Source organism: Caproiciproducens sp. (genome assembly GCF_053840905.1).
The window spans coordinates 112932-168210 of sequence record NZ_JBNLXQ010000004.1; the positions used below are offsets into that span (position 1 = coordinate 112932).

Sequence of the window (55279 nt, forward strand, 5' to 3'; positions counted from 1 at the left end):
CGCGACGCTGTCAAAGGACGGCCGGATCGCCGAATACACCATCCGTCCCCTCTAACCAACACGATCGGGCTAAAGCGGCCGTTCCCGGAAAAGAAGTCCGCCGGCCCGGAAACACCGGGTAAGAATCTTCCCGAGGGATATATCAAACGGTGACAGGAGGAATTCCCATGATAGAGAACAATGATAGAAGCCGCGTTCGGCGTTCCGACGGAACTGTCCGGGAGCAGATACAGCCGTCCATAAACCGTGGGACTATAGAAGGCCGGGAAGCGAACCCCGCCGCCAACAGCGGTCCTTCGCAGCCCTATCCGGCTGAAGCCATAAAAGCGCTTCAGGAGGAAAATAAAGGGCTACGGATGGAAAACGAGCTGATGCGGCTTTTTTTAAGCTTATGAGTATATAAACGGGGAGAACGCTCGAAAATTTTTTTGGGACCTTGGCGGAGAGTGGACACACGCTCCGCTTTTTGTCGTTCCCTATTGCCGGAAAACTTGCCTGACGCCACAGAACTTTCACCGGAAAGCACCGGCGACTGTCTATCAGACTTTGGAAGTATGAAATAGGTTTATGGATCACAAACAGGTACGGCGGATTAAGGAGCAGTACCCGGAAGGCGCCCGGATGCCGCCGTAGTCGCTTAAAAGCGCATCCGTCTTATACCCGCGCGCAAAACAGCCATTGGCTGGAAGCTGGGCGGCCGCTCCGCCTGACCGGCCCTGAAACTGATTTGCCGCTCTTCTGTGATCTCGTTACAGAAGCGGATTGGTTCCACTGCTATAATACCTATATAAGATTTCTAAAATAAAAAGGAGAATGTGAACATGGAAGAAATGCAAGTCGTAAGAATGCCCTTGATCGGGGATACCGCTCCGAGCTTTAAGGCTGTGACCACGCAGGGGGAAATCAATTTCCCCGAGGACTACAAGGGGAAATGGGTCATCCTTTTTTCCCACCCCGCCGATTTTACGCCGGTGTGCACCACCGAGTTTATGACCTTTGCCTCTATGGCGGATGAGTTTAAAGCGCTGAATACCGAGCTGATCGGCCTTTCGGTGGACTCCCTCTATGCGCATATCGCGTGGCTGCGCAGGATTCAGGAACTCGAATGGAACGGAAAGAAGAACATAGAGGTCAAGTTCCCGCTGATTGAGGATATCCGAATGGAAGTCGCCAACAAGTATGGCATGATGCAGCCCGGACAGTCCAATACCCAGGCGGTGCGCGCGGTATTTGTAATTGATCCGAATGCCAAAATCCGCACTGTTTTGTATTATCCGCTTTCCACCGGCCGCAACTTTGACGAAATCAAAAGAATCGTGATCGCGCTGCAAAAAGCCGACAGCGACAATGTGGCGACGCCCGCCGACTGGCGTCCCGGCGACGACGTGATCGTTCCCACCGCCGGCTCCTGCGGCACCGCCAAGGAACGCATGGATAATCAGACCGGCGACCAGTATTGTCTGGATTGGTTTATGTGCTTCCGCCGGGAAAAGAAATAGGTTCGGTTCGCTAAGGCGATAAGAAAAACAGAGAAAGGGGCATGCCGCGTAAAATTTGCGGCATGCCCCTTTTGTTTTACAGGGCAGGACTGGCGTCCCATTGTATGCATGATTGTCTGTATTCTTTAAAGTTCCGACGAATCGCTTCGAAGCTTTCCCGACTTCAATCGCGCTCCGCTTTGCACTTTGCAGTTTGTCCGCGAGGCCTGAAGTTTATTTTTCCGTTCCTTTGTGGCGTTTTTTCGCCTCGTACATTTTTTTGTCGGCCAGCTTGATGATCTCCTCCGCCGTTAAGCCGGAGTCCGGCATTGTCACCACTCCCTGTGATACCTTAATGCCAATATCGCTGTCCTGTATGGGGAACGCCGCTTGATCAAAATCCCGATAAATTCGCTGTGAAACGCGGTGCGCCTCCTCGCTTCCGGTATTGCTCAGACAAACAACGAATTCGTCGCCGCCGTAGCGGGCCGCCCAGTCCGTCGCATTTCTGATGCATTTTTGAATCGTCGCCGCCGCGAATTTCAGGACCAGGTCCCCGGCCGCATGACCGAAGGTATCGTTGACCGTCTTCATATTGTCAATATCGATGAAAATAACCGACAGCGGCTTCCGGCCCACCATCGCGCCGACAATATCGGCGGGCAAACGATCATCCAAAAACCGGCGGTTATACAAAGACGTCAGCTCGTCCCGGATGACCAGATCGTTGATATCCCTGACCGCGTTAAACAAAACCTGGCACTTATGGTATTCGCCTGTGCCGATCATCATGGTATCCGTGGTGTTTTTCAGGGTCTCCAATACCACGGGGCGCTCCATGGAGTCGATCGGCAGGGCCGTGACCAGCATAATCACATCGGGGCCGTACTCCAGCTTCATAAAGCTCTTCTGCTCCCGGTGAGCCCGGATCGACACACAGTTGTCACAGATGCGCCCGCTGCTCCAATAGGCGTAACACTCTTCGCACGTTTCGGCCGTACCGTTATTGCGGTATTCCATAACCTTTTTTTGCACGGGGTCCACAAGACGGACCGCATCATACATTTTGTGAAAAAAGTCCAGGTTCGCCTGCAGTTTGTCCAGCGTAATTTTTTCGGTCATACATACCCTCCTTAAGATGATAGAACGGAAACAACGGGATGCGTTCAGAGAAACAGAGCAAATTCCGCGCAGGCCGGGGAATAGATGTTTTTTATTATACAATGAGAACGCAAATATGGCAAACTGCTTCCTTTTACCGAAATACGGAAAATGGGCATCCGGTCCGGTATCTTGCATTATTCCGGATTTTTTGATATCATGGTTCCCAAATACAAAAACCATGCCCCACTCCGAATACAAGGTTGGAAGCCTATGCGAATCATCATTTCCCCCGCGAAGAAAATGAATACAGACACCGACAGCCTGCCCTGTGAAAGCCTGCCGCAGTTTTTACCGGAGGCGGAAGCATTGCTTTCCGCTCTGCGCGGCATGGACTGCGCCGGATTGAAGCGCCTGTGGCGCTGCAGCGATTCGATTGCCGCGCTCAACTACGGGCGTGTACAGACGATGGACCTGTATAAAAACCTGACTCCCGCTATTCTGTCTTACGAGGGCATCCAGTACCAGTACATGGCCCCCGGCGTGTTTGAGGACAAACAGTTTGCATACATCGACGAGCATCTGCGCATCCTATCGGGATTCTATGGTCTCCTGCGCCCCTTCGACGGGGTGACGCCCTACCGTCTGGAGATGCAGGCGAAGCTGTCGGTAAACGGAAAGAAGGACCTCTATGCCTTCTGGGGAGGAAAACCGGCGCGCCAGCTCTGTTCGGAGACCGGTTTTATCCTGAATCTGGCCTCTCAGGAATATAGCAGGGCGGTTTCGCGGCATCTGCCGGGATCGGTCCGCTTTCTCACCTGCACCTTTGGGGAATTCATAGAAGGCAAGGTCGTGGAAAAGGGTACCCTGTGCAAGATGGCCCGCGGGGAGATGGTCCGCTGGCTTGCGGAAAACGCCGTAACGGACCCCGGCGCCGTCAAAGACTTTCACCGTCTGGGATATACTTATCATAAGGATTTTTCCTCGGACGATCATTTCGTGTTTATCAAAAAGAAAGCACCGGCGGCCGACCCGGTCACTGCAAAGCGCGGCGAACCGTGAACCGCCCCCTCCGGAGGAGGGTCCCTGTTGCAAATGAGACCGCCAAAAACATGGCGGTCTCAAACTGTTTTCAGGACTCTATTCCTGTTCTTCAATTTCTTCAATATTGACATACTCCAGAATTTTTTCCGTAAAGACGATCCCGTTCAGATGGTCGATTTCGTGACAGAGGCATTTTGCCATCTCTCCCGTGACATCCAAAACGATCGGCTTTCCGTTTTCATCCAAAGCCTTTACCACGACATGGGACGGCCTTTTCAGCCGGCCCCAGATCCCGGGGAAGCTCAGGCATCCCTCGATCACCGTCTGCTCGCCGCTTTCTTCCACGATTTCAGGATTCACCAGCTTAAAAAGCCCTTCTCCCATATCGGCGACGACTAAACGCCTTAGAATCCCGACCTGATTTGCGGCCAGCCCGCCGCCGTTCGGGGCATGGTACATTGTCTCCGCCATATCGCCGAGAAGCTGGCGGATATGGCCGTCCACCCCGGCGACGGGTTTGCAGACCTTACGAAGAATTTCATCGTCAAACGTTCTGATTTGCCGCAGCGCCATCTGTCACCCTCCTGCTCGATTCCGCCCTCGATTTTCTCTCACTGTCTTCAAACAAAAATACGCTCTCGATCGGCTCCCCGAATACCCTTGCGATATCGTACGCAAGCCAGACGGAGGGCTCGTTTTTTCCGGTTTCGACCGCATTGATCGCCTGTCTGGACACACCCGCCAGCTCGCCCAGCTGCTCCTGGGTCAGCCCAAACAGCTCCCGAAGCTCTTTGACCCTGTTTCTCACATTCAGCCCTCCAAAGGAAAGGTTCCCTTACATATATAGTAGCGCAGGAACGCGTTTATGTCAACTTGACCTTACATTTTTTTGAAAGGATTCCCTACACCGGAATTTATGGTATAATAATGCAGAGAAAGCGGAGGCGCGCGGAAAAATGGAAAAATCGAGAACGTATCAAATGCTGTCCGATCTGAACAGACTGAAATGGAGCGTTACCTATAAGGGAGTGATCGCCGGAATGATCGCGGGGCTTCTGGTGGCGCTTTACCGTCTGGGGATTGAATTCGGCACCGAAAAATCGCTGGAGGCGTATCAGTTTTTACGGCTGTATCCGATTTATATTTTGCCGTGGATGTGCCTCATCGCAATTGTGGGATACCTTACCTACCGGCTGATAAAGCTGGAGCCGTACGCGAAGGGGAGCGGAATTCCGCAGGTTGAGGGAATCGTCCTGTTCGGAATGAAAATCAAGTGGCACACCGTACTGCTTGTGCGTTATCTGGCGGGAATCCTGACGTCTTTTTTCGGTGTTTCCCTTGGCAGGGAAGGTCCGTCCATCCAGATCGGGGCCGCCGGCGGGCAGGCGTTCGCAAAGAGGGCCGGAAAAAACAAGCTGGAGGAAAACTGTCTGATTACCGCGGGCGCTTCGGCCGGACTTTCCGCCGCGTTTAACGCGCCGCTGTCCGGAATCATGTTTGCGCTGGAGGAGATCCACCGGACTTTTTCCCCCAATATCCTGATCGGCGCGACCACGGCCGCGCTGACGGCCGATCTGGTGTCAAAATACTTTTTCGGGCTGAAGCCGGTGCTGAATTATACGGATATCCCGCAGCTGCCCATCCGATATTACGGCCTGCTGCTGCCTCTCGGGATTCTTTCCGGAATAGTGGGGGCCGCTGCCAACAAGGGACTGCTGGACGTTAACCAGCTCTACGCGAAGCTGCCCGCTTTTCTGCGGCCCGGCGCCGCGCTGCTTCTCGCCCTGCCCTGCGGGCTGCTGATCCCTCAGGTGCTGGGCGGCGGCCAGAATCTGATCCGGCTGTCCGAAAGCGCCCAGATCAGCGTTTCCCTGCTGGCGGTCTATCTGGTTATGAAGCTCGCCTTCACCTGCGTCTGTTTCGGAAGCGGGATTCCCGGCGGTATTTTTATGCCCATCCTCTCCCTGGGGGCCATGACCGGGTGTATTTTCGGAAAATTGATTACCGTATGGGGCCTGTCGGCGGACTATATTCCCGCGTTCTGCGTCTGCGCAATGGCGGGAGCCATGTCCGGTTCCGTAAAAGCGCCCGTCACCAGCATCCTGCTGATGGCGGAAATGACGGGTTCGCTGGTGCACCTGCTGCCCGTCGCGGCAGTCGCTTTTATTGCGCTGCTTACCTCCGATGTGCTGAAAATCTCCCCGATTTACGAAGTGCTGCTGGAACGGCTGACCGACGGGGAAAAGGATAGCGCCGGCGGGAAAAAGGCAGGCGCCATCATTGAAATTCCGGTGGAGCCGGGCTCCAAGGTTTCCAGAAAAAAGGTGAAGGACGTCAGCTGGCCGGAGGGTGCGCTGATCGTATCCCTGCACAGGGGGAAAAAGGAGCTGGTCCCCAACGGGGAAACGCAGATTCTGCCCGGCGACTATCTGGTGGTTCTTTCCTCCGAGCAGGGCTTTGATGAAATGAACCGGTCGCTCATGAAGCTCTGCCGTTCCGACTGATCTCCCGTGAAGGCGCGCCGCGCCCGTGGTATAATAGCGATGATACCAGCTTTGCCAATGATCGTTTCTATACGCTGTTATCCTATCGTACAGCGATCGGATTTTACGGTACGCCGTTAAAAAATACATAGAAAAGGGGATTTTTCAAATGAAGGTTTTGATTCTGTCGGGCACGCCCAAAACGGAAGGCCTGTGCTGCTCCTGTGTGGAGGCGGCTTACGCCGGCGCGAAGAAAGGGGGAGCGGACTGCGAAATCATCCGGCTGTGCGATTACGGCCTCGTCCGCTGCGCCATGTGCGGCGACGGCTGGGGAATCTGCCGCGACGAGCACACCTGCGTCTTCGGGGTGGACGGCTTCACGCAGATCCAGCAAAAAATCGCCAAGGCGGACGCCGTGGTCCTTGACACCCCCGTGTACTGGGGGGATATGACCGAAGCGATGAAGGCTTTCTTCGACCGGTTCCGCCGCTGTGAGGCGAGAAAGGGCGAGTCAGGCGCAATGGCCGGAAAGCCCGTCCTGCTGATCGCTTCTCCCGGCGGCTCCGGCAACGGGATGATCAGCTGTCTGGAGCAGATGGAGCGGCTCTGCCGTCATCTGAGCGCAAAGGTCTATGATTTTATCGGCGTGAACCGGTGGAACAGCTCCTATAAAATCGCCGCGATCGAAGAGGCGGCGGCTTCCATGGTGCGCGGCGCAAAAGAAGCCTGATCAGGTACGTTCGTGGCCCTGGTTGCACAGCCTGTCGAAGATCACCTCTTTGGACAGCGCAAAAAGGCCGTATATTCCCGAATTCTTTTCCAGCAGGGCGGGAACCACCTGTACCGGGGCAAACGCGTTTTCCCGCACGATCCGGTTGATGATCGGGAGCATCTGCGCGTGGAAGACGGTATATTCCCCGCCGAATATCACCAGATCGCAGTTCAGCAGGCAGACAATGTTGGAAATGCTTCCGCCGATAATGACCGCAATGTCGTCCACACAGGCTTTCAGGAACGGGTCGCCGTCCCGCCACACCCGGATAATATCCTTAAAGCCGATCCTTTCGGGGCTTTTGCCCAGCGCGGCAAAAGCGTCCCGCGTGCCCTGCGGCGCTTCCCCGCGGATTCTGTCCGTCAGCCCGTAGATGTTGGCCGAGCCGCCCAGATTGTTGAAGGACATCCCGCGCGCGCGGGATGTTTCGTTCTGGATGGTGATCTCGTTCGCGATCTCACCGGCGCAGTTGGCGCTCCCCCCGTAAAGCTCCCCGTTCAGGATAATGCCCGCGCCCAGCCCCAGGCCGCCGCTGACGTATACGAGGTCCCTGGAATTTTTCCCTGCGCCGCTGGTGAACTCTCCCACCGCCGCCGCGTTCACGTCGTTGACCACCAGCACCGAGGTGCCGAAGCACTCCTCCATCTTCCGCGAAAAATCGCCCATGTTCCAGTTGGCAAAATTGGAGTTGGCAAAAAAGGTCCTGTTGACCGGGTCATAGATGCCGGGGCACGAAATGGCGATGATGGCCAGGTCCCCGCTGGTCAGGTTGTTGGAGGAAAGCAGAAGCCTGACCGCGTTCAGCACCAGCTCCAGTCTGGTGGCGTAGGGGGAATCATTGGAAATGTTCACCGTAAATTTATTGATGATCTCCCCGCCCAGATTCGCAAGCACGAAAATCGGGTCCTCGAAGTTCAGCTCGATCGCAATCATATACCGGTATGCCTTGTTAAATTTCAACAAAATCGGTTTTCTTCCTCCGGAGGACATGGAAACCCCCTCGCCGAACTCCTGTATGATGCCCATGTTCAGCAAAGCTGCAATATTTTCCGTCATAGCGGACTTGCTGATGAACAGCTCACGCGCCAGTTCGGCCCTGGAAATCGGCTCGTCGCTATAGATTTTGTCCAGAATCACCCTTTGGTTGATTGACCTGATATGCGTTTGGTCCACAGTCTGTTTGATGTCCATCACGATCCGTTCAAAAAGGTTTCGTTCGTACTCTGTACGAACTTTTTTATTCATCATATCATGAGAAAACAGGAATTACAATACCCGGATTTTAAATAAAAAACGGTTGTTTCGATTGACATTTTCCGGAGTTGGTGGTAATATCATAGCTGTTAATAGTTCGGAAACAAAACAAACTAATAATTTTGCATCTTTTAAACGGAAATCATTCACCCGCCGCATTCCCCATCAGCGGTATTCTGTAGAAAGAAACTGTTTACTTTGTACAGAATTTAAAAATATCCATTATAAAAGAAAGAAGTGATTCCTTTATGAAAAAGAGCAAACTGCTTGCGCTGATTCTGGCGGCTTCCATGGCACTGGCAACCGGCGGCTGCGGCTTTACCGGCACGGCGAGCAGCGCAGCGGCATCCGGCCCGGCCCAGTCCGAAGACGCCGCAAAGACTTCGGACGGCACCATCACCGTCTACGACACCAACGAAATCAGGACTCTGGTGCAGTGGGCCGCGTCCGACAACAACTCGTTTACCATCCTGAACAACGTATCCGAGGGCCTTTACCGCCTGAACGAAAAGCATGAGCCGGAACCGGCGCTGGCGGAAAGCTACAAGGTATCCGACGACAAGCTGACCTACACCTTTACCCTGAGGGACGGCCTGAAATGGAGCAACGGCACCGCGCTCACCGCAAAGGACTTTGTGTTCTCGTGGCTCAAGCAGATGAGCACGGACGCCACCAACGGCTATTCCTTCATTATGACGGATTACATCGTAAACGGCGCCGAGTACCTTGACAACAAGGCCAAGGCGGAGGACGTCGGAATAAAGGCGCTCGACGACAAAACTCTGGAAGTAAGGCTCAAACAGCCCACCCCTTATTTTGTCAGGCTGACCGTTCTGCCCATGTTCTTCCCTCTCAACGAGGAATATGTCAAGTCACAGGGCGCAAACTACGGCCTGAAGGCGGACAATATGATTTACTGCGGCCCGTACACCCTTGCCGCCTATGACCCGGCAAGCGGCAGCACCCTCAAGAAGAACGACGGCTACTGGGACGCGGCAAACGTCAAGGTTTCCAATGTCAGCGTCCGCATCATCAAGGAGCAGGCCACCGCGCTCAACGCCTACAAGTCCGGCGAGCTCTCCCGGGTAACGCTTTCCTCTTCCGACGTACCGGCAATGAAATCCAGCGCTGAATTCAGCTCCACCAGCGAATTCAGGACCAACTACCTTCAGTTCAACCTTGCCAACAAAGCGGTTTCCAACAAGAACATCCGCCTTGCCCTCGGCTACGCCGTGGACCGCAAGACTCTGGCGGAGGTTGTTCTTGCGGACGGTTCCGCCCCGGCTACCGGCCTGATTGCCAACGGCATGTTCGGCGACGGCACCAAGTCCTTCCGTGAGCTGAACGGGGACATCACCACCTTTGACGCCGCGAAAGCCAAGGAGTGCTGGGACAAGGGCGTAAAGGAGCTGGGCAGCGCGCCCTCCCTGACCCTTCTGACGGAAGACGATTCTGTGACAAAGACGGTCGCCACCTATATTCAGGGCGAATTCAAGAAGAATCTGGGAATCGACGTCAAGATCGACTCCAAAACCAAGAAAGCAAAAAATCAGCTGATGGACGACAACAACTACCAGATGGCCGTCACCGCGTGGGGCGCCGACTATGACGACGCCATGACCTACATGGACCTCTGGACCAACGGCACGCCGTACCGCGGCAACTACAAGAGCGACACCTACAACTCCCTGATTGCCGACGCGAAGAAACAGACCGACGACGCGAAGCGCCTGCAGGATATGCTCTCCGCCGAAAAGGCGCTGGTTTCCGAAGACGCGGTTGTTTCCCCGCTGTTCTACAGAGGCTTTGCCTACCTGACAAAACCGAACGTAGAGAATCTGGTCACCCATCCGTTCGGACCGCCGATCGAATTCAAATATGCTTCCTTGAAATAAATTTACCTTATATTCCATAAAGACAAAGAGGAGGATCGTCAATGACCTCCTCTTTGTCATCACTGAGATAAGGAGGGCATACGGAATGTTCAAATATATCTGTAAACGGATTGTGTATCTGCTGATTACCTTGCTGATCATCGTCACCACGACCTTCTTTCTGATGAAGAAGCTGCCGGGCACCCCGTTCGACGCGGAGCGCTTCTCTTTGCTGTCGGCGGCGCAGCAGGCGCAGTTCCTTGAAAAATACGGTCTGAACGATCCGGTCATCGTGCAGTACGGGAAATATATCGGCAATGTGTTCAGGGGGGATTTCGGAACCTCCTTTTTCTACACGGGCCAGCCGGTTTCCGGGGTCATTCTGGGGCGGATCGGCCCGTCCGCGCTGATCGGCCTCCAGGCGATCCTGATCGGCCTTTCCGTCGGGCTGATCCTGGGGATCATCGCCGCCTGGCGGCACAACAGCGGCATCGACTACTTTACCATGGTGGTCGCCGTGCTGGGCGTTTCCGTGCCGAACTTCGTCGCCGCGGCGCTTCTGCAATATTATGTGGGTCTAAAATGGGGCGTGCTGCCCGTCGCCTTCTGGCAGAGCTGGAAAAGCTCCGTTCTGCCGTCCATCGCGCTGTCGTTCGGCGTGACGGCAATGATCGCGCGGTTTATGCGGACCGAAATGCTGGACGTACTGGAGCAGGACTATATCGTCACCGCGCGGGCGAAGGGCCTGAACCAGCTCAAGGTGCTGATGCGCCACGCGGTGCGCAACTCCATCATTCCCGTCGTCACCATTCTGGGGCCGATCGTGGTCAATCTGCTGACCGGCTCGCTGGCGGTGGAAAACATCTACAGCATCCCGGGCATCGGCAGCCTGTTTGTCGATTCCATCAAGACGAACGACTATTCCACCATTATGGGCATCACCATTTTTTACAGCGCGTTCTACATCTTTGTGGTGATGGTGGTCGATATCCTTTATTCGGTAATCGACCCGAGAATCCGCCTGGCCTCCGGCGGGAAAGGGGAGTGACGGCATGGCGCAGAAAATAGAGATCCCACGGGAGCTTTTCACAAAAGCCGTGGTGGATAAGGACGAAAGAGAACATATCGCCCGCCCCAACCTGACCGCGTTTCAGGACGGCTGGCTACGGCTGAAAAAGAACAAGGCGGCGGTCGTCAGCCTGGTGATTCTGGTTGTGATCATTCTTCTGGCCGTATTCGGGCCGATGTTCTCGAAGTACACCTTTTACGACACCGATTACCAGCACACCTACAACGGGCCCAGCGCGGCGCATCTGTTCGGAACCGACCAGTTCGGGCGCGACCAGTGGGCGCGCATCTGGCAGGGCACGCGCATTTCCCTGCTGATCGCGGTCGCCGCGGCGTTTATCGATCTCTTTATCGGCGTTACCTTCGGCGCGGTTTCCGCGCTGTTCGGCGGCAGAGTGGACGCGGTGATGCAGAGAATCATTGAAATTCTGGTCGGCATCCCGCAGCTGATTATCGTGATCCTGCTGATGATGATCATGCCCGCCGGAATCTGGACCATTGTTCTGGCCCTTTCCATCACCGGATGGGTCAATATGGCGCGATTGGTGCGCGCGCAGATTTTAAAGCTGAAAAATCAGGAATTTGTTCTGGCCGCCCGCGTTCTGGGCACCGGCAACAGAGAAATTATTACCAAGCATCTGATTCCGAATACCGTGGGCGTCATCGTCATCAACGCCATGTTCACCATTCCGTCGGCGATTTTCACCGAAGCGTTTCTGAGCTTTATCGGAATCGGCCTGGCGGAGCCGCAGGCCTCGCTCGGCGTTCTGATCAACAACGGGTATCAGGTGCTTCAGAATTTTCCGTTCCTGCTGATTTTTCCGGCCGTGATCATCGTTTTAATCATGGTCTGCTTCAGCATTTTGGGCGACGGGCTGCGCGACGCGCTTGACCCGAGAATGAGACAGTGAGGAGGACGCGCTATGAGTAAGCTTCTGGAAGTTGAAAATCTGAACGTCCATATCCATACACAGCACGGCGTTGTGCAGGCTGTGCGCGGCGTGAGCTTTTCGCTGGAAAAGGGAGAGACCCTCGCCATCGTGGGGGAGTCCGGCTCCGGAAAATCCATCACGGTCAAGGGGATAATGGGCCTGCTGCCCACAAACGGCAAAATTGCGGAGGGCTCCGTCCATCTGGAGGGCAGGGACCTTGCCGCGCTGAACGAGCAGGAGATGCAGAAGATCAGGGGCTGCGACATCTCGATGATCTTTCAGGACCCGATGACCTCCCTGAACCCGACCATGACGGTGGGCAAACAGATCATGGAGGTCCTGCATGAGCACCGCAGCGACCTGACAAAGGAGCAGCTGAAGGAAAAGGCGGTCGAGCAGATCCGGCTGGTCGGCCTGTCCAACCCGGAAACGCGCTTTTCCCAGTACCCCCATCAGCTCTCCGGCGGCATGCGCCAGCGCGTGGTCATTGCGATCGCGCTGGCGTGCAGCCCGAAGGTGCTGATCGCGGACGAACCCACCACCGCGCTGGACGTTACCATTCAGGCGCAGATTCTGGACCTGATGAAGGATCTGCAGGGAAAAATCGATACCTCGATTATCCTTATCACCCACAACCTGGGCGTGGTCGCCAACATCGCGAACCGCGTAGCCGTCATGTACGGCGGCAAGCTGGTCGAAACCGGCAGCGTGCGCGACCTGTTCTACCGCACCGCCCATCCTTATACAAAGGGGCTTCTGGCCTCCATCCCGAAGCTGCACGAGGACGACCAGCAGCTTTTCTCCATCCCCGGCACGCCGCCCGACCTGATGGACCCGCCGAAGGGCTGTCCGTTCGCTGCGCGCTGCCCGCACACCCTAAAGGTTTGCCAGGAATTCATGCCGGAATACACCCGACTTTCCGACACGCACCGCGCCGCCTGCTGGCTGCTGGACAGCCGGGCGCAGCAGGACGACGAAAAGGACGGTGAAGATCATGACTGACAATAAAGTGATTTTGCAGGTGAAAAACCTGAAAAGATATTTTAACGTGGGAAAACACCAGACCCTGAAAGCGGTGGACAACGTCAGCTTTACGGTCTACAAAGGGGAAACCTTCGGCCTGGTCGGCGAGTCCGGCTGCGGAAAATCCACGCTGGGCCGCACCATCATCCGGCTTTACGGCGCGACGGGGGGCGAAGTCTTGTTCGACGGGGTCAACGTCCACGGAAAGCTGAGCGGCGCGCAGAGCCACGAGCTTTCGCGCCGGATGCAGATGATTTTCCAGGACCCGTACGCCTCCCTGAACCCGCGCATGAAGGTCATGGACATCATCGCGGAGGGGATCGACGCGCACGGGCTGGCGAAGTCCGCGCAGGAGCGCGCCCAGATGGTCGTCGACCTGTTGGAGGTCGTCGGCCTGCAGGAGGAGCACGCCAACCGTTTCCCCCACGAATTTTCCGGCGGCCAGCGCCAGCGCATCGGCATTGCCCGCGCGTTGGCGGTCAACCCGGACTTCATCATCGCGGACGAACCGATCTCCGCGCTGGACGTGTCCATCCAGGCGCAGGTCATCAACCTGCTGAAAAAGCTGCAGGAGCAGCGCCAGCTGACCTATCTGTTCATTGCGCACGACCTTTCCATGGTCAAGCACATCAGCGACCGCGTGGGCGTGATGTACCTCGGCAGCATGGCGGAGCTGGCCTCCAGCCGGGAGCTGTTTGAAAATCCGCTGCACCCCTACACGCAGGCGCTCCTGTCCGCCATCCCCCTGCCCGACCCGGACCTGGAGCAGTCCCGCAGCCGCGTCGTGCTGCAGGGGAGCATCCCCAGTCCGATCAATCTGCCGGAGTGCTGCCACTTCTGTTCCCGCTGTCCGAAAGCCACGGAGCTCTGCAAAAAGCAGGCTCCGGAAATGGTGGAGGCGGAGCCGGGCCACTGGGTGGCCTGCCATCTGATTCAGTCCCCCGGCAAATGAGCGGTCCGGGCGTATGTTAGGAGGATCATGTAAATGATATTTTCACAGGAGTTACAGGACTCCGTTCACCGGCAGTTCCTCAAAACGCAGTCCACTCTGGGGCGGCGCGGCGGGGAGATCCTTTCGCGGCTGGACGGCTGCGAGTGCGGCCGGCGGACCGTCATGGAGTTTTTCTACGGCACCATGCCGTCCGCCGACCTGGGGGACTACGATTTTTCCCTCTACCTGAGCTATGCGGATTTCGGCCTGTTCCTGAGGGAGCATTCCCCGTGGGGCGGCCGGATTCCTGAGAATATTTTTCTGAATTACGTTTTATATTACCGGATCAACAATGAGAAGATAGAAGACTGCCGCAGATTTTTTTATGACGCCCTGAAAGAAAGAATCCGGGGCATGGGCATGAAGGAGGCCGCGCTGGAGGTAAACGTCTGGTGCGCCGAGCACGTCACCTATCAGGCCACCGACGAGAGGACCGTTTCCCCCCTTACCGCGCTGAGGTCCTCTTACGGCCGCTGCGGCGAGGAATCCACCTTTGCCGTCACCGCCCTGCGCAGCGTGGGCATTCCCGCGCGGCAGGTCTATACGCCCCGCTGGGCGCACTGCGACGACAATCACGCGTGGGTGGAGGTCTGGTGCGACGGGGAATGGTACTTCCTCGGCGCGTGCGAGCCGGAGCCGGTGCTCAACCGCGGCTGGTTCACGGAGGCTGCCGCGCGCTCCATGCTGATGGACAGCAAATCCTTCCTGCCGATCGGGGACGAGGAAGCCATCTGCACGGACGGGCAGACCATCGTTCTGAACGAAATCCGGAGATACGCGGACGCGCGCCGCTTCACCGTCACGGTTACGGACGCTTCGGGGCCGGTTCCCGGCGTGACCGTGGGGTTCGAGCTGCTCAACGGCGCCGAATTTTTCCCGGTGGCGGCCGTCGTCACCGACGAAGCGGGCCGGGCCGGGGTCACGCTTGGATTCGGCAGCGTTCACATTCACGCGGAAAAGGGCGGAAGATTTACGGAAGCCTTTGCCGATACGGAGGAAACCGACGGCGTCACCGTCGACTTTTCCGGCGCAGTGCGGGCCGAACCGGACGCGCGGGAGGATTTCTGCTTCCGTGCGCCGAAGGACAGCACCCGGAATCTTTCGCTGCTTTCCCCGGAGCAGAAGGAACGGCGAAAACAGATCGTCGACGGCGCCGAACGGAAACGCCAGCAGTACGCCAAAAGCTTCTATCAAAAGGAAAAAGCCGAGAAGCTCGCCGCGAATTTTGCCCGCCCGCAGGAGGTTCTGGCCGTCCTGAAAGCCGCCGAAGGCAATTTTGAGGAGCTGTACCGTTTCCTTTCCATGGATTTCGGCGGGGAAACCCGGGAGCTTCAGCTGAAAATGCTGCAATCCCTGCCGGAAAAGGACTGGCGCGACGTCGGAGCCGCCCTCTTAACGGAGCACTTCACGCATTCGCTCCGGTACCGGGCGGATTATCCCGAAGAAATCTTTGTCCCTTACATCCTTTGCCCCCGGGCGCATTTTGAGCAGCTGACGCCTTACAGCAGACTGCTTTCCGGCCTGCTGGACGAACAGGACGCGGCGGCGTTCCGCAAACAGCCCGAAAGGGTGTGGGGATTCATTTCCCGCTTTGAGGGCCCGGCGGAACGCGACAGCGAACGGCTGCCCGGCACCCCCGCGGGGATCCTTTCCAGCGGACAGGCAAACGAAATGGGGCGCGGCGTGCTGTTTACCGCTGTCTGCCGCACGCTGGGGATTCCGGCGCGTATCAATCCTGTTAATTTATATCCGCAGTATTACCAAAACGGCAGGTTCAAAAACGCGCAGGAAATACCCGGGGAATCCCGCGGCAGCGCCGTGCTGACCCTTTTGGGCGGCGGGGAAAACTGGTCGTATCTGCACAACTGGACCATCGCCGTGCTGAAGGACGGCGTGTACCGGACTCTGGAGCTGACGGACTCCGTCTGGACGGACGGAGCGCTGACGCTTCCCCTTCTTCCGGGCCAATACCGGCTGATTACCTCCAGCCGCACGCCCAACGGCAACCAGTTTGCCAAAAAGTACTGCTTCCGCCTTGCGGATCAGGAATCGAAGACGCTTGCCGTTTCCCTGTTCCAAACGCAGATTTCCGACCTGTTCGTGGATATCCCGCTGCCGCCCTTCCAGCTTGCCGGCGGCGGTGGCGAGCCCGTTTCGTCCGCCGCCGTCACGGACGGAAAAACCGCCGTGATGATCTGGCTGGAAGAGGGCCGCGAGCCTACGGAGCATATCCTCAATGAATTGATCGGGGCGCGGGAAAAGCTGAACGCCCTCGGCTGCGAGCTGATTTTCATCCTCCGCGGCCGCTCCGCGTGGGAGAACGAAACCTTTGCGAAAGCGTGCAGAGCCATTCCCGGCGCGCGCGTCTATTACTCGGACTTTGCCGAAACCGCCGCCCCGCTGGCGCGCAGAACCTTTGTGGACCCGGAAAAGCTGCCGCTCACCATTGTCGCGCGGGACGGCCGGGGAATTTACGCCTGCAGCGGCTACAACGTGGGCGTTGCCGACCTGCTGATCAAAATCATTGCGGCCGCCGGCGAAAAGCGATAATCAGGGAAAAGCAGAAATCAGAACACCGCATGCTCACGGCGAACCCGTGAACATGCGGTGTTTATATTTTACATAAATAATACCATATGTATATTTTATTTCTTTCTGAACCACTGCGACATCCCGGCGCCCACTTCGTCATTGGGGCGCTCCGAAAAGCCGAGCTGTTTATAAAAGGATTCCCTGCCCTTGGCGGCCATCAGGTTAAAGAGGATCGCCTGACCGCTCTTCAGCCGGGCGGTAAAATAATCCATCAATCCCTGTACCATCGTCTTTGCAATGCCGTTTTTCTGATAGTCCGGACGGACGATCACGTCTGAAATCAGCACGACGTACCCGCCGTCGCTGACGGCGCGGGCATGTCCGACGATTTTATCCCCGTCCACCGCACAGATGATGTACGCGGAATTGCGCAGCCCTTCCTTTGCCTGAGCGGGTTCGATCGGGTCCCACCCCACCGCCCTGCGCAGCGCGTTGTAATCCTCCACCGTAATTTCATGCCGGTATTCTATTGACACATAGCCTCATTCCCTTCATTTTTTTAACATTATAACACGGAAATGTTAATTTTTCTGCTGTTTTCCATAGCGGCAGCGATCCTCTTCGCGGAGAAAATTGACGGGTGTTTCATCCGTATGTACATAAAGCTCTTCGGTTTTTTGCTGAGCTGCCTGCAGCTGTCTGATTACCTGTGTAACATCATTAAATAGAGAACAGTACATTTTCTTATAATCCGGCATATTCTTTTCACCTCAATGTACATTATAGTCAATATTTTGAGTATAGTCAATACTTTAAGTATGTTACTCTACTGTTGAGGTGATAGTAATGATCAGTTATCAACCATTTTACAGAACCCTGTTTCAAAAAAGCATGACGGAATATCAACTGATTTTCAAATATGGCTTTTCCTCCAACATCCTGCACAGAATGAAGCATGGAAAAGCCATTACCATGAAAACGCTTGACACGCTGTGTTTTATTTTAAACTGTGAAGTCTCCGATATCATCGAACACAGAAAGGAATAGAACGCAAAGCGGGGACCGTCCCGGCCGATTGCCGGAACAGTCCCCGCCTGAGAAAGAGGGGTTTTATTAAAAGAAAAAGCTTCGGAACTTAATTTTGAATTTGTTTTAAGGCTTCCTCTATGACCTCCGCATTGCCCAGAGAATCCCCGAAAGAGATCAGCCCGGGTTCCTGCCCCAGCACCGCCCTGCCGAACTGCTCGATTTCGAGCCGGTAGTTGTCCGGGCAGTCTATGGTGAGCTCTTCGGTTTTCCCCTCCGAAGTCAAAAGGATTTTCCCCTCGCCCTCGGTATTGAACTCGGTCGGCACGGTCAGCGACCCTTTATCGCCGATGACCAGATACCGGTGGGAACGGAAAATCGTCAGGCTGCAGTAAGAAACGGCGCGGATGCCGCCGGGGAATTCCATCATGATGCAGCTTTCCGTATCCACCGCGTGCTTTTCGGAAATTTTCCCAAACGCGCTGACCCGGACGGGCTCGGCGCCCGCAAGGTAACGGATCAGGTTCAGGTTGTAGCAGCCGACGTCGTAGGTCGCGCCGCCGCGCAGCGCTGCGGACAGACGGACGTCCGCCTCGTTCTCCAGATTGTAGCCGTAACAGGACTCGATATATTTTACCGTACCCAAAGCGCCCGATTCCACAATGCTTTTCGCCTTTTGGGTCAGGGGGCTTTGCCGGTAAGCGAACGCCTCCATCAGGAGCACGCCGTTTTCGTCACACGCCGCCTTCATCCGCCTGACCTCTTCGACGGACACGCCGAGAGGCTTTTCGCAGAGGACATTCTTTTTCTTCTCCGCGGCGCGCAGCACCCATTCGCAGTGCAGCCCGTTCGGAAGGGGAATATAAACTGCGTCCACATCGGGGTCGTCCAGCAGCGCCTCGTAGCTTTCATAGGTCTTTTGCGGGTGGAACTTTTCCGCGAACCGTTTCAGCTTCTCGCTGCTTCCCCTGCTGGAAAGTGCCCGCAGGACCGCGTTTTCCGCATGCAGCATTCCCGGGAGCACTTTCCGTTGTGCGATTCCCGCACAGCCGAGGACTCCCCATCGAACCGTTTTTTCCACCATTGAAGCAGCCGTCCTTTCCGGTTTCCGCATGAACTTCAGCGGAGCGCAGGGGCCCCGTCTGTTTTACAGGTCTTTTTTATTCTGATCGAAGATCACCGCGATCAGGATGATCGCGCCCATGGCAATGGTCTGCCAGTAGGAGGAAACGCCCAGAAGGCTGAGCGCGTTGTTGATGATCCCGATGACGCACAGGCCGAGGACGGTCTGGCTGATGCCGCCGCGCCCGCCGCTCATGCTGGTTCCGCCCATGGCGACCGCCGCGATCGCGTTCAGCTCGTAACCGTTGGCCGCCGCGGGCTGGCCCGCCTGCAGCCGGGAGGAGAGCACCGCGCCGGCAAGGGCAGCCAGAACGGCGCAGATGATGTATACGTAAAATTTGACCCGTTTTACATTGATGCCGCTCAGCTGGGAAACGTCCTCGCTGCTGCCTACGGCGAAGACATAGCGGCCGAAGCAGGTCCGGCGCAGGACCAGAAAAGCGACCGCGAGAATGATAATCATGATGATGACCATGACCGGGATCGGCCCGATATAGCCGAGACCGAGCCACGCGTAAGCGTCCGGAAGTCCGAATACCGGCTTCGCGTTGGTATAGACGTAGGCAAGGCCCCTCGCGATGCTCATCATAGCCAGCGTGGCCACAAAGGGAGGCACGCGCAGCTTCGCGATGTTAAACGCCGTGATCGTGCCGCAGACGCCGCCGACCACGAGGGAGGTTCCGAAAATCACCAGCAGGCTCATCGGGATTCCGGCGTTCGGCACAAGCTGGATCAGGGAAGTGGACACGATGCCGGAAAGCGCCGCGACCGAGCCGACGGAAAGGTCGATGCCGCCGGTCAGGATGACAAAGGTCATGCCCGTCGCGATCAGCGCGTTGATGGTGATCTGCATCAGTACGTTAATCAGGTTGCCCACTTCGGAGAAGCGCGGCACAAAGATCAGGGAAACAAGAAACAGCGCCGCCAAAAAGAGCACCATGGTGTAATCCTGGGTAATATGCCTGAGCTTTTTCATAGCAATTTCATTTTTCATTTTTATGCCTCCCGGCTCAGCCAGCGTTCAGGCTGGCAAGCTTCATGATATCTTTTTCGGCGACATCGGTATTGTCGAGCGTGCCCGAAACGCGTCCCTCGCGCATGATCATGATGCGGGTGGAAACGCCGATGACCTCCGGCATTTCGGACGATACCATGATGATGCTCCCGCCGTTTTCGACAAATTCCTTCATCAGGGCGTAGATTTCGGCTTTCGCGTTGACGTCGATGCCCCTGGTGGGCTCATCCATGATCAGGATTTTCGATTTCGCAACCAGCCATTTGGCAATAACCACCTTTTGCTGGTTTCCGCCGGAAAGGTTCTTGGTCCGCGCGTTTTCGTCCGGGGTTTTGGTGTGGAGCCGCTGAATGTAGTCGCGGGCCACGTCCGTTTCCCATTTCCGGTCGATCACCCCGCGGTTGGAGTTTGCGTAAAGGCTGGCGAGCGAAGTGTTTTCCTTCACGGATTTCTGCAGCAGCAGGCCCTGGCCTCTTCTGTCCTCGGGAATCAGCCCGATTCCCGCCTTGATCGCCTCGCGCGGGGATTCAAAGCGGACCTCTTTCCCGAAAACAGAGCATTTTCCGCCGTCCAGCTTATCCGCCCCGAAAATCGCGCGCATCACTTCGGTTCTGCCCGCGCCGATCAGCCCGGCGACGCCCAGGATCTCGCCCTTCCTGAGCTCGAAGGACACGTCCTCAAATACGCCGCTGCGCGTCAGATGCTCGGCCTTCAGCACGATTTCGTCCTTGACCGCGTCCTTTTCCGGCCGGTAGTAAAACTGGGTCATCTGCCGCCCGACCATCAGGGTAATCATGTCGTCCTCCGAAATTTCAGACAACAGGGCCGTCCTGATCAGCTGCCCGTCGCGCAGGATGCTGATGCGGTCGCCGATGGCCGTAATTTCTTTCAGTCTGTGCGATATATAAATAACCGCGACATTGTTTGTCTTCAATTTATTGATGACAGTGAACAGCGCGTCCACCTCTTTGTTGGAAAGAGAGGAGGTCGGTTCGTCCATGATGACCAGCGAGCTGTCCTGCGAGACCGCCCTGGCGATTTCCACCATCTGCCTGTCGGCGTTGTTCAGGCGGCGTATCATAGCCTTTGCGTTGATCCGGACTCCGATGGAATCCAAAATCTCCTGTGTTTTCTGGTTCATGGTCTTTTTGTCGATCAGATTGGTTCCCCTGAGCTTCGGCTCGCGCCCAAGAAATATGTTTTCCGCCACGGTCAAATCGGGAATTACGCTCAATTCCTGATGGATTACGCTGATCCCGTGCGCCAGCCCCTCTCGGGTGTTCATAAAGCGCACCTCTTCACCATTGACTTTCAGGCTTCCGCTGTCGGTCTGGTACACTCCGGAGATGATCTTGATCAGCGTGGATTTCCCGGCTCCGTTCTCGCCCAAAAGAACATGGACTTCGCCCGGATAAAAATCTACCGAAATATCGGACAGCGCTTTCACCCCGGGAAAGGACTTATTGATATTGGACAACTCTACAATCGGTTTCCGCCCCATTTGTATGCTTCCTTTCCATACAAAATGAAATGGCGGGGACAGGCAATGGCTCACCCATCCCCGCAAAATAATCAGGTAGACTTATTTGGCGTTGGACTGATCGATGATATACGGAGGAATCGCGATCAGTTTTTCTACGGTCTTGCCGTTTATGGTGTCGACAGCGGCCTGAATCGTGGTTGCGCCGATTTTTTCGGGATCCTGCGCAACGTCCGCCACCCAAAGGCTGTCCGGCTTCTTGATTTCAGCTACGCCCTCAGGGTTGCCGTCGAAGCCGATGATTTTAACCTGCTTGTTGGCGGATTTTATGGCGGAAAGCGCGCCCATCGCGGCCGGGTCTCCGACACAAAAGACTACGTCCAGATTGTCGTGCTTTTGCAGCATGTTTTGCATTGCGTCAGCGGCCTTCGCCTGATCTCCGGAATAGTTTTGAATATCGATCACCTTAATGTCCGGCGCATTTTTCTGCAGCCACTCTGTAAACCCTTTTTCGCGCTGGATACAGGCTTCTACTTCCGAATAGGTGATCACTGCCGCATTTCCTTTTTTATCCTTCAATACGTTGTTTGCCAGATATTCGGCAGCCAGCTCGCCGCCCTTTTTATTGTCCGTGGCAACGTGGCAGACGGTGTTTCCGTCAGATTCAATGTCCATTGTCAGCACCGGGATGTTTGCTTTTTCCGCAAGCTCAACCATGGATTTGCTGCCGGCGGAGTTGGTGGGGCAGAGGATGATCGCGTCGACCTTCTGCGTGATGAAGTCCTGAACCTGGCTGAGCTGTTTGCTGGCGTCCTGATTGGCGTCCTGAACAACGAGCTTTACGCCGAGTTCTTTTGCCTTGCTGTTTAACGCTGTTTCAATGTTGTTGTAGAAAACGTGCTCTCTGGTCAGAAGGCTGACGCCAATGGTGAGCTCTTTTTTGGCACCGTCCGCCGCGGAAGCGGGCGTGCTCGCGGCTTCGCTGCTGGCGGCGGTACCCGGGCCGGCACAGGCCGCAAGAGTGGAAATAAGGGTCGCTGCTGCCAAAACGATACTTAATAATTTGCCAAACCTTTTCATTTTTAATCCTCCTAAAATTTTATGAAAATGGATTTACTCCAAATTCGTCTGTTCCAAATATTTTTCAGGCTCTGTTGTCGCACCCGCACACCTGGATTTTGTGCCTTACGACCTCCCCGACCTGTTTTTTGCCCAGCTTCATAAACACCTTCGGGTCGTAGACGGCTTCGTCCCCGAGGGCCTCGCGCACCCCTTTGGTCAGGGCGGCGCGCAGCTCCGTCGCGAAATTCACCTTGCAGACGCCCAGCCCGACCGCGCGGCGGACCGCTTCGTCCGGCACGCCGGAGGCGCCGTGGAGCACGATCGGAATATTGACGAGCCCGACGATTTTTTCCAGGCGGCCGAAATCGAGCTTCGGCTCTCCCCGATAGAAGCCGTGCGCGGTGCCGACGGCGACCGCCAGCGAACGGACGCCCGTCCTTTCGGCGAAATCCTTCGCCTGCTGCGGATCGGTGTAGATATCCTCCCCGGCTTTTACCTCGTGGGTATCCTCCTTGCCGCCGACCCTGCCGAGCTCGCCCTCCACGTCGATGTTCTTTTTTGCCGCGAGGTCGACGACCGCTTTGGTAACGGCGATATTTTCCTCATAGGGAAGCTTGGAGCCGTCGATCATGACGGAGGTATAGCCGGAATCCATCGCCGCGGCGCACCGCTCATAGCTGTCGCCGTGGTCAAGATGCACGGCCACCGGCATATCCGTCTTTGCCGCTTCGACCGCGACCATCGCGCGCAGCATGTTGAAACCCGCGTAATTCACTGTTCCCGGCGTCGTCTGTATGATGACGGGACTCCTCATTTCGTCGGCCGTCCGAATGACGGTCTGAACCATTTCCATGTTTTCGATATTGAACGCGGCAACCGCGTAGCCGCCGCGCCTTGCGTCCAGCAAAAGCTCCCGGGTTGTTACTAACGGCATATCAAAATCTCCTATCTTATCCCAATTTCTTCGGTATGAATCAGCGGAAGCATTTTTTGGAAGCTTTCCAGCGTACACATCTGGGTACCCTCCAGCGTCAGGGAACCGTGCGCCACAGCCACGCCGTAACGGAGCATCTCCGCGCAGGAAAGACCGCGCACAATCGCGCAGCACATGCCGGCCACCAGAGAATCCCCGGCGCCCTGCACTCCCTTTACAGGAATATCCGCCCCCGCGCAGAAGTAAGCTTTGTCTTGGGTAATCAGCATCGCGCCGCCCTTGCCCATGGATACGCAGACTATGGCGACGCCCTGTCCGATGATTTTCCGGGCAACGCGGATGACGTCTTCCTTTGACGAAAGCTTTTCGCCGAAAGCTTCCTCAAGCTCGTCCTTGTTGGGCTTAATCAGGTACGGGCCGGCTTTGATCCCTTCCAGAAGCAGCTCGCCGTAGGCGTCGATCACGGTTTTCACGCCGTATTCCCTCGCCTTGTCCGTCAGGGTTTTATAGATATCCTTGGAAACACCCGGCGGCACGCTGCCGTCCAGCACAAGCAGCGAGGTTCTGGGAAGATATTCCTCCACTTTCTTCACAAGGTCCGCGACGCAGTCCCCGTTTACGAAATTGCCGCTTTCGTTCAACTCGCTCATCACACTGGCTTTTCTGTCAAAGATCTTGATATTGGTGCGGAGCTGCCCTTTTACATTTAAAAAATCGCTGCTGATTTTTTCGCTGTTTAAAAAATCCGTCAGAAGCGATCCGCCGTCCATATAATTAAAGCCCAGGCAGCGGGTTTCTTCCCCTATATTGTTCAGCGCGATGCTGACGTTGATTCCCTTGCCGGAAACATCGCACCGGAAATTTTCCACATGATTGGTTCCCCCGTAGGTAAAGCCGTCAACGGTTACGGTTCTGTCGACGCACGGGTTCAGCGTAAGTGTGGTTATCATTCTTTGTACCCCATCCTGTTAAAATGGTAATTGTGATGTTTATCTATGCTCTGAAGCCCAGTCCGACATTGCCTGAAAAATGATCCACACAGAAGTCGCCCCGGCGTCCTGAAGGCCGATCGCCCTGGTTCCATAGGATTTTGCGCGGCCGAACCGGGCCACGCATTCCCGGGTGTATTCCATCCCCTTTTTCGCGCCGGCCGCGCACAGGGCAAGCCCTTCTTCCAGGGAAACGGCCTTTGCCGCGCCTTCCTCCAGCCCGGCGACCGCCGGTTCGAACGCGTCCACCATGGTTTTGTCGCCGACCCGCGCCCTGCCCCTTTTCTTCAGCGCTTCCAGCGCCTGGCGGAAAATTCCGGCCAGCAGCGCCAGGTCGGCCCGCTCATGGGATTCCTTTCCGGCGACACCGCTGATAAACATCGTGCCGAAGAGCACGCCGGAAGCGCCGCCCATCGTATCCAGAAGGGTCATGCCCACTTCCTGAAAAACATCTTCCACGGTGGAAAATTCTCTTTCCCCCAACGCCTTTTCCACCGCTTTAAAACCGAGTGCCATGCCAAATCCGTGATCACCATCACCCAGCTTTGAATCGATTTCAGTCAGGAGTTGTTCGCTGTCCACAATTTTGTGTGCAACAAAAAGAAACATATCCCTCGTCTGCCGTATGTTTATGGTGTCCTTCATTTCCCTGTCTCCTCCGATTGATTTTATACGACTCAGTATCCCGGCCCGCGTTTTTTGAAGAACGGCGAATAGGCGGGCGCGTCGTAATACGGTTTCAGCTCCTCGTCCAGCTTCAGGATCGAAATGGAAAACCCGCCGGTCCCCTGCGGGCAAAAAAGATTATCAATAAAAAGATCGTGCAGAATAATATTTTTCTCGCGGAGACTTTCGCTGATCCTGCGGTTTACGATACACAGCTCCAGAAAGCTTGTAAAACCGAACCCGTTCACCATGACGGCGATCTCGTCCCCGCCGGAAATCCCGCTGTCGTCCAGCAGGTATTTCAGCATGGTATCCGCGATTTCGTCCGCGGGCTTCAGCTCCGTGCGCAAAACGCCCGGTTCTCCGTTAAAGCCCATGCCGTATTCGATAAAGCCGTCCGGCATTTCAAACATTTTATTTCCGTTTGGAAAATACCCCGGAGAAGTCGTCACGCTGAACGTGAACGTGTTTTGGTTCGCCTTCTGAATGACCCGTACCGCGTCGTCCAGCTGCAGCCCGGCGCCGCACGCCGCGCCGGCGACCTTCATCACCAGCGCAACCCCCGCCACGCCGCGCCGTTCGCTCTGCTGCTCCCGCGGGGCGCTGGTGATATCGTCCGCGACGAACACACAGCGCGTGCGGATGCCGTCCATTTCGGCAAGCTCGCCGACCAGCTCGAAATTCAGCACGTCGCCCGCATGATTCGTACAGACATAAATAACCCCTTGTTCGTGATATACGGCCTTGGTCAGATTTAAAATTGTCCGTGACGGCGGAGCGGTATAAAGGTTCCCTATCGCCGCACCGTCAGCCAGTCCTTCGCCCACATAGCCGATGACCCACGGCTCAAGTCCTGACCCGCCCCCCGTTACAATGGATACTTTTTCCTTCTTCTGCCTCACCGTCACACCGTTGTACTCCGGCATGGCCTGAATGATCTGGGGACAAGCAGCGACATATCCATCGATCATTTCACGGATCATGTTCTCAGGTTTATTGATCATTTTGTTCAAAAGTCATTATCCTTTCACTGCCCGACAATTCTCTTTTTTCAAAGGCAAATCTTTTTGGGAAATATGAACTCTTATTATAACCAAAAGTTTTCATAAATAGCCGGGGAAAGATTTGTTTTGAGTATTCAGCGGAGCTTTTCAGATAGAAAGCGGGTATCATAAGGAATTGTTTTTAATCCAACCCCGCGAAAACCTTCATGGCCTTTTTCACATTTTCTTTCATCGCGTCAATTCCCCATCTGGCTATATCGTGATAATAAATAATTTCTCCCTGATTTTCCTTTATCTTTTCTGCAACGGCCTCTCCCCCGGCTTTTGCCATATAGGTGTAGTAGTTCACTTTGCGTATCCCATTTTGAATCGCCCTTTTGTAATCCGCGTCACTCACTCCGGAGCCGCCGTGCATGACAAGAGGCACGTCCGCCTTGGCTCTGACTCTCTCGAGGACGCCCATGTCAAGCTGCGGTTTTTTCAAATAAATTCCGTGGACTGTTCCAAAAGAACACGCCAGAGCGTCAATTCCTGTTTCCCGGACAAAACGCCCGGCGTCGTCCGGGTTCGTATAAACCGGTGTCGGACCCCCATTTTTTTCAGTATGGTCAGTCCCCATTTCATCCTTTCCCAAAACGCCGATTTCACCTTCAACCGACGCGCCCGTTTTGCGTGCCATTTCAACAGCGATACAGGTGTTGGCGACATTTCTTTCATAACTCAGCATGGAGCCGTCATACATAATGGAGGTGAAGCCCATTTGAAGAGCTTCCTGCAAATAGCTCAGCGTCACGCCATGATCGAGATGGACGCATACCGGTATTTTTGCCCTGTTCGCCATTCCGAGCATAACGGGCCCTATAACGGATAAAGGGGTAAACTGTTCATGAATTTCCGCATGCATGAGAATAACCGGAGTCCCTAATTCTTCCGCGGCGCCAATCACCGCCATAACACTTTCCAGGCTCGGCGTATTGAACGAGCCGATCGCACATTTTTCCGCTTCCGCAATCTTTAATACTTCTTTTAAAGTTACTAACATTATCAAGTCTTCTTTCCCGTTTTTTTCTTTCTAACCACGATCACGCTGATTCTGTTTTCTTACGCTCATTCTCCTTTCTCCTCCGGTTCGACAAGCACGAGGTCCACTCCCGTACCCTCGATTTTATTTCTTAATTGTTGTGAAATCTGATTGTCGGTAATCAGGGTGGTAATACTTTTTATCGGGCATACCTTCGCCATGGACGTATGACCGAATTTTGTGGAATCAGAGATCAGTATGGTTTCGCGCGCGGCCCTGAGCACGCACTGCTTGATCTGCGCTTCATACAGGCTTGCGGTTGTGATCCCTGTTTCAACCGTAATGCTGTTGCATCCGATAAAAGCTTTGTCGATGCACAAGCTGTTGATTGTATTTTCTGCAAACCCGCCCACGCAGGACATTACTTTGTGGCGCACGCTTCCCCCGACAAATACGATTTCGATATCGTCGGCGTCCAGAAGCTCAAACGCGATGTTCAGCGCGTTGGTAATCACCACAATCCCGCGCTTGCCGCCGTTTTTAATCAGCTTGACAAGCTCCAGCGTGGTGGAGCCGGCGTCGATAAAAACGGTGTCCGTGGGGTCGATGCACTCATAGGCTTTTTTTGCGATCGCCCGTTTTTCGCCCGTGTTCTTCTTCTCTTTTTCTTTTTCTTCAAATTCACGAATGGTGGAGATGTTGACCGCGCCCCCGCGGGTACGTCTTAAAAGGCCCTGCCCGTCCAGCTCATTCAGGATCTTGCGTACGGTCACCTCGGAGGTTTCCAGCGCCCGGCTCAGCTCCGGTACGGTTACGACCGGTTTTTCTTGCAGCATGGAAAGGATCAGGTTCTTTTTTTCTACAGTAAGCATAATGCTCTCCCTTTCGTTGTGTTTTAATATTATATCATTAACTTTCAAAAGTCAATAGATTTTATTAAAAAATAAATTTATGAAACTTTTTGTCTTTTTTCTTCAAAACCCGTCCGATTTTGCCTGATTTTCTTATAATATCTGCATTCATTATATAATATATAGGAATATTAGTCAAAGAATTCCCTTCCATACAGGATTTTTATTTTTTCTTCTGTGTAAATATCCGCTCTTCAAGGTCAAAAACAGGGCCGATAGCTTTCGAAACATTACGGTTAAGAGCACTCATTTTTCCAGCTTGCAAAAACTGAAATTGGGTTTGAAAAGCTTCGCCGCTCAAAAATTTTTTCTCCCTGTCTTTACAAGAACATATGTTCTGTGTTATGATGGAGCAAAGTCCTGGAAGGAAGCCGAACCCCTGCTTTCCTCCGTAAGGGAAGCGGCGCGCCGAAGGGAGTTTCGGAGCATCAGACTTCGATTGAACATAAGCCGACTGGAAGCATCGCCGTAGGCGCATCCCGGACCGGCAGGTCCAAAATCCCCCTGCACCCCCAGGTATCCCCAAAGTGTCTCTGTGAGATACGATACCACTGTGCTTTTCATTGACGAAGGGATACGGACGGGGTTTGCCTCCCTCCGTGAGGGAGGCGTCGTGCCCGGCGCATCGGAAGGAGTTTCCCTGCTTCATGAACACATCGCCGCAAGTAGGCGCCGAAAGAAACGGACCCCATCATAGAGGAGCTGAAAGACATGGACGTCTTCGATAAACTGAAAATTCTGACCGACGCGGCAAAGTACGACGTGGCCTGCACCTCCAGCGGCGTGGACAAAAAGGCTTCGCGCGGCGGGATCGGGAACGCCACCGCCTGCGGCATCTGCCACAGCTTCGCCGCGGACGGGCGGTGCATCTCCCTTTTAAAGGTGCTGATGACCAACGCCTGCACCTACGACTGCCAGTACTGCGTGAACCGCCGCTCCAACGATACGCCCCGCGCCTCCTTTACCCCGCGCGAGCTGGCGGAGCTGACCATCGGCTTTTACCGCCGCAATTATATAGAAGGGCTTTTCCTCAGCTCGGGCATTCAGCGGAACCCGGACTACACCTGTGAGCAGATGATCGAGGCGCTGCGGATCCTGCGGGAGGAGTACCGGTTCTCGGGATACATTCACGCAAAGGCCATCCCCGGCGCGGACAGCGCGCTGATTTCCCGTCTGGGGATGCTGGCCGACCGCATGAGCGTCAACATCGAGCTGCCGTCCCAGAGCAGCCTGAAGCTGCTGGCCCCGGACAAATCGAAGCATTCCATTCTGGCACCCATGGGATATATTCAGAACCGGATTCAGGAAAACACCACCGACCTTGTCCGGTACCGGCACGCCCCCAGATTCGCCCCCGCCGGACAGAGCACGCAGATGATCGTGGGCGCCACGCCGGAGACGGATTTTCAGATTCTGAACCTGACCGAGGGCCTTTATAAAAAATACAGGCTGAAACGCGTTTTCTTTTCCGCTTATATGCCCGTTTCCGACAGCGCCCTGCTGCCCCCCACGGACACAAAGCCCCCGCTTCTGCGGGAGCACCGCCTGTACCAGGCGGACTGGCTTTTGCGGTTCTACGGTTTTTCCGCCAATGAAATCCTGGACGCCGGCCACCAGAGCTTTAACCCTTATATCGACCCGAAATGCAACTGGGCGCTCAATCATATGGAGCGTTTCCCCATGGAAATCAACCGCGCCCCGTACTCGGAGCTGCTGCGCGTGCCGGGAATCGGCGTGACCGGCGCCAAACGCATCGTCACCGCCCGGCGTACCGGGCCGCTGGATTTCGACGGGCTGAAAAAGCTGGGCGTCGTGCTGAAACGGGCGCAGTACTTCATTACCTGCGGCGGAAAAATTGCGGACGGGCTGAAGATTACGCAGGACGCCGCGCTGCGCTCGCTGATGTCCGACACCGCGCTTGGCCTGTACCAGCAGGGCGCGGGCTTTGAGCCGGAGCAGCTTTCCCTGTTCGAACAGCCGCGCCTGACACAGGAGGATATACGAAAATGCCTGACCGCCCAAATCTGATTTACTGCTACGACGGAAGCTTTGACGGGCTTTTATGCTGCGTCTTTGAGAGTTACGAAAAACGTGAAATCCCCGCGGACATTTTTTCGCCCGACACGGAGCAGACCGTTCTGCTGCCGCAAAGGGAAATCGTGACCGATCCCGTAAAATCGGCCCGGGTGCTGGCTTCCATCCCTCAAAAAATGGGAAACGACGCGCTGGACTTCGTGCGCCATGCCTATCTGACGTGCCTGCCACGGAAAGAACTTTCCATCCTGCTGTTTCTCCGCATGGGCTTTTCCTATGGTCCCCGGGTGATGAATATGCTGGCGGACGACGTGGTAAACACGCTCTTGAAAGCGGTCAAACACCTGACCAACGAAGCGCACCTGCTGAAGGGCTTCCTTCGCTTTTCCGTCTTTAACGGCGCGCTGGCCGCCGAGATCGAACCCAAAAACCTCGTGCTGCCCCTTTTGGCCCCACATTTCCGGGAACGATACCCGGAGGAGCGCTTTCTGATTTACGACCGCACGCACGCCATGGCGCTGATCTATCAGCCCTACCGCTCCAAAATCATTTCCGCGGACGATTTCCAGATGCCCGAACCGGACGAGGAGGAACGTTCCTTCCGGGAACTCTGGCGTCTTTTCTACCGCACCATCGAGGTGCGGGGCCGCCACAACCCGAAGTGCCGGATGAGCCATATGCCAAAGCGCTACTGGAGCTGCATGACGGAATTCTCCGCGGAGAGAAGCACCGGAAAAAAGCAGGAGCTGCCCGGGGGGCAGAAGCTTCTGGACGGCCCCCGCCTGTAATTGTTCACAGAATACACCATTTCTTTTCACAATTATTTAACCTCTTTTCCACGGAATTCCTATAGTCTTAATATTGACATTTTTGCCCCTTGGTTGTATGATTGTATTAATTAAATAGTACATAATGGATAGAACTGTCAACGTTCTTTTTGTTCCACAAACGAAGGAGTGACTTACCACTGTGAAGAAAAAGAGGAAAAAGATCATTCTGATCGCCGTCGCTGTGATTGTTGTCGCCGCGGTTGCGGTCAACGCTTTTCTGCCAAAAAGTTCCACGGTACCAACGGTGCAGTGCACCCCCCTGAGCAAAACCGAGCTGCGCAACACCGTCGGTACGACCGGAGTGGTGGAAAGCACCGACTCCGTAAAAGTATATACGGATCTGAACTATTCCGTCAAAACGCTGCCCGTGGAGGTCGGCGACCGCGTCGCCGCCGGCGACGTGCTCTGCAGGCTGGATTCCAGGGACCTGGAAGATACCATCGCGCAAAAGCAGGCCGTTTTGAGCAGCAGCGCGAAGCTGGCTTATCAGAAAATACAGGCGAGCCAGAAAAAATACAACGATGCTTCCGGCACTCTGAACGCGGGGCTGAACGCGCAGATCAACGCCGCGCAGGACAAAGTGGACGCCGCCAGGCGCGATCTGGAAAACGCACAGCAGAAACAAAGCGACGCGGAAAAGCATATTCAGGAAAACCTGAACACGTCTTTGCTTTCCGCCAAGCAGGCGCAGAGCAGCGCCAAGCTTCAGCTTGACAACGCAACAAAAACATATAACAACTATAAAAAAGAATATAAGGACGACATGGACGGCGTCTATGAATATGAATATCAGCTGTCTCAGTACAGAAACGCCATGGAATCCGCCCAGCTTTCCTACGATAACGCGCAGAAAAACCTGAACGCCGTGGCGGCCGCCGCGGACGAGGAGCGCGGCCAGTACGCCAAATCGACCGCGGCGGCGCAGGCCGTGTATGACAGCGCGGTCAAGTCGCTCACGGCGACGCAGACCTCCGTCAATCAGGACCTGAAAACCGCGCAGGACGACATTGTTACCTCGAAGCTTTCCGCCGACGACACGGCGTCGGTAAAAGAGCTGCAGGCGCTGCAGACCAAGCTTGACAAGTGCACGGTCACCGCTCCGGCTTCCGGCACGGTCACCGCCGTTTACGCGGTACAGAACGCTCCCGCAGGCGGCCTGCTGTTTGTAATAGAGGACACCGGCGCGCTGAAAATGACCGTGAAAATCAAGGAGTACGACATCACCAGCGTAAAAGAAGGCATGAAGGTAGCCGTAAAGGCCGACGCGATCGCCGAGCAGGAATTTGAGGGCGTGCTCGAAAGGATTTCCCCCGCTTCCGTCAAGGGAGCCGACGGCAAAGCCGCCAGCAGCAACGACGCCGAATTTGAGGCCGACGTTCTGATCACCTCAAAGGATACCCCCCTGAGAATCGGCATGAACGGAAGCGCGGACATCATTCTGGAACAGAAGAAGGACGTTTTCGCGGTGCCGTATGACGCGGTATCCGCCGACGCCTCCGGAAAGAGCGTCGTCTACGCCGCCGTGCCGCAGAAGGACGGCACCTTTCAGGTGCAGGCCGTCACCGTCACAACGGGAATCGAGACGGACGCACAGGAGGAGATTTCCGGGGACGGGCTGAAGGAAGGCATGCAGATCATTTCCGAAGGAAAAGGGATGAAACCGGGTGAAACCGTCAAGCCGACCGGCGCGGCGGAACAAACCGAATCCAGCGTCGGACTCGGACTCAGAGCGGCGGGTATGAGGCCATGAATACTGTCATCGATATGCACGATATCGTCAAAACCTTTTACATAGGGACGCCCAACGAGCTGGAAATCCTGCACGGCATCAGCCTGAATATTTACGAAGGGCAGTTTATCTCCATTGTGGGCGCGTCCGGCTCGGGCAAATCCACCCTGATGAATATCATCGGCGCGCTGGACCGGCCGACCGCCGGCGACTACGTCCTGGACGGCGTGCCGATCAGCAGGATGAGCAGCAACGAGCTTTCGCAAATCCGCAACAAGAAAATCGGGTTTGTTTTTCAGACCTTCAACCTGATCCCGCGTTCCACCGCGCTGGGCAACGTGGAGCTTCCCATGCTTTACGCGGGGATGCCGGGCAGAAAAAGAGCCGACCATGCGATGGAGCTTTTAAGAATGGTGGAGATGGAAGACCGCGCAAAGCATATGCCCAACGAGCTTTCCGGCGGACAGAAGCAGCGGATCGCCATTGCCCGCGCCATGGCGAACGACCCCTCGATCATCCTCGCGGACGAGCCGACCGGCGCGCTGGACAGCACCACGGGCCGCCTGGTCATGGACCTGTTCCACAAGCTCCACCGGGAGCAGGGGAAGACGATCGTCCTGATTACCCACAACAACGAGCTGGCGATGGAAACCGAACGGATCATCACGATCCACGACGGCAGAATCCAGAGCGATAAAGACAACCAGCCTGTTTTTCAGGAGGAAAATCATGAATCTGCTTGAAAATATTTCTCTTGCCATTAACGGGCTGATCTCCAATAAAATGCGCGCCCTGCTCACCATGCTGGGCATTATCATCGGCATCGGCTCCGTCATCGCCATCACCTCCGTAGGCAACGCGATGACCACCTCCGTCAACGACGCGCTTGCAAATTTCGGCATTACCAATATTTCGGTTTATCTCTCCAGCAAGGAAGGCGGCGGAGGCGGCTCCGCCATGACGAAAGACGATTATATTGCAACCGATATGATCGCGAAATACCAAAAGAAATACGCCGACAAGATCACCGCAATCGGATTGAGCGCAAGCGCGGGGACCGGCAAAATCAAGAACGGCCACAAAACGTCCAACGTTTCCCTTTCCGGAGTCAATGAAGGCTCGATGCTGGTCGACAACATCACCGTGATCCGCGGCCGGTTTATCGCCGAAAAAGACGAGCAGCGCGTCAGCAAGGTCGCCGTGATCTCCGAGCGGCTGGCTGCGGAGCTGTACGGCTCGGCCGATAACCCGATCGGCAAGCAGATCCGCATGGAGACCAATTACGGATATAAGACCTACACGGTCGTTGGGGTTTATCAGGAAGCTTCCTCTTCCATGTTTATGCGGCAGGACACGCGTACCACCTTTTACATTCCGGTAACGGCCGCAAAGGAGCTGACCGGCGACGACGACGGATATCAGAGCCTGACGGTCATGGCCGCGCGCGGAATCGATTATACCCAGTTCGCCGACGATACGCAGAATTTCTTCAACACTTTTTATACCAAAAATAAATTCTTTCAATGCTTTGCTATGAGCCTGGAATCCCAAATTTCCGAAATGAATTCGATGATGGGCACCCTGACCCTTGCCATTTCCATTATCGCGGCCATTTCGCTGCTGGTCGGCGGCATCGGGGTCATGAACATCATGTTGGTGTCCGTCACGGAGCGCACAAGGGAAATCGGCGTGCGCAAGGCGCTCGGCGCGCCGGACAGCGCCATCCGCACCCAGTTTATCGTGGAGTCCATGATTATCTGCCTGATCGGGGGTATTTTCGGAATCATTCTGGGCGCCGGCCTGGGCTACGCGGGCGGGCTGCTGCTGAAGCAGGCAGCCTATCCCACCCTCTCTTCCATTGCGGTCGCCGTGGGCTTCTCCATGGTCATCGGCATTTTCTTCGGCTACTACCCCGCGAACAAGGCCGCAAAGCTCGACCCGATCGAAGCCCTGCGGTACGAATAATCCTATCGGCATAAAAACGCGTCCTGACCAGGCTTTCAAAGCCCATCAGGACGCGTTTTTACTTTGTCTAAGCGGTTCAAGTTCTCTGGGTGCGTTTTTATTCGACTTCCTCAAAGAAGGAGACAAAAGAAGCCGAACCAGGCTTTCGTATCGCCGTCAATGAAACCCATGCAAGTTTCGTATTTTATAAAGGCACTTGGGGATACCTGGGGGTGCAGGGGGATTTTATGGAACCCTCCCGCCGGGAATTAAAAATCCCCCTGCGCGTACTTTGCCTACTTTCGTACAAGAACCGAAAGTAGGGGCCTGCCCGGCCTGAGGGCAGAGCTGACGGTCCGCAGACAGTGACACGTTGAATCGAACGTAGGTATTATCCAGCCGTTTAACGGACCAGCAAGGTCCCTGCGGGTCCGGAGCCGATGCCGCGAAAGCGCTCGTAGCGTTTCCGGATCAGCTCCTGTGGGTCAAGCTTTTTGTTTCTTGCAAACGTTTCCCACAGGCCCTGTTTGATTTCCAGATAGGTCCTGTGGAAATTCCTGCCGCTTTCCCCGACGACGCGCTCGATCACCTTCAGCTCCAGAAGGTCCTGCGCGGTGAGCTTCAGGCATTCGGACGCCTCTTTCACCCTGGAGGAATCCTTCCACAGGATGCTGGCGCACCCCTCGGGGGAAATGACGGAGTAGACGGCGTTTTCCAGCATCCAGACCTCGTCGGCAACGGCGAGCGCGAGCGCCCCGCCGCTTCCGCCCTCACCGATCAGCACGGAGACGACCGGGACCCTCAGCGTCATCATTTCCATCAGGTTTTCGGCAATCGCCTGCCCCTGCCCGCGTTCCTCCGCGGCAATGCCGCAGAACGCGCCGGAGGTGTCCACAAAGCACACCACGGGGCGGCCGAATTTTTCCGCGAGCTTCATCTGGCGCAAAGCCTTGCGGTATCCCTCCGGATGGGCGGAACCGAAATTGCGGAAAACCTTTTCTTTGGTATCGTGTCCCCGTTCCAGAGCCACCACCGTCACCGGCATGGTGTTCAGTCGGGCGATGCCCGCCACGACGGCCCTGTCGTCGCCGAAACGGCGGTCGCCGTGCAGCTCGACAAAGTCCTCAAAGATATTGGCGATAAAATCCGTCCCCGTCGGCCTGCCCTTGGCCCGGGCGGCGGCCACCTTGTCGTAAGCGCTCATCCGCATTCCCTCCCCGTGTGCAGGGAAAGGAGCCTGGCGATCTGCTTTCTCTGGTTCTTCCGTTCGACGATCGCGTCGACAAAGCCTTTTTCCAGCAGAAATTCCGCCCGCTGAAAGCCCGGGGGCAGCTTCTGGCGGATGGTCTGCTCAATCACGCGCGGCCCGGCAAAGCCGATCAGCGCGTTCGGCTCGGCAAGGATGATGTCGGCCTCCATGGCAAAGCTGGCGGTCACGCCGCCGGTGGTCGGGTCGGTCAGAACGGCGATGTACAGGTTCCCGGCGTCGCTGTGCAGCTTGACGGCCCCGCTGGTTTTGGCCATCTGCATCAGCGATAGGATGCCTTCCTGCATTCTGGCCCCGCCGGAAACGGTGCAGCCGACGACCGGCAGGGAATGATCGCGGGCGTACTCGAAAATCCGCGTGATTTTCTCGCCTACCACCGTACCCATGCTGCCCATCATAAAGCGGGGCTCCATGACGAACAGCGCGCAGCCGTTTCCGCCGATCCGGGCGGTGCCGCAGACGACGGCCTCCTTTTCGGCGCTTTCCAGCCTTGCGTGCTTGATTTTTTCCGGGTAGCCGGGAAAATCGATCGGATTTTTGGAAAGTATGCCGCCGTAAAGCTCCTCGAAGGTATTCTCATCCGTCAGCATACTGATGCGCTGGCGGGCGTTCATACGGAAATGATACCCGCATTTCGGGCAGACATTGCTGTTTTCATTCAGCGCGCCCGTAAAAAGCGTCTGTTTGCACGAGGGGCACAACACGCACATTTCTCCCGGAACATCCGGCGAAACTGTTTTAAAATGCTTGTTGTAATTTTCAAGCTCGTTTTTCGGCTTGCGGAAAAATTCTTTTTTCAGCACGGAACGTTCCCCCGTTTCTCGATCAAATCGGTATAATAATCGCCGGCGATAAACTCGCTGTCGCCCAGGATATCCATCTGCTGCTCCGCGTTGTGCTCCACGCCCTCGATCACCAGCTCGCACAGGGCCGCCTGCATTTTGCGGATGGCCTCCTCGCGCGTTTTGGCGTGCACGATCAGCTTGCCGATCATGGAGTCGTAAAACGGCGGGACGGTATAGTCCTGATACAGGGCCGTGTCAAAACGGACCCACGGTCCGCCCGGAATATGCAGAAAGGAGATGGTGCCGCAGCTGGGACGGAATCCGTCACGCGGATTTTCCGCGTTGATGCGGCACTCGATCGCGGTGCCTTCGATCTTGATATCCTCCTGTTTAAAGGAAAGAGGAACGCCCGACGCGATCCGGATCTGCCACTTCACAAGGTCGATCCCGGTCACCATCTCCGTTACGGGATGCTCCACCTGAAGTCTGGTATTCATTTCCATAAAATAGAAATTCCCGGTTTTATCCATCAAAAACTCGATGGTACCGGCGTTGACGTATTTGACCGCCCGGGCCGCTTTTACCGCCGCCGCCATCATTTTTTGGCGCGTTTCCGCGCCGACGGCGGGGGAGGGGCTTTCCTCCAGCAGCTTCTGGCGTTTGCGCTGGACGGAGCATTCCCGCTCGCCCAGGCAGACGACGTTCCCGTAGCCGTCGCATAAAATCTGCATTTCAATATGCTTTACCGGGAACAGATATTTTTCCATGTAGACCGCGCCGTCGCCGAACGCGCTCTGCGCTTCCGCGGAAGCCGCGGCAAAGGCGTTTTTCAGCTCCCTGGCGCCGTTGACCGTGCGGATTCCCCGGCCGCCGCCGCCCGCGCGGGCCTTGACCAGAAGGGGATACCCGATTTTGTCGGCTTCCCGCTGAATCAAAGCGGGGTCGTCAAGAAGGTCGCAGCCCGGCACAACGGGGACCCCGGCCGCGCGCATCGTTTTGCGCGCCGCGTCCTTGTCGCCCATTTTGCGGATGAGGTCGGCGGTCGGCCCGATGAACGCGATGCCGCATTTTTCACAGAGCGACGCGAAGTCCGCGTTTTCGGACAGCAGCCCGTAACCGGGGTGGATGGCCTGCGCGCCCGTTACCACGGCGGCGGAGAGGATGGCGCTCATATTCAGATAGCTGTCCTTCGCCTGCGCGGGGCCGATGCAGATGCTTTCGTCCGCAAGGCTGACGTGCAGGGAGTCCCTGTCCGCCTCCGAAAAAACCGCTACGCTCGAAATCCCCATCTCCTTACAGGCGCGGATGATGCGGACGGCGATTTCGCCGCGGTTGGCAATCAATATTTTAGAAAACAAGCTTCAGCCTTCCTTTCCTGTCAGCCGCCGACCAGCGCGAAGGAAAGCTCGCCGGAAACCGCCAGCTGCTCACCCACGTAGCCTTTGGCGCTTGCAAAGCAGAAAGGGCCTCTTTCCTTTGTCAGGCTGCACTCGACCGTGAGCGTATCCCCCGGCAGGACCGTGTGCTTGAAGCGCACCTTATCCAGTCCCGTATAATACGGCGTACGGCCGTTGATTTTATCCCCGATCAGGATGCAGCATGCCTGCGCCATGATTTCGCACAGGATCACGCCGGGGACGACGGGGTTTCCGGGAAAATGCCCCTTTAAAAACCATTCGTCCCCCCTGACGGTATAACTTCCCTGCGCCGTTGTTTCCCCGGTTTTTTCCACCCGGTCAACCAGCAGCATGGGTTCCCGGTGGGGAATCATTTTCATGATTTCTTCTCTGTTCATAAAAACCTCCTACCTGATCCGGAACAGTACCTGCGCGTACTCCACGACCTGGCCGCTGGCCGCGCAGATTTCGGTGATTTCCCCGTCGCACTCCGCGCTGATTTCGTTGAGCAGCTTCATGGCTTCGATGATACAGAGCGTGTCGCCCTTTTTCACGCGGCTGCCGACCTGTACGTACGGCTCCGAATCGGGGGAAGCGGAGGCGTAAAACACGCCGACGATCGGCGATTTCACTTCCACGCCGCCGCATTCCTTTGCGGGGGCGGGCGCCGCCTCAGCCGCGATCTGCGGCGGAGCGGCGGTTGGAACGGGGAGAGCCCCGGCGCTGGCGGGTTTCCGCTCCAGCCGGAGGGAGGCCCCGTCCTGCGTGATATCGACCAAAGTCAGCCCGTTTTCGCGCATGGTCTCCGCGATTTCCTTGATTTGCTGAATATCCAAACCAAAACCAGTCCTTTCCACATTCAGGTCCTATTCGCCGCGGTATTTTCGCAGGGCGATACAGGCGTTGTGACCGCCGAAGCCCAGCGAAACGGAAAGCGCGGCGCTGACGTCCTTCTCCCTCGCGGCGTTCGGCACATAGTCAAGGTCGCAGTCCTCGTCCTTTTCGCGGTAGCCGACGGTCGGGGGGATCAGCCCGTTTTTGAGCGCGAGCACGGAGGCGATCGCCTCGACCGCGCCCGCCGCGCCGAGCATGTGGCCGGTCATGGACTTGGTGGAGCTGATGCAGACACGGTACGCCCTGTCGCCCAGCGCCTTTTTGATCGCAACGGTTTCGGATTTATCGTTCAGGGGAGTCCCCGTACCGTGCGCGTTGATATAGATTTCCGTCTCCTCCTGCAGCCCGGCCTCCTCCATGGCGAGGGAAATCGCTCTTGCGCCGCCGACGGCCTCCGGGTGGGGAGCCGTAATATGGTGCGCGTCGCAGGTGTTGCCGTAGCCGCTGACTTCCGCGTAAATCTTCGCGCCGCGGGCCTTCGCGTGCTCATATTCCTCCAGCACCAGAATTCCCGCGCCCTCGCCCATGACAAAACCGTCGCGGCGCTTGTCGAACGGGATGGAGGATTCCTCAGGGATATTTTTGGCGGAGAGCGCCATGCAGTTGGTAAAGCCCGCGATGGCGAGCGGGTTGACGGTCGCTTCCGCGCCGCCCGCAAGGATGACGTCCGCGTACCCGAAACGGATGGAACGGAACGCTTCGCCCACCGCGTTGGTGGAGGTCGCGCAGGCGGTCACGACCGGAAGGCTGGGACCCTGCGCGTTGTATTTGATCGCGATATTGCCCGACGCCATATTGGAAATCATCATCGGGACAAAGAGGGGGGAAACCTTCCTCGGCCCGCCCTTCAGCAGCTTATCGCACTCGTTGATGAAGGTGCTCATGCCGCCGATTCCGGAACCGACGTAAACGCCGAACCGCTCGGGTTCGACCTTGCCGAGGATTCCGCTGTCCTCCACCGCCTGCGCGGCTGCGGCAACGGCATACTGCGCGAACAGGTCCGTTTTGCGGATTTCGCCCTTTTCCATATAGTCATGCGGGTCAAAGTCCTTGACCTCCGCCGCGATTTTCACTTTATAATCGGCTGTATCGAATTTCGTGATAAAATCGATTCCGCTCCGGCCGCCGGCCAGACTGTCCCAGAACGATTCCACGGTATTTCCGACGGGCGAAATCACGCCCATCCCGGTAACAACCACTCTTCTCATATTGAATCCTCTCTTACTGCGGCAAGCGCGCCGTCTTTACTCTGCCGGTACTCCTCTGAAAGAGTCTCAAACAGCTTTTTGACCGATACGATCTCCTTCACCTTATAACCGTTCGCCCCGATAAACGCAAAGCCGTTTTCCATCCTGCCCCTGCCGGCGTTGATCAGCGCCATGGAGATGCAGTAGGGGCTTTCCTTCTGCTTGCAGGTAATAATGCAGTGGAACGGGCAGCCGGCAGGGTGCTTCTCCCCCTGTGCGGCCTGCTGAAGGAACCCGTTCACAATGGCGCGCCCGGGCATGCCCACGGGGCTTTGGATAATGCCGATATCCTCTTTTTTACAGGCAACATAGGCGTTTTTAAAGGCGATGTCCGCGTCGCATTCGTCGGTGGCCACAAAGCGGGTCGCCATCTGCACCGCGGAAGCGCCCAGATCGAAAAAGCGCCGGATATCCGCGCCGCTGAAAATCCCGCCCGCGGCGATCACGGGGATTTTGCGCCCCGCCTGCTCCTCGAGCGGACGGACCGCCTCAATGACCTGCGGCACCAGCTTTTCCAGCCGGTACCCGGGGTCGTCGATCTGTTCCTTATGAAAGCCCAGATGCCCGCCGGCCATGGGCCCTTCGACGACAAACGCGTCGGGGGTGTAATCATATTTTTCCTTCCACCATTTCGCGATCGTCCTGACCGCGCGGGCGGAGGAAATGATCGGCACCAGCTTGGTTTTACAACCCTTTTCGACAAACGAGGGCAGGTTCAGTGGCAGGCCCGCGCCCGCGAAAATAACGTCGATGCCCTCTTCCACGGAGGTTTTCACCATTTCGCCGAAGTCGCTCAGTGCAACCATCACGTTGACGCCCAGCACGCCCTTGGTCTTTGCGCGCGCCCGGCGGATTTCCTCCCGGAGCGCGGCAATGTTGTCCCGCGCTCCGGGGCCGGCCTGACGCATCATGCCGATGACCGCGGCGGAAAGCACGCCGATTCCGCCCTCGTTCGCCACGGCGGAGGCAAGCCCGGAAAGGGAAATCCCGATCCCCATGCCCCCCTGCACGACGGGGGTAGGGGCCACAAGGTCGCCGATGACGAGCGGTTCCTGATCAAAATAAGCCATTGTATCCTCGATTCTGCGCACACAGCGCGGTGGATGTTATCACATGCCGAGGCCGCCGTCCATTCTGATGACCTCGCCGGTAAGATAGCCCGCCTCGTCCCCCGCAAGGAACGCCGCCAGCGCGGCAACGTCGCCGGGGGTGCCCATGCGCTTTAACGGAATCGCCTCCACGGCGGCTTCCCTGGTCTTCTCCGGCAGCGCGGCGGTCATATCGGTGCTGATAAAGCCGGGGGCGATCGCGTTGCAGGTCACGTTCCGCGCGGCAAGCTCCTTCGCCGTGGATTTGGTCAGGCCGATCAGCCCGGCCTTCGCGGAGGAATAGTTGGCCTGGCCGGCGTTTCCGATCACGCCGGAAACGGAGGTGATATTGATGATCCTGCCGCTTCTTTTTTTCATGAAATTGCGGTAGGTATGCTTGATCATATGGAACGCGCCCTTGAGATTCGTATCGACCACGGTATCGAAGTCCTCTTCCTTGATCGAAAGAATCAGCCCGTCCCGGGCGACGCCCGCATTGTTCACCAGAATATCGATTCCGCCGAAGTCGGCAAGGATCGCGTCGACCGTTTCTTTGGTCTGCCGGTCGTCCGCAACGTCGCACCGGTAGGCTTTCGCCTTTGCGCCGCACTGACCGATCAAAGCGCAGGTTTCCTGCGCCGCCGCCTCGTTTCCGGCGTAGAGAACGGCGACGTCGGCGCCTTCCCGCGCCAGCCTCAGCGCGATGGCTTTGCCGATTCCTCTGGAGCCGCCGGTCACGACGGCCGTTTTCCCTTTCAGCATGGGCTCCTCCTTAACTCTTCCGCGGCGGCCCGCGCGTCCGCAAAGTTTTCCACATTGAGGATACGCGCCTGTGAAGAGATTTTTTTAATCAGGCCGCACAGGGTTTTCCCGGGGCCGGTTTCCACAAAGGTATCGATTCCGTCCGCGATCATGTTTTCCACGGACTTCTGCCAGTAAACGGGGTGGTTGATCTGCCGCGACAGCGTGACTTTCCCGTTTTCCCCGTAAGGCTTTGCGTCCACATTGGAGTAAACCGGCAGCGAAGGGGCTTTCATCTCCATTTTTTCCAGCTCCAGAAGCAGCTTTTCCGCCGCCTCGTCCATAAACGGGGAGTGGAACCCGCCGCTGACCGCCAGGGGGACGGCTTTTCCGCCCGCGGCCCGCACATCCCGGCAGAAAGCGTCCATCGCGCTTTTGGAAACCGCGGCGACGGTCTGACCCCTGCAGTTGTAATTGACCGGATAGGCGTTTTCATATCTGCCGCAAAGCTCCCTTACGGTTTCCACCGGGAGCTTCAGCACCGCAGCCATGCCGCTCGGGTGCTTTTCCGCGGCGTCCTGCATGAACTCTGCCCGGCGGCACACCAGCCGGATTCCCTCATCCGTACCGAACGCCCCGGCAAAGGTCAGCGCCGCGACCTCGCCCAGCGAAAAGCCCGCGGCCGCGTCGGGGACGACCCCTTCGGCCTTCAGGCACTGTGCCGCCGCCAGATCCACACAGAAAACGCAGGGCTGCGTGTTGATGGTCTGGTTCAGTTCCTCCTGCGTGCCGCCGAAGCACTGCGCACAGGTTCCGGGCCGAAGCGCGTCGGCGCGGCCGAACACCTCTTTCGCGGCGGGGCTGTTTTCCCAAAGGTCTTTGCCCATGCCGCCGTACTGGGTTCCCTGCCCGGAAAAGACAAACGCTATTTTACCCATCTTCCGGCGCCCCCCAACACAGCTTCCGCTTCCCCGAACATTTCGCGGATGATCTCCGCCGCGGGCTGCTCCTTATCGACAAGGGCCGCGATCTGGCCCGCCATGAAGCATCCGTTTTTTTCGTCGCCCTCCACGGCGGCTCGGCGCAGCGCGCCGGAGCCGAAAGCTTCCAGCTCTTCCGCGGAAATGTCGGCGGCGTATTCTTTTTTGGCGAATTCCCGCGTAAAGGCGGTTTTCAGCGCCCGCACCGGGTGCCCGGAGCGCCTGCCGGTCGTCAGGGTGTCGATATCCTTCGCGTGAAGGATTTTATTCTTATAATTCTGATGGACCCCGCATTCGTTTGCCACCAGAAACCGGGTGCCGACCTGCACGCCGGCCGCGCCGAGCAAAAACGCCGCCGCGATTCCCCGGCCGTCCGCAATGCCTCCCGCCGCAACGACGGGGATCTCCACCGCGTCGCACACCTGCGGCACCAGCGTCATGGTGGTCAGCTCGCCGATATGGCCGCCCGATTCGCAGCCCTCCGCGATGACGGCGACCGCGCCGCTCCGGGCGACGCGCTTCGCGATGCCGGTGGAGGCCACCACGGGCATCACCTTGACGCCCGCTTCCAGCCACGCGGCCATATACTGCGAGGGATTTCCCGCGCCGGTCGTCACCACCGGCACCCCCTCGTCGACGACCAGTTGGGCGATCTCCCGCACATGGGGGCTCATCAGCATGATATTGACGCCGAACGGTTTGTCCGTCAGCGTTTTCGCCCTGCGAATTTCGCCCTTCACCCATTCCGCGTCCGCGTTCATGGCGGAAATCAGGCCCAGCCCGCCGCCGTTGGAAACCGCGGCGGCAAGGGAAGCGTCCGCAATCCAGGCCATTCCTCCCTGTAGAATGGGATATTCGATCCCGAGCAGTTCACACAATGGTGTCTTGATCATCTGCAGTCCCCGCCTTCTTTTTGATCGGAACCGTCCTTTCGCCCCCAGCGGAGGATACAGGCCCCGGTGGTCATGCCGCCGCCAAAAGCGGTCAGCGCCAGGATATTTCCGGCGTGCAGCTCCCCCGCGCGGTTGAGCTCATCCAGCAGGATGGGGATGCTCGCCGAGGAGGTGTTGCCGAACCGTTCAATATTGTGCCGGTATTTTTCCGGCGCGATGGAAAGCTTGTTGATTGCCGCGTCGATAATCCGCAGGTTTGCCTGATGGGGCAGGACAAAGTCCACGTCCGCTTCCGTCAGCCCCGCTTCGCGGATGACCTGCACAAGATCGCCGCACATAGCGGCCACGGCGAATTTGTAAACATCCTTGCCGTTCATTTTCAGGTACGGGTCCACCTGCTTTACCTGGGAATACGGGCAGCTGCCCCGCGTATTTTCCACATAGAGCGGGGCGGCGTCGCCCTTCGCCCCGATTTTGATGGAAAGCAGGCCGTCCCCCGGCGCCAGTACCGCCGCGCCGGCCCCGTCGCCGAAAAGCACGCAGGTGGAGCGGTCCTTCCAGTCCAGCAGCCTGGACATGGCCTCCGCCGACACGATCAGGATCCTTTTTGCCCTATTTGCCGAAAAATAAGAAAAAGCGACATCCAGCGCGTAGACAAAGCCGGTACAGGCCGCGTTCAGGTCGAACGCCGGACAGACCGCGCCCAGCCTTTGCTGGATTTCGCATGCAAGAGACGGTGTGATATGATCGCCCCGCGCGGTGGAGCAGAGGATCAGATCCAGCTCCTCCGGCGCCGTGGAAGCATCCTTCAGCGCGCGCGCCGCCGCCTCGGCGGCATAGTCGCACAGGGTTTCCGAAGTGGAAATATGCCTGCTTTTGATCCCTGTGCGCGTGGAGATCCATTCATCCGAAGTATCAATCAGAAGCGACAGTTCCCCGTTGGTCTTTGTACACGCCGGAAACGCGCTCCCCGTACCGATGATCGTAAAGCTCATTTTTTCCTCCGTGTTCCGCGTCAGGAATCCCCCTGCGCAATATAGGATACGCCCACGCAGCCCGGCCCGCCGTGGGTGCCGACGACCGACCCGAGGGCGATGGTCTCGCTGTCCGAAATGTCCGCGACGGAGCCCGCCGCGTCCTTCAGAAGGTTCAGAAACTGCGGGGAATCGGTATCGCCGAAAAAGATGCGGTAAGCGGGATCCGGTTTTTCCTTCTCCATCATCTCCGCAATGCGCAGGGCGGCCGCCTTGTGCCCCTTCTTTTTGTCAAACGCGCTGACTTCTCCGTTTTCCAGGAAGACGATCGGCTTGATGTGCAGCATGGAGCCGATAAAGGCGGAGGAAGCCGACAGCCTGCCGCCCATTTTCAGATATTTCAGCGTATCGATAATCGCGTAAAACCGCTGCTTCTTTTTCAGCTCTTCCACCGCGGAGCAGATTTCTTCCGCGCTTTTTCCGGCGTCCCTCAGCTTAATCATCTCATAAACCAGAAGCGCCAGCCCGAAGCTGACGGTCAGCGAATCGATCAGATGGATATTTTCCGCCCCCAGCGTCTGTTTGGCGATCACCGCGGACTGATAGGTCCCGCTGAGCTTGCCGGAAATAAAAATCCCGACGACCTCGTCGCCGCTTTTGACGTATTTTTCAAATATTTTTTCAAACCGTTCGGGGTTGACCTGCGCCGTGGTGGGGAGTTCCGCGCTGTCGTGGAGCATCTGAAAAAACTGCGGTTTGGTAAGGTCCACGCCGTCCACGTATTCCCTGTCGCCGAAATGCACGCTCAGGGAAACGATCTCGATCCCGAGCTCGGCCTGACGGTCAAGGGAAATATCCGACGTGCTGTCCGTTATAATTTTAATAGCCATAGAAGCCCTCCGTTATTTTTTGTTGCTTTCAAAAAAGCTTGTCACCGCGGCCAGTCCCTTTACAAACATGGCCAGTTCGTCCTCCGTCATGGCGGACATAATGGCGGAAACCATTTTGTGGTGAAAAGAGGAATGAACTTCATTGACGCTTTTTCCCTTTTCGGTCGGGAAGATACGGACAACTCTTTTGTCGCGCTGGTCCTGCTGCCGCTGGACAAAGCCCTTTTTCACCAGCGTGTTGATGGTCGTCGTCAGCGTACCCGCGGTGATCCCCTGGGAGCACGCGATATCCGAAGCCGTATTTTTTCCCTCCTGCGCGCCGCCGCACACCGCTTCGATCACGTGCATTTCCCGCATGGAAAGGTTGTGGGATTCCTTGGTTTTCAGGCTTGCTTCTTCCGTTCTCAGGACCTCGTTAAATACTTTTACGAGGAAATTATTGATCTGGGAGTATTCGTTATTCAACACAGTTCCCTCCTTTCGCGATTTATTTTGAAGTTCAAAATATTTGTCAATTATATCAAAAAAGAATCGTTTTGTCAAGAAAATTTTGAAGTTCAAAATAAATATTGGAATTTTTTTACAAATATTATCTTGTGTTCCGGGCATGATAATATACAATTCACCGAAAAAAGACGTAAGAACTGTCGGGCGCCGAGAAATCGCGCAGCCTGAAAAGCGCGCGGGGGGTTCGCCGGAAAATATCGTTTAAAACACCGGTGCATTATGCTATAATAAACAGATAAATTGGTTTCTTTCAAAATAGGGCGGCGGAGGCTTCTTATGAATGTTTTTGATATTATCGGGCCGGTGATGATCGGCCCGTCGAGCTCCCACACGGCGGGTGCCGTAAGAATCGGGCGGATCGCCGGCGCGCTTCTGGACGGCAGGCCCGTGCGCGCGCACATTCTGCTGCACGGCTCCTTTGCGAAAACATACCGCGGGCACGGAACGGACAAGGCCCTTGTCGCCGGGATCATGGGCATGTCCCCGAGCGACGCCCGCATCCGCGACAGCCTTGCGCTCGCGAAGGAACGGAACCTTTCCGTCGTCTTTGAAAAGGGCGAAATCGAGGGGGCTCACCCCAATACGGCGGTGATTACCCTGACGGATGAGCAGGGGAATACCGCGACTCTGCAGGGCGCTTCCGTGGGCGGCGGAAACATCGTCATCAGCGAAATCAATGGGATGAAGGTGGACGTCACCGGGCAGCAGACCACGCTTCTGATCCTGCACCGGGATGTGCCCGGAGTGATCGCGCACGTGACGAACTACATCGCCTCGCAGGGGGTCAACATCGGCAATTTCAAGCTGACCCGCGGGCACAGGGGCGAAACGGCGCTGATGACCATAGAGGTCGACGGCGAATTCAGCCGGGAAAGCAACGCCGGGATCGAAAAGCTGCCGGACGTCATCCGCTCGACCATGCTGCAGCCGGACTGACGCGGCCGGGAAACCAAGAATCGGAAAGGCCTGGTGGAAGATGGGAATTTATTATTCGGTGGAAGACCTTGTGGGCGCGGCCGCAAGGGAAAATAAAAAGATATCGGAGATCGTTCTGGAGGACCAGTCGCGCGAGCTGGAAAAGCCGGAGCCGGAGCTGTACCGGACGATGCTGGAAAGCTTCCGCGTGATGCGGCAGTCCGTCGAGGACGGCATCGACCCGGACATGCGCTCGGTGAGCGGGCTTTCGGGCGGCGGCGCGTACAAAATGAAGCAGGCGGTGGACCAGGGCCGCACCCTTTGCGGCAAAGTGTTCGGCAGCGCGCTGGTGCGCGCGCTCGCGGTCTCGGAAAGCAACGCCTGCATGGGCAAAATCGTCGCCGCGCCGACCGCCGGCTCCTGCGGGATCATCCCCGCGGCGCTGCTGACGGTGATGGAGGACCGGGAGCTTCCGGAGCGCGACGTGGTAATGGCGCTGTTCACCGCCTCCGCGTTCGGCATGGTGATCGCCAACAACGCGAGCATTTCCGGCGCGCAGGGCGGCTGTCAGGCGGAATGCGGCGCGGCCTCCGCCATGGCTGCTGCGGCGCTGACGGAGCTGGCGGGCGGAACCCCGCGGATGGCGGAGGACGCCTGTGCCATTGCGCTGAAAAACATTCTGGGCCTGGTGTGCGACCCGGTGGCGGGGCTGGTGGAAATCCCGTGCGTCAAGCGCAACGCCATGGGCGTGGCGAACGCGTTTGTGGGCGCGGAGCTGGCGCTGGCCGGAATCCGGAGCGCGATTCCCGCCGACGAGGTGATCGTCGCGATGAAGCGGATCGGCGACGCGATGCCCCGCAGCCTGAAGGAGACCTCCGAAGGCGGGCTTGCCGCCACGCCGACCGGAAAACGCCTAAAAAAAGAGATTTTCGGGGACAGCTAAAAAAGCTGCCGGGGAAAAATCCTCCGGCAGCTTTTTGTATCGGAACCGCGGGTCACTCCCCGCCGAACAGCTTCTGCGCGTAACGCACCGAACCCATCGCGTCCCGGGAATAGGCGTCCGCGTGAATCTGTTGCGCGTATTCGGGCGTGAGCACCGCGCCGCCGACCATCACCCGGCAGTCCGGCACCCTTTCATGCAGCTGGCGGATAGTCTCCGCCATATTGGAGACGGTGGTCGTCATCAGCGCGCTGAGCCCGACCAGCTTCACGCCGCCCTCCTCCGCCGCGTCCACCACCGTTTCGGGGGAAACGTCCTTGCCGAGGTCGATCACGTCGTAGCTGTAATTTTCCAGCAGGACCTTGACGATATTTTTGCCGATATCGTGGATATCGCCCTTGACGGTCGCGAGGATGATTTTTTCCTTCTTCGTCTGCTCCCCGTTGACGGTCATTTTCCCCCGGATGACCTCAAACGCCGACTTGGCGGCCTCCGCGCTCATCAGGAGCTGGGGCAGGAACAGCACGCCCTGCTCGAAGTCCTTTCCCACCCGGTCAAGCGCGGGAATCATCTGGGTATTGATGATGGCAAGCGGTTCCTCCGTTTCCACCAGCCGGAGCGCCGCCGCGTGCGCGCTTTCCTTCAAGCCGCGCACCACCGCGTCCAGCAGGGAAAGCTCCCCCGCGGCGGGCGGAGGCGCGGCTTCCGTTTTCCGCGCGGAATAGCGGGCAATATAGTCCATGCACTTCCCGTCGCTGCCGCTGAGCGCGCAGTACGCATGGTACGCGTCCATCATCGCGGCGGAATTGGGGTTGACGATCGCGGCTCCCAGCCCGTTCTGCAGCGCCATCGTGAAAAACGCGGCGTTGATGTGTTCCCGCTGGGGCAGACCGAATGAAATATTGGAAACGCCGAGCGAGGTATGGATGCCCAGCCGGTCGCGGATCAGCCGCAGGGCTTCCAGCGTAATGGCGGCGTTTTCCTGCCCGGCGCTGATGGTCATGGCCAGCGTGTCGAAAACGAGGTCTTTTTTGTCAATCCCGTATTCCCGGGCCGTCCTCACAATCTTTTCCGCGATTTCAAACCGGCCCTGCGCCGTGGCCGGAATCCCGTTTTCGTCCAGCGTCAGCGCGATCACGGCGCCGCCGTACTTTTTCACGAGCGGGAAGATCGCCTCCATCGATTCGGCCTTTCCGTTGACCGAATTGATCAGCGGCTTTCCGTTGTAAATGCGCATGGCGCCCGCCATCGCCTTCGGATCGGAGGTGTCGAGCTGAAGCGGAAGGTCGGAAATCCCCTGAATCTCCATGACCGCGCGGCGAAGGAGCGCGGGTTCGTCGATTTCCGGCAGGCCGACGTTCACATCGAGAATATGGGCGCCGTTTTCCTGCTGGGTGATCGCCTCCCGCAGCAGGTAATCCATGTCATTGCCGCGCAGGGCCTGTTTCAGCCGGGATTTGCCCGTGGGGTTGATGCGCTCGCCGATCAGCACCGGCTTTTTGCCGAACACGACCGCCCGGGCGAACGAGGAAACCACCGTGCGGTTTTTCGGGACGATGGGACGCGGGGAAAGGTCTTTGCACCGCCGCACCACCGCCGCGATATGCTCCGGGGTCGTACCGCAGCAGCCGCCCAGAATCCAGGCGCCCTCCTTCGCGATTTCCTCCATCACGGCGGCGAATTCCTCCGGCTTTACGTCAAACACGGTTTTGTCCCCTTCGGTGCGGGGCAGCCCGGCGTTGGGGTTCACGATCACGGGCAGGGAACACGCCTGTGTCATCTGCGGGAGGAATTTTTTCATCTGTTGGGGGCCGAACCCGCAGTTGAGCCCCACGGCGTCCACCCCGAGGCCCTCCAGCAGCGCTACCGCCGCCGGGATGTCGCCGCCGGTCAGCAGCTTGCCCTGCTCATCCACGACCATGGTGACGAAAACGGGCAGCCGGGTGCTCTCCTTTGCGGCGAGCACGGCGGCCTTGCACTCGTAGGTATCACTCATGGTCTCGATCAGGATCAGGTCGGCCCCCGCTTTTTCCCCCGCGGCGGCGGCCCGGGAAAAGGCGGAAACGGCGTCCTCGAAATCGAGGTCGCCGAGCGGCCTGAGCAGCTTCCCGGTCGGGCCGATGTCCATGGCGACCAGCGCGCCGTGGGCGGCTTCTCTGGCAAGGCCCACCGCGGCGGCTACGATTTCCTCCGCGGAACGGCCGCAGCCGTGCAGCTTGATCGGGTTTGCGCCGAAGGTATTGGCTGTCAGGATATCCGCACCCGCCGCGCGGTACCTGCTGTGAATTTCTTTGATCAGTTCGGGGCGGGTCAGGTTCCACAGCTCCGGCAGCTCGCCGGGACCGAGGCCGTTTTCCTGTAAAAGGGTCCCAAAGCCGCCGTCAAAAAAGACCATGCGTTTCCCCAGGTCTTCCAGTATTCCCATGATATCAGTCCTTTCTGAACGGACAATTCAAAGACTTGCAGCCCATGCACTTCGCAATATGGCAGGTCGTCCGCTCCGCGGTCAGGCCAATGACCGCAGTAACGGATTTTGTCGGCACCAGCATGCTGTCCTGCGTCATGGCAAGGCCGATTTTTTTCTGCGCCTGTAAAATCCCCAGAAGATCGCGCTGATGCAGGATGGAAAAGTCCCCGTAGCCGGGGCTGTACCGGGGCCGCAGAAACAGCCCGCGCTTTGCCGCCTCGGCGGAAAGCTCCCGTTCCGCTTCGTCGCAGACGCTCTCTGTCAGCGCGGCGGCGCAGGCCTGCAGCACCACGGCGCGGCTCATGTCGATTTTGGAGGCGCGCTCCAAAAGGAAATCCGCTTTCGTGCCGAGCGTGGCCGCGAACAGGTACGCTTCCCCGCAGCCGGAGAGATGCTTCCTCAAGTCCCCGCTTTCCACCCTCAGGTTCCCGAGCAGCACCGCGTCCCCGTCAAACTTCACCGGCAAAAGCAGGCTGAGGCTGCGGGGAGTGACCGCTGCCCGCAGCTCGCTGATGCAGGATTCGATTGTAAGCAGGGTGCGCTCATCCGCGGGCTTGCCGCGGTAGCCCAGATAGCGCAGCACTTCTTCCGTCTCTTTCATTCCCTGATGATCTCCGATAAATTATCCATGATTTTTGCCGCGATATCCGGCTTGTTCATCGTATAAATATGGATCGCGCTGACGCCGTTGGAAATCAGGTCGATGATCTGCTCCGTCGCGTAGGCGATACCCGCCTGCTTCATGGCGGCGGGCTTGTCGGCGAATTTATCCACGATCGCCCGGAAGCGCGGCGGCAGCTCCGTGCCGGAAAGCGCGCAGATCCGCCTGATCTGGCCGCTGTTGGTCACCGGCATGATGCCCGCCACCACCGGGATCCGGATCCCCTTCGCCAGAATCCGGTACAGGAACTGGTAGAGGATATTGTTGTCAAAAAACATCTGCGTGGTCAGAAAGTCGCAGCCGCTGTCCACCTTTTCCTTCAGGTAGCCGATGTCGTCCTCCCTGTGGGCGCACTCGACGTGCCCCTCGGGGTAGCAGGCCGCGCCGATGCAGAACCCGCCGTATTCCCTGATCTGCCTGACCAGCTCGCCGGCGTAGCGGTACTGGCCGGGGGACGGGAAATCGGAATTCTGGGGGATATCGCCGCGCAGGGCCAGGACATTTTCAATATGCTGTTCTTTTAACCCGGATAAGATTTGCCCGACCTCCTCCCTGGTGGAGGAAACGCAGGTCAGGTGCGCCAGCGCGGTCACGCCGCGGCTCTGGATTTCCGACGCGATGCGGGCCGTGTTCCGGGACGTGCCGCCGCCCGCGCCGTAGGTAACGCTCATGAAATCGGGCCTGAGCGCGGAGATGTCGCGCACAACCTCTTTCACCCGGGCGATATCGCCGTCTTTTTTCGGTGGGAACAGCTCGCAGGAAACCGTGACCCTGCCGCTGTTCAGAATTTCGCTGATTTTCATGGCTATTCCTTTCCGTGCCCCGGAAAATAAAAAAGCCCGCCTTCACAGGCGCCGTGCCCGATGAAGACGAGATTCCAAATCCCGTGTTACCACTTCAAATTCACCCGTCCCTTGCGAAACGGGCCTCTCAGGGCATTACGGTGCCGGACACCGCCTATACCCGCTTTCTGTAACGGGAAATCCCCGTCGCAGCCTAAACCGGAAAGCCGGTCTCGGTGCGCCGCTCAGGAGCCATTTTCGCCCCAACTCCCGCCCGCTTTCTTTCAGCGCGGCAAAGCCGCAAAAGCTTCTCTGTGTGCCTTCGGAAGGGTTACTTTCTCCGTCCCTGCGTGTAAAATGATATTTTTGCCAGTGTAGCACAGAAAAGCGCGGTTGTCAAACGGAGCGAAGCAAAAGAGATACAGGCGGGGCGAAAAACGCCCCGCGCCGTCATTCATCGTCCCGCATCAGATTCTCAGCGTAATCGCGCAGGCTTGCGAAGGAATTGATGTTCTCCTCCCGCGCGCTGATGGATTCCTGCACGTATTCGGGCAGGCTGTCAAAGTATTCACCGGCTTCGCTGTCCTCTTCGATCAGCTCGTATAAACCGCTGTACTTGCCTTTCATCGGACTCACCTCCGGGAATAGTTTTCACAGGATTTACAGGATTATCCATTTATTTCCCGAATATGCTCCGCTGCCTGCATCAGCTCGCCCAGCGTGGAAATCTCCACGCCCGATTCCAGGATCCTGTTTTTCACGTCGATGGGCAGATTCTCAAAATACCCCCGTAAATCCGGGTCGTTCTCATAAAAGGTCCCCAAAGCAAAACGCCTCCCCAAACCTCAGTAAATAAAAAATTTACTTTAGTTTTTACGGAAGGCGCCGTTTTTACGTGAGGAAATCCTTTCCTTATTTCAGGCTTTCGTCGTAATTCGCGCGTTCGCCGCCGATGTATTTCGGCCGGGTGCGCGCGCTGGTCACGTTGGCTTCGCCGATTTTGCGCACGGAAAGGCGCACCGGCACCGCTACTCTGGCAAGGTGCATGCCGATCAGCGTGCCGCCGATATCGATCCCCGCCTGAGCGGTGACTTCCTCCACCGCCACCGGATGCTCAAGGTTCGAGTAAGCCGCCGCGGCAAAGGAGCCGCCCGCCTTCGGGCGCGGAACGGCGTTGACGATTTCCAGCCGGTCCCTGACCGCCGCCTCTTTTTCAAGAATGACCGCGCGGTTCAGATGCTCGCAGCACTGGGCGGCCAGGTAAATCCCCTTTTCCTTCAAAACGGGGTAAACGGCGTGAAACACCGCGTTGGCGATTTCCGCGCTGGACGACGAGCCGATATCGTGCCCGCCGATTTCGCTGGTGGAACAGCCCACGACCAGAATGTTTCCCGCAGTCAGTCCCGCGGCTTTTATCAATTCGCAGACGGCTGTTTTCGCCTGCGCCGCAATTCCGTCGTACATAGAAATCAACTCCGATTCATATTTACAGATTTGAGAGATATTATAAGCTTATCGGAGCGATTTTGCAACTCTGCGCGATTTTTTCCATGGGCGGGAGAAATTATTTAATTTTCATTATTAGAATTAATTTTTGCTGTCTATTATGATATTATAGACTAAAATATATGGTTTTGAAAACTATATGATAATTTGAAATTATAGGAGTGCTTTTATGACCTGGAGTATTCTTTCAGACAGCTCCTGCGACTTACCCCAAAACGCGTTCCAGGATTACGGCCTGCACTTTGCGACCGTACCCCTGAAGCTCATCGTGGGCGGCACCGAGTACACCGACGACGATTCGCTGAATGTAAACGTCATGCTGGCCCAGATGAAAAATTACAAGGGGCCGTCCTCGTCGGCGTGCCCGGCGCCGGAAGAGTGGGCAGCCGAATTCCGGAAAAGCGACTGCACCCTGGCGGCGACGATGACCAGCGCGCTGAGCGGCACCTACAACAGCGCCCTTGTCGCGAGGGACATGGTTCTGGAGGAATTCCCCTGGAAGAAAATCCACGTGATCGATTCCCGTTCCACCGCCGGGGGGCTGGCGCTGATCCTGAGAAAAGCGGCGGAGCTGATTTCCTCGGGGCTGGACTTCGACGAAGTCGTGGAGCAGGCGGAAGCGTACTCCCACAGCCTGTTTCTGCTGTTCGCGCTCGGTTCCTACGACAACCTGGTCAAATCGGGGCGCATGTCCCGCGTGGCGGGGATTCTGGCCAACTCGCTCGGCATCCGCGCGGTGGCCTCCAACACGCCGGAAGGCGAGATCAAGGTGCTGCACAAGCCGCGCGGCGAGGAACGCGCGATCCTGCAGATCGTGGAAACCATGAACAAGCTGAAAGACATGGCGGGCAAGCCCGTCGTCATCAGCCACTGCAACAATCCCAAGGGCGCGCAGCGCCTGAAGGAGCTGATCGCGCACGTCTGCCTGACCACGAAGATCACGATTTTGCAGACGCGGGGGCTGACCAGCTACTACACGGAGAACGGCGGACTGCTGGTGGGGTTCTGAGACCCGGACCATGCGGTCGGACCATGCGGTCGGCAGGCGCCTACGGCGGCGCTTCCAATTGGCTTACGTTCAATCGGAAGGGGGGTGCTCCGAAACTCCTTCCGGCGCGCCGAGCGCGACACCTCCCTCACAGAGGGAGGCAAGGGTCCCGCTTATTAAGGCTCCCTCTTTGAGGGAGCTGGCAGGCGCAGCCTGACTGAGGGAGTCACCCCCTGCTTTCATGAGAGCACCCAGACGTCTGAAAAAAGGGACGGGAAAAATCCCCGCCCCATTATTTTCCATATAATTTAGCGAATTCTATTGCACTGGCGAAGAAAACGCGCTATAATTCAGTTGCAAGGCACAAATAAAAAAGTGCAGCGCAGGAACGGGGCCTCGAACACCCCGCCCCCTGCTTACGGAGAGCAAGCTCCATAAACAACCGAAAATCGGCACGCTGCGGATATTATTATACCGCCTCTTTACTCTTTTGTACAGAGGGGATTTTGTACCCGCGGGCGCTTTGACGTTGTATATGGATCAAAAATCCGTGTACGGCGTTTTTTTGTGCCCTGCGGCGGCGAAAGGGCGGCGGGAAAGAGTCCCCCGACCGCCCTCTTCTAAGCCTCTGTGCCGATTCCGAGGAAAAGGCTTTGGATTTTCCCGTCGGCGTCCAGCACAATGTGGTCCGTCCCCTCCATGGTGAAAACGTCGCCGGCCTTGCTGACGCAGGCCGCGGCCCACGGCACCCGGAACCCGCCCCGCTCGGGGGCGATTTCCCATACATGCTTCATTTCTCTGTTTTTGCCCAGAAGGGCCTGAAAAAACTCCCTGATTTTTCCGCGCCCGCGCACTTCGTCATACCCTTTCAGCCGCAGGGAAGCGTCTTCCGAAAACAGCCCTTCCAGTCCGGAAAACGCCTCTTCGTTCTCCATCGCCAAATCCAGCTGAGTAAAATACCTGCCGATCACCGTCACTGCAACCACTCCCGTCGTCCGGCTTTTCCGCCGGTTCGTTCTATCTGCATTATAGCACCTG

At 57.0% G+C, this 55279-nt stretch carries 58 protein-coding genes (1 of these 58 running past the window's edge); 21 read left to right on the forward strand and 37 right to left on the reverse strand.

The window, feature by feature from the left end; translation table 11 throughout:
• The 3 genes from ACQGQ5_RS05270 to ACQGQ5_RS05280 form a co-directional block, all read left to right on the forward strand.
• On the forward strand, positions 1–55 hold the 3' end of the coding sequence (locus ACQGQ5_RS05270; protein WP_455735509.1) for a hypothetical protein. The gene continues 272 nt to the left of window position 1, outside the view; only the last 55 of its 327 coding nucleotides appear in the window; its start codon lies off the left edge, out of view; it ends in the stop codon at positions 53–55.
• A gap of 112 nt (positions 56–167) precedes the next feature.
• The gene (locus tag ACQGQ5_RS05275; protein ID WP_455735510.1) at positions 168–395 is read left to right on the forward strand and encodes a hypothetical protein; all 228 of its coding nucleotides are present in this window, start codon (positions 168–170) and stop codon (positions 393–395) included.
• A gap of 426 nt (positions 396–821) precedes the next feature.
• Positions 822–1499 (forward strand): peroxiredoxin, encoded by a 678-nt coding sequence (locus ACQGQ5_RS05280; protein WP_455735511.1) that lies wholly within the window; start codon positions 822–824, stop codon positions 1497–1499.
• 213 nt (positions 1500–1712) lie between these two features.
• On the opposite strand, the gene ACQGQ5_RS05285 is transcribed toward ACQGQ5_RS05280, so the two are convergent.
• Positions 1713–2600 (reverse strand): GGDEF domain-containing protein, encoded by an 888-nt coding sequence (locus tag ACQGQ5_RS05285; RefSeq protein ID WP_455735512.1) that lies wholly within the window; start codon positions 2598–2600, stop codon positions 1713–1715.
• Between the two features lie 252 nt (positions 2601–2852).
• Here ACQGQ5_RS05285 and yaaA point away from each other — a divergent pair, with 252 nt between their 5' ends.
• Entirely contained in the window at positions 2853–3641 is a 789-nt protein-coding gene (gene yaaA, locus ACQGQ5_RS05290) for a peroxide stress protein YaaA (RefSeq protein WP_455735513.1), read from the forward strand.
• Between the two features lie 78 nt (positions 3642–3719).
• Here yaaA and def read toward each other — a convergent pair whose 3' ends face one another.
• Complete coding sequence (gene def, locus ACQGQ5_RS05295; RefSeq protein WP_455735514.1) at positions 3720–4196, reverse strand: peptide deformylase; 477 nt, start codon at positions 4194–4196, stop codon at positions 3720–3722.
• Positions 4168–4431, reverse strand: a complete 264-nt coding sequence (locus tag ACQGQ5_RS05300) for a helix-turn-helix transcriptional regulator (RefSeq protein WP_455735515.1) — start codon at positions 4429–4431, stop codon at positions 4168–4170. The genes def and ACQGQ5_RS05300 overlap by 29 nt, the downstream gene beginning before the upstream one ends.
• Positions 4432–4579: 148 nt before the next feature.
• Between ACQGQ5_RS05300 and ACQGQ5_RS05305 the strand changes: the two genes are divergently transcribed.
• A complete protein-coding gene (locus ACQGQ5_RS05305) occupies positions 4580–6127 on the forward strand; it encodes a ClC family H(+)/Cl(-) exchange transporter (RefSeq protein ID WP_455735516.1) in 1548 nt (515 codons plus the stop codon).
• Between the two features lie 148 nt (positions 6128–6275).
• Positions 6276–6836: a flavodoxin family protein gene (locus tag ACQGQ5_RS05310; protein ID WP_455735517.1), complete on the forward strand. Its 561-nt coding sequence runs from the start codon at positions 6276–6278 to the stop codon at positions 6834–6836.
• On the opposite strand, the gene ACQGQ5_RS05315 is transcribed toward ACQGQ5_RS05310, so the two are convergent.
• Complete coding sequence (locus tag ACQGQ5_RS05315) at positions 6837–8069, reverse strand: ROK family transcriptional regulator (protein WP_455735518.1); 1233 nt, start codon at positions 8067–8069, stop codon at positions 6837–6839. It lies immediately after the preceding gene.
• Between the two features lie 311 nt (positions 8070–8380).
• On the opposite strand from ACQGQ5_RS05315, the gene ACQGQ5_RS05320 reads away from it, so the two are divergent.
• From ACQGQ5_RS05320 to ACQGQ5_RS05345, 6 genes are all read left to right on the forward strand, one after another.
• Positions 8381–10027, forward strand: coding sequence for a peptide ABC transporter substrate-binding protein (locus ACQGQ5_RS05320; protein WP_455735519.1), 1647 nt, complete (start codon positions 8381–8383; stop codon positions 10025–10027).
• Positions 10028–10112: 85 nt separating this feature from the next.
• Positions 10113–11054, forward strand: coding sequence for an ABC transporter permease (locus ACQGQ5_RS05325; protein ID WP_455735520.1), 942 nt, complete (start codon positions 10113–10115; stop codon positions 11052–11054).
• A 4-nt stretch (positions 11055–11058) separates the two neighbouring features.
• On the forward strand, positions 11059–11985 hold the full coding sequence (locus ACQGQ5_RS05330) for an ABC transporter permease (protein ID WP_455735521.1): 927 nt from the start codon (positions 11059–11061) through the stop codon (positions 11983–11985).
• 12 nt (positions 11986–11997) lie between these two features.
• Positions 11998–13008: an ABC transporter ATP-binding protein gene (locus tag ACQGQ5_RS05335; RefSeq protein ID WP_455735522.1), complete on the forward strand. Its 1011-nt coding sequence runs from the start codon at positions 11998–12000 to the stop codon at positions 13006–13008.
• The gene (locus tag ACQGQ5_RS05340; protein WP_455735523.1) at positions 13001–13981 is read left to right on the forward strand and encodes an ABC transporter ATP-binding protein; all 981 of its coding nucleotides are present in this window, start codon (positions 13001–13003) and stop codon (positions 13979–13981) included. Before ACQGQ5_RS05335 ends, ACQGQ5_RS05340 begins: the two co-directional genes overlap by 8 nt.
• A gap of 33 nt (positions 13982–14014) precedes the next feature.
• On the forward strand, positions 14015–16570 hold the full coding sequence (locus ACQGQ5_RS05345) for a transglutaminase domain-containing protein (RefSeq protein WP_455735524.1): 2556 nt from the start codon (positions 14015–14017) through the stop codon (positions 16568–16570).
• Positions 16571–16665: 95 nt separating this feature from the next.
• Here ACQGQ5_RS05345 and ACQGQ5_RS05350 read toward each other — a convergent pair whose 3' ends face one another.
• Both ACQGQ5_RS05350 and ACQGQ5_RS05355 read right to left on the reverse strand, forming a co-directional pair.
• Positions 16666–17088 (reverse strand): GNAT family N-acetyltransferase, encoded by a 423-nt coding sequence (locus ACQGQ5_RS05350; protein ID WP_455735525.1) that lies wholly within the window; start codon positions 17086–17088, stop codon positions 16666–16668.
• Positions 17089–17133: 45 nt separating this feature from the next.
• Positions 17134–17310: a hypothetical protein gene (locus tag ACQGQ5_RS05355; RefSeq protein WP_275714911.1), complete on the reverse strand. Its 177-nt coding sequence runs from the start codon at positions 17308–17310 to the stop codon at positions 17134–17136.
• Between the two features lie 88 nt (positions 17311–17398).
• Between ACQGQ5_RS05355 and ACQGQ5_RS05360 the strand changes: the two genes are divergently transcribed.
• Entirely contained in the window at positions 17399–17599 is a 201-nt protein-coding gene (locus ACQGQ5_RS05360; RefSeq protein ID WP_455735526.1) for a helix-turn-helix domain-containing protein, read from the forward strand.
• An 88-nt stretch (positions 17600–17687) separates the two neighbouring features.
• Here the strand turns inward: ACQGQ5_RS05360 and ACQGQ5_RS05365 are convergent, their stop codons facing one another.
• From ACQGQ5_RS05365 to ACQGQ5_RS05415, 11 genes are all read right to left on the reverse strand, one after another.
• Positions 17688–18662: a Gfo/Idh/MocA family protein gene (locus ACQGQ5_RS05365; RefSeq protein WP_455735527.1), complete on the reverse strand. Its 975-nt coding sequence runs from the start codon at positions 18660–18662 to the stop codon at positions 17688–17690.
• 63 nt (positions 18663–18725) lie between these two features.
• Positions 18726–19694: an ABC transporter permease gene (locus tag ACQGQ5_RS05370; RefSeq protein ID WP_275714917.1), complete on the reverse strand. Its 969-nt coding sequence runs from the start codon at positions 19692–19694 to the stop codon at positions 18726–18728.
• A gap of 16 nt (positions 19695–19710) precedes the next feature.
• Entirely contained in the window at positions 19711–21216 is a 1506-nt protein-coding gene (locus ACQGQ5_RS05375) for a sugar ABC transporter ATP-binding protein (RefSeq protein ID WP_455735528.1), read from the reverse strand.
• 81 nt (positions 21217–21297) lie between these two features.
• On the reverse strand, positions 21298–22275 hold the full coding sequence (locus ACQGQ5_RS05380) for a substrate-binding domain-containing protein (RefSeq protein WP_455735529.1): 978 nt from the start codon (positions 22273–22275) through the stop codon (positions 21298–21300).
• Between the two features lie 64 nt (positions 22276–22339).
• Positions 22340–23191 carry a class II fructose-bisphosphate aldolase gene (locus ACQGQ5_RS05385; protein WP_455735530.1) on the reverse strand — a complete coding sequence of 284 codons (852 nt, stop codon included), beginning with the start codon at positions 23189–23191 and terminating at the stop codon, positions 22340–22342.
• A gap of 11 nt (positions 23192–23202) precedes the next feature.
• A complete protein-coding gene (gene pfkB / locus ACQGQ5_RS05390) occupies positions 23203–24141 on the reverse strand; it encodes a 1-phosphofructokinase (protein WP_455735531.1) in 939 nt (312 codons plus the stop codon).
• Between the two features lie 39 nt (positions 24142–24180).
• On the reverse strand, positions 24181–24825 hold the full coding sequence (gene dhaL, locus ACQGQ5_RS05395) for a dihydroxyacetone kinase subunit DhaL (RefSeq protein ID WP_455735532.1): 645 nt from the start codon (positions 24823–24825) through the stop codon (positions 24181–24183).
• A 32-nt stretch (positions 24826–24857) separates the two neighbouring features.
• Positions 24858–25850, reverse strand: coding sequence for a dihydroxyacetone kinase subunit DhaK (locus tag ACQGQ5_RS05400; protein WP_455735661.1), 993 nt, complete (start codon positions 25848–25850; stop codon positions 24858–24860).
• A gap of 181 nt (positions 25851–26031) precedes the next feature.
• A complete protein-coding gene (locus ACQGQ5_RS05405) occupies positions 26032–26892 on the reverse strand; it encodes a class II fructose-bisphosphate aldolase (protein WP_455735533.1) in 861 nt (286 codons plus the stop codon).
• Between the two features lie 65 nt (positions 26893–26957).
• Positions 26958–27743, reverse strand: a complete 786-nt coding sequence (locus ACQGQ5_RS05410) for a DeoR/GlpR family DNA-binding transcription regulator (protein ID WP_455735534.1) — start codon at positions 27741–27743, stop codon at positions 26958–26960.
• A 202-nt stretch (positions 27744–27945) separates the two neighbouring features.
• Complete coding sequence (locus tag ACQGQ5_RS05415) at positions 27946–28083, reverse strand: hypothetical protein (RefSeq protein WP_455735535.1); 138 nt, start codon at positions 28081–28083, stop codon at positions 27946–27948.
• Positions 28084–28493: 410 nt separating this feature from the next.
• Here ACQGQ5_RS05415 and ACQGQ5_RS05420 point away from each other — a divergent pair, with 410 nt between their 5' ends.
• From ACQGQ5_RS05420 to ACQGQ5_RS05440, 5 genes are all read left to right on the forward strand, one after another.
• Positions 28494–29810, forward strand: coding sequence for a putative DNA modification/repair radical SAM protein (locus tag ACQGQ5_RS05420; protein WP_455735536.1), 1317 nt, complete (start codon positions 28494–28496; stop codon positions 29808–29810).
• A complete protein-coding gene (locus ACQGQ5_RS05425; protein ID WP_455735537.1) occupies positions 29789–30604 on the forward strand; it encodes a TIGR03915 family putative DNA repair protein in 816 nt (271 codons plus the stop codon). The genes ACQGQ5_RS05420 and ACQGQ5_RS05425 overlap by 22 nt, the downstream gene beginning before the upstream one ends.
• A 181-nt stretch (positions 30605–30785) precedes the next feature.
• Positions 30786–32396 carry an efflux RND transporter periplasmic adaptor subunit gene (locus tag ACQGQ5_RS05430; protein WP_455735538.1) on the forward strand — a complete coding sequence of 537 codons (1611 nt, stop codon included), beginning with the start codon at positions 30786–30788 and terminating at the stop codon, positions 32394–32396.
• Positions 32393–33118: an ABC transporter ATP-binding protein gene (locus tag ACQGQ5_RS05435; RefSeq protein WP_455735539.1), complete on the forward strand. Its 726-nt coding sequence runs from the start codon at positions 32393–32395 to the stop codon at positions 33116–33118. The genes ACQGQ5_RS05430 and ACQGQ5_RS05435 overlap by 4 nt, the downstream gene beginning before the upstream one ends.
• Entirely contained in the window at positions 33105–34340 is a 1236-nt protein-coding gene (locus tag ACQGQ5_RS05440; RefSeq protein WP_455735540.1) for an ABC transporter permease, read from the forward strand. Before ACQGQ5_RS05435 ends, ACQGQ5_RS05440 begins: the two co-directional genes overlap by 14 nt.
• Before the next feature lie 382 nt (positions 34341–34722).
• Here ACQGQ5_RS05440 and ACQGQ5_RS05445 read toward each other — a convergent pair whose 3' ends face one another.
• Genes ACQGQ5_RS05445 through ACQGQ5_RS05505 form a run of 13 tightly spaced genes read right to left on the reverse strand, consistent with a single transcriptional unit; the run spans position 34723 to position 45940 of the window.
• A complete protein-coding gene (locus ACQGQ5_RS05445; protein WP_455735541.1) occupies positions 34723–35523 on the reverse strand; it encodes an acetyl-CoA carboxylase carboxyltransferase subunit alpha in 801 nt (266 codons plus the stop codon).
• On the reverse strand, positions 35520–36389 hold the full coding sequence (accD, locus tag ACQGQ5_RS05450; protein ID WP_455735542.1) for an acetyl-CoA carboxylase, carboxyltransferase subunit beta: 870 nt from the start codon (positions 36387–36389) through the stop codon (positions 35520–35522). The genes ACQGQ5_RS05445 and accD overlap by 4 nt, the downstream gene beginning before the upstream one ends.
• On the reverse strand, positions 36383–37729 hold the full coding sequence (gene accC, locus ACQGQ5_RS05455; RefSeq protein WP_455735543.1) for an acetyl-CoA carboxylase biotin carboxylase subunit: 1347 nt from the start codon (positions 37727–37729) through the stop codon (positions 36383–36385). The genes accD and accC overlap by 7 nt, the downstream gene beginning before the upstream one ends.
• A gap of 20 nt (positions 37730–37749) precedes the next feature.
• Complete coding sequence (gene fabZ, locus ACQGQ5_RS05460; RefSeq protein ID WP_275714949.1) at positions 37750–38166, reverse strand: 3-hydroxyacyl-ACP dehydratase FabZ; 417 nt, start codon at positions 38164–38166, stop codon at positions 37750–37752.
• A gap of 9 nt (positions 38167–38175) precedes the next feature.
• Positions 38176–38604 carry an acetyl-CoA carboxylase biotin carboxyl carrier protein gene (accB, locus tag ACQGQ5_RS05465; RefSeq protein WP_275714951.1) on the reverse strand — a complete coding sequence of 143 codons (429 nt, stop codon included), beginning with the start codon at positions 38602–38604 and terminating at the stop codon, positions 38176–38178.
• 30 nt (positions 38605–38634) lie between these two features.
• The gene (gene fabF, locus ACQGQ5_RS05470; protein ID WP_455735544.1) at positions 38635–39870 is read right to left on the reverse strand and encodes a beta-ketoacyl-ACP synthase II; all 1236 of its coding nucleotides are present in this window, start codon (positions 39868–39870) and stop codon (positions 38635–38637) included.
• The gene (locus ACQGQ5_RS05475; RefSeq protein ID WP_455735545.1) at positions 39867–40979 is read right to left on the reverse strand and encodes an NAD(P)H-dependent flavin oxidoreductase; all 1113 of its coding nucleotides are present in this window, start codon (positions 40977–40979) and stop codon (positions 39867–39869) included. The genes fabF and ACQGQ5_RS05475 overlap by 4 nt, the downstream gene beginning before the upstream one ends.
• A 39-nt stretch (positions 40980–41018) precedes the next feature.
• Positions 41019–41759 (reverse strand): 3-oxoacyl-[acyl-carrier-protein] reductase, encoded by a 741-nt coding sequence (gene fabG / locus ACQGQ5_RS05480; protein ID WP_455735546.1) that lies wholly within the window; start codon positions 41757–41759, stop codon positions 41019–41021.
• On the reverse strand, positions 41753–42676 hold the full coding sequence (gene fabD, locus ACQGQ5_RS05485; protein ID WP_455735547.1) for an ACP S-malonyltransferase: 924 nt from the start codon (positions 42674–42676) through the stop codon (positions 41753–41755). The genes fabG and fabD overlap by 7 nt, the downstream gene beginning before the upstream one ends.
• Positions 42664–43611 carry an enoyl-[acyl-carrier-protein] reductase FabK gene (gene fabK, locus ACQGQ5_RS05490; protein WP_455735548.1) on the reverse strand — a complete coding sequence of 316 codons (948 nt, stop codon included), beginning with the start codon at positions 43609–43611 and terminating at the stop codon, positions 42664–42666. Before fabK ends, fabD begins: the two co-directional genes overlap by 13 nt.
• Complete coding sequence (locus ACQGQ5_RS05495; RefSeq protein ID WP_455735549.1) at positions 43608–44606, reverse strand: beta-ketoacyl-ACP synthase III; 999 nt, start codon at positions 44604–44606, stop codon at positions 43608–43610. Before ACQGQ5_RS05495 ends, fabK begins: the two co-directional genes overlap by 4 nt.
• A 20-nt stretch (positions 44607–44626) precedes the next feature.
• Positions 44627–45475, reverse strand: coding sequence for a DegV family protein (locus ACQGQ5_RS05500; protein ID WP_455735550.1), 849 nt, complete (start codon positions 45473–45475; stop codon positions 44627–44629).
• Between the two features lie 12 nt (positions 45476–45487).
• A complete protein-coding gene (locus tag ACQGQ5_RS05505; RefSeq protein WP_455735551.1) occupies positions 45488–45940 on the reverse strand; it encodes a MarR family winged helix-turn-helix transcriptional regulator in 453 nt (150 codons plus the stop codon).
• Between the two features lie 318 nt (positions 45941–46258).
• On the opposite strand from ACQGQ5_RS05505, the gene sdaAB reads away from it, so the two are divergent.
• Positions 46259–46918, forward strand: a complete 660-nt coding sequence (sdaAB, locus tag ACQGQ5_RS05510; RefSeq protein ID WP_455735552.1) for an L-serine ammonia-lyase, iron-sulfur-dependent subunit beta — start codon at positions 46259–46261, stop codon at positions 46916–46918.
• A 40-nt stretch (positions 46919–46958) separates the two neighbouring features.
• Entirely contained in the window at positions 46959–47840 is an 882-nt protein-coding gene (sdaAA, locus tag ACQGQ5_RS05515; protein WP_455735553.1) for an L-serine ammonia-lyase, iron-sulfur-dependent, subunit alpha, read from the forward strand.
• A 52-nt stretch (positions 47841–47892) separates the two neighbouring features.
• Here the strand turns inward: sdaAA and ACQGQ5_RS05520 are convergent, their stop codons facing one another.
• The 6 genes from ACQGQ5_RS05520 to ACQGQ5_RS05545 form a co-directional block, all read right to left on the reverse strand.
• Positions 47893–50262 carry a homocysteine S-methyltransferase family protein gene (locus ACQGQ5_RS05520; RefSeq protein ID WP_455735554.1) on the reverse strand — a complete coding sequence of 790 codons (2370 nt, stop codon included), beginning with the start codon at positions 50260–50262 and terminating at the stop codon, positions 47893–47895.
• A 4-nt stretch (positions 50263–50266) separates the two neighbouring features.
• The gene (locus tag ACQGQ5_RS05525) at positions 50267–50905 is read right to left on the reverse strand and encodes a Vitamin B12 dependent methionine synthase activation subunit (RefSeq protein ID WP_455735555.1); all 639 of its coding nucleotides are present in this window, start codon (positions 50903–50905) and stop codon (positions 50267–50269) included.
• Positions 50902–51768 carry a methylenetetrahydrofolate reductase [NAD(P)H] gene (gene metF, locus ACQGQ5_RS05530; RefSeq protein WP_455735556.1) on the reverse strand — a complete coding sequence of 289 codons (867 nt, stop codon included), beginning with the start codon at positions 51766–51768 and terminating at the stop codon, positions 50902–50904. Before metF ends, ACQGQ5_RS05525 begins: the two co-directional genes overlap by 4 nt.
• A gap of 429 nt (positions 51769–52197) precedes the next feature.
• The gene (locus ACQGQ5_RS05535; protein WP_455735557.1) at positions 52198–52374 is read right to left on the reverse strand and encodes a hypothetical protein; all 177 of its coding nucleotides are present in this window, start codon (positions 52372–52374) and stop codon (positions 52198–52200) included.
• A gap of 41 nt (positions 52375–52415) precedes the next feature.
• Positions 52416–52571, reverse strand: coding sequence for a hypothetical protein (locus ACQGQ5_RS05540; RefSeq protein WP_455735558.1), 156 nt, complete (start codon positions 52569–52571; stop codon positions 52416–52418).
• An 88-nt stretch (positions 52572–52659) separates the two neighbouring features.
• On the reverse strand, positions 52660–53211 hold the full coding sequence (locus tag ACQGQ5_RS05545; protein WP_455735559.1) for a TIGR01440 family protein: 552 nt from the start codon (positions 53209–53211) through the stop codon (positions 52660–52662).
• A 211-nt stretch (positions 53212–53422) separates the two neighbouring features.
• On the opposite strand from ACQGQ5_RS05545, the gene ACQGQ5_RS05550 reads away from it, so the two are divergent.
• The gene (locus tag ACQGQ5_RS05550) at positions 53423–54262 is read left to right on the forward strand and encodes a DegV family protein (protein WP_455735560.1); all 840 of its coding nucleotides are present in this window, start codon (positions 53423–53425) and stop codon (positions 54260–54262) included.
• Between the two features lie 599 nt (positions 54263–54861).
• Here the strand turns inward: ACQGQ5_RS05550 and ACQGQ5_RS05555 are convergent.
• Positions 54862–55218 (reverse strand): nuclear transport factor 2 family protein, encoded by a 357-nt coding sequence (locus ACQGQ5_RS05555; protein WP_455735561.1) that lies wholly within the window; start codon positions 55216–55218, stop codon positions 54862–54864.
• Positions 55219–55279: the final 61 nt, after the last annotated feature.

Bases quoted from the DNA above. Each gene is read 5' to 3' on its own strand.
- ACQGQ5_RS05275 (WP_455735510.1), top strand. From the start codon at position 168: ATGATAGAGAACAATGATAGAAGCCGCGTTCGGCGTTCCGACGGAACT.
- ACQGQ5_RS05280 (WP_455735511.1), top strand. From the start codon at position 822: ATGGAAGAAATGCAAGTCGTAAGAATGCCCTTGATCGGGGATACCGCT.
- ACQGQ5_RS05285 (WP_455735512.1), bottom strand. From the start codon at position 2,600: ATGACCGAAAAAATTACGCTGGACAAACTGCAGGCGAACCTGGACTTT.
- yaaA (WP_455735513.1), top strand. From the start codon at position 2,853: ATGCGAATCATCATTTCCCCCGCGAAGAAAATGAATACAGACACCGAC.
- def (WP_455735514.1), bottom strand. From the start codon at position 4,196: ATGGCGCTGCGGCAAATCAGAACGTTTGACGATGAAATTCTTCGTAAG.
- ACQGQ5_RS05305 (WP_455735516.1), top strand. From the start codon at position 4,580: ATGGAAAAATCGAGAACGTATCAAATGCTGTCCGATCTGAACAGACTG.
- ACQGQ5_RS05310 (WP_455735517.1), top strand. From the start codon at position 6,276: ATGAAGGTTTTGATTCTGTCGGGCACGCCCAAAACGGAAGGCCTGTGC.
- ACQGQ5_RS05315 (WP_455735518.1), bottom strand. From the start codon at position 8,069: ATGGACATCAAACAGACTGTGGACCAAACGCATATCAGGTCAATCAAC.
- ACQGQ5_RS05320 (WP_455735519.1), top strand. From the start codon at position 8,381: ATGAAAAAGAGCAAACTGCTTGCGCTGATTCTGGCGGCTTCCATGGCA.
- ACQGQ5_RS05325 (WP_455735520.1), top strand. From the start codon at position 10,113: ATGTTCAAATATATCTGTAAACGGATTGTGTATCTGCTGATTACCTTG.
- ACQGQ5_RS05330 (WP_455735521.1), top strand. From the start codon at position 11,059: ATGGCGCAGAAAATAGAGATCCCACGGGAGCTTTTCACAAAAGCCGTG.
- ACQGQ5_RS05335 (WP_455735522.1), top strand. From the start codon at position 11,998: ATGAGTAAGCTTCTGGAAGTTGAAAATCTGAACGTCCATATCCATACA.
- ACQGQ5_RS05340 (WP_455735523.1), top strand. From the start codon at position 13,001: ATGACTGACAATAAAGTGATTTTGCAGGTGAAAAACCTGAAAAGATAT.
- ACQGQ5_RS05345 (WP_455735524.1), top strand. From the start codon at position 14,015: ATGATATTTTCACAGGAGTTACAGGACTCCGTTCACCGGCAGTTCCTC.
- ACQGQ5_RS05355 (WP_275714911.1), bottom strand. From the start codon at position 17,310: ATGCCGGATTATAAGAAAATGTACTGTTCTCTATTTAATGATGTTACA.
- ACQGQ5_RS05360 (WP_455735526.1), top strand. From the start codon at position 17,399: ATGATCAGTTATCAACCATTTTACAGAACCCTGTTTCAAAAAAGCATG.
- ACQGQ5_RS05365 (WP_455735527.1), bottom strand. From the start codon at position 18,662: ATGGTGGAAAAAACGGTTCGATGGGGAGTCCTCGGCTGTGCGGGAATC.
- ACQGQ5_RS05370 (WP_275714917.1), bottom strand. From the start codon at position 19,694: ATGAAAAATGAAATTGCTATGAAAAAGCTCAGGCATATTACCCAGGAT.
- ACQGQ5_RS05375 (WP_455735528.1), bottom strand. From the start codon at position 21,216: ATGGGGCGGAAACCGATTGTAGAGTTGTCCAATATCAATAAGTCCTTT.
- ACQGQ5_RS05380 (WP_455735529.1), bottom strand. From the start codon at position 22,275: ATGAAAAGGTTTGGCAAATTATTAAGTATCGTTTTGGCAGCAGCGACC.
- ACQGQ5_RS05385 (WP_455735530.1), bottom strand. From the start codon at position 23,191: ATGCCGTTAGTAACAACCCGGGAGCTTTTGCTGGACGCAAGGCGCGGC.
- pfkB (WP_455735531.1), bottom strand. From the start codon at position 24,141: ATGATAACCACACTTACGCTGAACCCGTGCGTCGACAGAACCGTAACC.
- dhaL (WP_455735532.1), bottom strand. From the start codon at position 24,825: ATGAAGGACACCATAAACATACGGCAGACGAGGGATATGTTTCTTTTT.
- ACQGQ5_RS05400 (WP_455735661.1), bottom strand. From the start codon at position 25,850: ATGATCAATAAACCTGAGAACATGATCCGTGAAATGATCGATGGATAT.
- ACQGQ5_RS05405 (WP_455735533.1), bottom strand. From the start codon at position 26,892: ATGTTAGTAACTTTAAAAGAAGTATTAAAGATTGCGGAAGCGGAAAAA.
- ACQGQ5_RS05410 (WP_455735534.1), bottom strand. From the start codon at position 27,743: ATGCTTACTGTAGAAAAAAAGAACCTGATCCTTTCCATGCTGCAAGAA.
- ACQGQ5_RS05420 (WP_455735536.1), top strand. From the start codon at position 28,494: ATGGACGTCTTCGATAAACTGAAAATTCTGACCGACGCGGCAAAGTAC.
- ACQGQ5_RS05425 (WP_455735537.1), top strand. From the start codon at position 29,789: ATGCCTGACCGCCCAAATCTGATTTACTGCTACGACGGAAGCTTTGAC.
- ACQGQ5_RS05435 (WP_455735539.1), top strand. From the start codon at position 32,393: ATGAATACTGTCATCGATATGCACGATATCGTCAAAACCTTTTACATA.
- ACQGQ5_RS05440 (WP_455735540.1), top strand. From the start codon at position 33,105: ATGAATCTGCTTGAAAATATTTCTCTTGCCATTAACGGGCTGATCTCC.
- ACQGQ5_RS05445 (WP_455735541.1), bottom strand. From the start codon at position 35,523: ATGAGCGCTTACGACAAGGTGGCCGCCGCCCGGGCCAAGGGCAGGCCG.
- fabZ (WP_275714949.1), bottom strand. From the start codon at position 38,166: ATGAACAGAGAAGAAATCATGAAAATGATTCCCCACCGGGAACCCATG.
- fabF (WP_455735544.1), bottom strand. From the start codon at position 39,870: ATGAGAAGAGTGGTTGTTACCGGGATGGGCGTGATTTCGCCCGTCGGA.
- ACQGQ5_RS05475 (WP_455735545.1), bottom strand. From the start codon at position 40,979: ATGGCTTATTTTGATCAGGAACCGCTCGTCATCGGCGACCTTGTGGCC.
- fabG (WP_455735546.1), bottom strand. From the start codon at position 41,759: ATGCTGAAAGGGAAAACGGCCGTCGTGACCGGCGGCTCCAGAGGAATC.
- fabD (WP_455735547.1), bottom strand. From the start codon at position 42,676: ATGGGTAAAATAGCGTTTGTCTTTTCCGGGCAGGGAACCCAGTACGGC.
- fabK (WP_455735548.1), bottom strand. From the start codon at position 43,611: ATGATCAAGACACCATTGTGTGAACTGCTCGGGATCGAATATCCCATT.
- ACQGQ5_RS05495 (WP_455735549.1), bottom strand. From the start codon at position 44,606: ATGAGCTTTACGATCATCGGTACGGGGAGCGCGTTTCCGGCGTGTACA.
- ACQGQ5_RS05500 (WP_455735550.1), bottom strand. From the start codon at position 45,475: ATGGCTATTAAAATTATAACGGACAGCACGTCGGATATTTCCCTTGAC.
- sdaAB (WP_455735552.1), top strand. From the start codon at position 46,259: ATGAATGTTTTTGATATTATCGGGCCGGTGATGATCGGCCCGTCGAGC.
- sdaAA (WP_455735553.1), top strand. From the start codon at position 46,959: ATGGGAATTTATTATTCGGTGGAAGACCTTGTGGGCGCGGCCGCAAGG.
- ACQGQ5_RS05520 (WP_455735554.1), bottom strand. From the start codon at position 50,262: ATGGGAATACTGGAAGACCTGGGGAAACGCATGGTCTTTTTTGACGGC.
- ACQGQ5_RS05525 (WP_455735555.1), bottom strand. From the start codon at position 50,905: ATGAAAGAGACGGAAGAAGTGCTGCGCTATCTGGGCTACCGCGGCAAG.
- metF (WP_455735556.1), bottom strand. From the start codon at position 51,768: ATGAAAATCAGCGAAATTCTGAACAGCGGCAGGGTCACGGTTTCCTGC.
- ACQGQ5_RS05535 (WP_455735557.1), bottom strand. From the start codon at position 52,374: ATGAAAGGCAAGTACAGCGGTTTATACGAGCTGATCGAAGAGGACAGC.
- ACQGQ5_RS05545 (WP_455735559.1), bottom strand. From the start codon at position 53,211: ATGTACGACGGAATTGCGGCGCAGGCGAAAACAGCCGTCTGCGAATTG.
- ACQGQ5_RS05550 (WP_455735560.1), top strand. From the start codon at position 53,423: ATGACCTGGAGTATTCTTTCAGACAGCTCCTGCGACTTACCCCAAAAC.